Origin of the sequence: Ochrovirga pacifica (assembly GCF_000220525.1) — a bacterium.
In the GTDB taxonomy this organism is placed as follows: domain Bacteria; phylum Bacteroidota; class Bacteroidia; order Flavobacteriales; family Flavobacteriaceae; genus Ochrovirga; species Ochrovirga pacifica.
Window position 1 is genome coordinate 1 of record NZ_AFPK01000063.1, and the last position, 57,671, is coordinate 57,671.

Genomic DNA, 57,671 nt, shown 5'->3' on the forward strand with positions numbered 1-57,671 from the left:
CTAGACAAACGACTAGACTCCTTTTTTGTTATTGTTGTTTAGTGTATATACTTAAGCTAAGCCTCTTAGTACCCACTCCCCTTTTTCTAATAATGGAATGGCTTGTTTAAATTTAACTTCTTTTTGCTCTCCTGATTGAATATTTTGGATAATAACACGATCGTTTCTTCCAATTTTTGGCTGTTCTCTTACCACAGTCTCTTGCTGTACTGGTGGTTGCTGTTGAGAATTTTCTACAGCTTGACGGTTGGCTGATTGAGACGTATTTAGTACTTCTTCTTTACTAACTTCTACATTTTGACGTTGTTGTTGTCTTGCTTCAGAAATTTCGGTAGCGTTTTCTGATGGCAACTCTCCTTTAAACAAGAAAGATAGTACTTCTTTGTTTACTTTTTCTAACATTTTTTTAAACAATTCATAAGCTTCAAACTTATAAATCAGTAATGGATCTTTTTGTTCGTAAGAAGCATTTTGCACCGACTGTTTCAAGTCGTCCATTTTTCTTAAATGATCCTTCCACTCATCGTCTATAATAGCTAAAGTGATATTTTTTTCAAAATCTGAAATTAAATCAGCTCCTAGAGAATCGTATGCTTTTTTAAGATCGGTTACTACACGTAGTGTTTTTACACCATCAGTAAATGGCACAACAATGCGTTCGTATTTGTCTCCTTCGTTTTCATAAACATTTTTGATTACAGGAAATGCGGTTGCAGCATTGCGTTCCATTTTCTCTTGATAATGTTTCATTACAATGTCGTACAACTTGTCTGACAAATCTTGAGGTACAGTATTTAAGAATTCTTCTTCTGTAAACGGAGAACTCATAGAAGTGTTGACAATCAACTCAAACTCAAAGTTTTTATAATCATTGGTCAATTTGTTATTGTCTACAATTGTAGCGCATGCATCATAGATCATGTTGGCAATATCTACTTGCAAACGTTTACCATCCAATGCGTGTCTTCTACGTTTGTAGACCACCTCTCTTTGTGCATTCATAATATCGTCGTATTCTAACAAACGCTTACGAATACCAAAGTTATTTTCTTCTACTTTTTTTTGTGCTCTTTCGATAGACTTGGTAATCATAGAGTGTTGAATTACTTCTCCTTCTTCCAGTCCCATTCTATCCATCATTTTGGCAATTCTGTCCGATCCAAACAAACGCATTAAGTTGTCTTCTAGAGAAACATAAAACTGTGAAGATCCAACATCTCCTTGACGTCCTGCACGTCCTCGCAACTGTCTGTCTACACGTCTAGAATCGTGTCTTTCTGTACCTATAATAGCCAAACCACCAGCAGCTTTTACTTCGTCAGATAATTTAATATCGGTACCACGACCTGCCATGTTGGTAGCAATAGTAACAATACCTGCCTTACCAGCTTCTGCAACAACTTCTGCCTCTTTTTTATGCAACTTTGCGTTTAATACGTTGTGTTTTATTTTACGAATAGACAACATTCTTCCTAACAATTCCGAAATCTCTACCGATGTTGTACCTACTAAAACAGGTCTTCCTGCTTCTACCAATTTTACGATATCTTCTATCACCGCATTGTATTTTTCACGCTGTGTTTTATAGACCATATCTTCTTTGTCTTGTCTAGCAATCGGTTTGTTGGTTGGAATTTCAACAACATCCAATTTATAAATTTGCCAAAATTCTCCCGCTTCTGTAATCGCAGTACCTGTCATCCCAGAAAGCTTGCGATACATTCTAAAGTAGTTTTGTAGCGTAATGGTGGCATAGGTTTGTGAAGCTGCTTCGATTTTAACATTTTCTTTGGCTTCTATGGCTTGGTGCAATCCATCAGAATAACGACGACCGTCCATAATACGACCTGTTTGTTCGTCTACAATTTTTACCTTGTTGTCCATTACAACATATTCCACGTCTTTTTCAAACAATGTATATGCTTTTAACAACTGGTTTAAAGTGTGTATACGTTCGCTTTTTACGCTAAAATCTCTGTATAAATCTTCTTTTTGGTTGATTTTTTCATCATCTGAAAGATCAGAGGCTTCTATATCTCCAATTTTTACCCCAATATCAGGTAGTACAAAAAAGTCTTCTCCTTCGTCGCCAGAAATGGCAGCAATTCCTTTTTCTGTTAGTTCAATAGAATTGTTTTTTTCTTCAATTACAAAATACAACTCCTTGTCTACTTTAGGCATTTCTTTGTTGTTGTCTGCCATGTAATGGTTTTCTGTTTTTTGCAACAACTGTCTAATTCCTTCCTGAGATAAAAATTTAATTAAAGCTTTGTTTTTTGGCAAACCTCTGTGTACTCGTAACAATTGAAAAGCACCTTCTTTGGTATCTCCTTCTTTAATTAATTTCTTTGCGTTGGCTAGTACGCTTACCAGATATTGACTTTGCATTTTTACAATGTCTGCAACTTTTGGCTTTAATTCGTTAAATTCATGTCTGTCTCCATCTTGAACTTGTCCAGAAATAATCAATGGTGTACGAGCATCGTCAATCAACACAGAATCTACTTCATCAACAATGGCGTAGTTAGGTCTACGCTGTACCAAATCTTCTTGAGTGCTGGCCATGTTATCACGCAAATAATCAAAACCAAACTCATTGTTGGTACCGTAAGTAATATCGGCATTGTATGCTTTTCTTCGAGCAGCTGAGTTAGATGGATGTTTGTCAATACAATCAATTGTTAGACCATGAAATTGGAATATAGGAGCCATCCAAGCACTATCACGTTTTGCCAAATAGTCGTTTACAGTAACTACATGTACCCCTTTTCCTGTTAGGGCATTTAAATATATAGGTAAAGTAGCAACCAGAGTTTTTCCTTCTCCTGTCATCATTTCTGCAATTTTACCTTGATGCAATACAGAACCTCCTATTAGCTGTACGTCGTAGTGAATCATGTTCCAGGTTACTTCTGTTCCTGCTGCGTTCCAAGAGTTGTACCAAACAGCTTTGTCTTCACCTTTTAAGTCTACATAATCTGCATCTGCAGAAAGCTCTCTGTCTAAAGTTGTTGCTGTAACTTCTATTTCTGTGTGTTCTGTAAACCTTCTTGCGGTTTCTTTAATAACCGCAAAGGCCTCTGCCTGAATACCGTTTAATACTTTTTCCGAAGCTTCGTAAGCTTGATCTTTTAAGTTATCTATTTGATTGTAAATAGCTTCTTTTTCGTCTATAGATGCAGTTTTTGCTTTTTCTTCTAACGATTCTATTTCTGTTTCAAAAGAAGATGTTGCTTCTTGAATAGCTTTCTGAAAACTAATTGTCTTAGCTCTTAATTCATCAATGTTTAATTTTTGCAAAGCCTCTTCATAAGACCTTACTTCGGCCACAATTGGCTGTAAGCTTTTTAAATCTTTTTGCTGTTTGTCTCCAACAAAGATTTTAATTACTGAGTCTAATACCCCCATTATTTTAAATATTTATGTCTTAAAATTAAACAAAAAAAAGCCTCTCTCGAGACTTTGTTTTATTTCTAATTATTCTATAATTCTAATATTCTTCCTCATTCCAAAGATAATCTTCCTCGGTAGGATAGTCTGGCCAAATTTCAACAATATCATCATAAATTTCCCCCTCATCTTCTAAACTTTGTAGGTTTTCTACCACTTCTAATGGAGCTCCAGTTCTGATGGCAAAATCAATCAATTCATCCTTTGTTGCTGGCCAAGGTGCATCTGCTAAATAGTTAGCTAATTCTAAAGTCCAATACATTTCTATACTAATTTATAATTACTGCAAAAATAATTTTTTAATTAAAAAAGTCAAGTTTTTTTTTGCTTTTAAAGAACTTAATTTTCAGACTCTGGAATCCATTTAATTTCCTGAACCTGTAACTCTTTAGACAACATCCGTGCCAACACAAATAAATAGTCCGACAAACGATTTAAGAAAGCAATTATGTCAATATTACCCTCTTCATTTTCTTGTAATAGTACACAAATACGCTCGGCTCTACGGCTAATAGTTCTAGCCACGTGACAATGTGACACGGTTGGGTGTCCTCCTGGCAAAATAAAATGTGTCATAGGGGTTAATTGTGGATCTAGAAAATCTATTTCTTTTTCTAACACCTGAACATCGGCCTTAGTTATTGCTGCTATTTTTAGTCTATTTGTTCCGTTTTTTTTAACTCTGCTTTCTTCTGGTGTTGCTAAAAAAGCCCCTAGCACAAAAAGTTTGTGCTGTATAGCTAATAAAAATTCCCGATGGTGTTGGGATACAATACTATCTCTTAGCAATCCTATGTAAGAGTTTAGTTCATCAACGGTTCCGTAAGCATCAATCCGACAGTTTGCCTTGGATACTCGTTGTCCTCCAAATAAAGAAGTAGTTCCAGAATCTCCTGTTTTGGTGTATATTTTCATGTTTTAAAAACGTATTATAAAGTTTTGTTTTTTTTGCTCTGTTCTAAAAAAAATCAGACCTAGCTTGTGTAAATCTACCGTTACGGTAAGGTCTTTATTTTGTTTTAGTGTTTCCCAAATTTTTCTTTTATCAGGCTGATGGATGTGCTCTATTAAAACAATAGTCTTGGGATGTGCGTATTGTTTTAGTACGGTAAGAACATCCGTTGATGGAATATTGGCACTTACGTAAAGTAAAAAGTATTTCTCAGGATGTGGTGAAGTGTCCAATACTATTTCTTTTGATATGTATATAGGGTTTCCAATAATTTTTCCGTTGCTAATTGAAAAATACGCAAACAATCTTTGTATTAGTAAATGGTATTTTTGTTTTTTAAACATGGTTTTTAAAGGCAAAACCATTGTTTTTCGTAGATAAATACATTCAGTTAATAAGCCATATATAAAGGGTGAATGAACTCCGTGAGCGTTGGTAGATTTGAATAGATATGCTAAATAACTTCCCATGTATTTCTGTTAGTACTTGTGCAAAAGTAACAGAATTTAAAGTTACACACTCCAATTTATAATTTTATCTTTGCCTTGCAATTCGCAAAGATTATGAGTTTAAAATTTATCAAAAACAAAAAAACTTGGGGACGTTTGGTAATCGCATTTTTTGTGATTTGGATGTTGTTTTTTGATGCCAACTCGTACATCTATCAACAAGAATACAATAGTGAGATTAATAAACTGGAACAAACTATTGAGTTTTACGAAACAGAAATTCAGAAAAACAAACAAACGCTTCATGATTTTTCTATTCAAAAAAACTTAAACAATTATGCCAGAGAAAAATATCATTACAAAAAAGAAGACGAACAGTTGTATTTGATTGAGTACGACACGTTAGACTAACCCCTATAATTTTATCTCACATCGTTGTTTACCTCTATCCAGTAACCATCGGGATCTTGAAAGTAGAATTGTAAAATTCCGTCCTTTCTAATATAGTTTTTGCTAGGTGTGTTTTTCCAGTCCGAATATGGAATCTTTAATTGTTCTAAATGGTTTACAAAAGAAGGCACATTGGCTGTAGACAAGGCCAAATGTACTGCTTTGTTAACCTTTATTTCTTCTTCGGGTCTTGGAATTAAGTGCAACTGTCTTCCATCATCAAACACTAACCATCTTGTTTTAGAGGTAGATGCTGTGTTTTTTATTTCTTTTAAAGAAAAAACGCTTTGATAAAAATTAATAGAAATGTCTACGTCTTTTACAGATATTGCCACATGGTTTATGGAAAAATTAGGCATGGTGTTTTTTTTAAAGATGATTGAAATTTTATTGTTTTTTCGCTTTTTTACTTCCTTCGTAAATCTCGTACTTTACAAACTTACAATCCAAATCTCCGTTTTTAATGGCAATTCTTCGGCTAGTTCTTAATCCTACATGTTTTAGTGCTTCAATATCCGAAGTAATAAACCAGGCTTCTGTGTTTGGATATTGATGCTTTAAGGTGTCTCCAATATTTTTATAAAAACCTTGAATATCGTCTAGTTTTAAACGCTCTCCATAAGGAGGGTTAAACAGCACTGTAGTTGGTCCGTGCACCTCTTTAGTTGAGTTGAAAAAGTTAACGTGGTGTACTTTTACAAAGTCGTCTAAATTAGCATTAGCAATGTTGTCATTAGCTTTCCTAACAGCCGATGGAGCTTTGTCGAATCCCATCAACTTAAACTTAGGTTCTCTTATTTTTTTTATCAGAGAATCGTGAATAGTATAAAACAAATCTTGATTATAATCTTTCCATTTTTCAAAAGCAAATTCTTTTCTATTGATATTGGCAGGTACATTGCAAGCAATCATGGCAGCCTCAATTAAAATAGTAGCAGAACCGCACATAGGATCTATAAAATTCTGATCGCCATTGTATCCCGAAAGCTTTACCAAACCAGCAGCCAACACTTCGTTAATTGGAGCTAAGTTGGTATCTAAACGATATCCCCTTTTGTGCAAAGAGTCTCCAGAACTATCTAAAGAAATAGAACACACCCCATTTCTGTCGGTATGCATATTTACTTTTAAATCTGGATGTTTTAGGTCTACACTAGGTCTTTTTCCAAACTTCTTATTAAAATAATCAGCAATACCATCTTTAGTTTTTAGGGCTAAATAATGGGTGTTACTTGTCAATCCACTAAACTGACTAGTGCCTTTGGTGGCAAAAGTTCCGTTTGCATCTAAATACTTTTCCCATCTTATTTTTAAAAGATTTTTATACAAATCCTCTTCGTTTCTAATTTTAAACTTTACAATAGGTTTTAAAATTCTAATAGCTGTTCTTAAATACAAATTGGCTTTGTACATAAAACCTTCATCTCCTACAAAAGCAACCATACGTACTCCAGGTTTTACATCTTGTGCACCTAATTGTTTTAGTTCTTCTGCCAATACTTCTTCTAGACCTTGTAATGTAACGGCTACCATTTTAAAATTATCCTGCATCGTGTTCAAAATTTTAGAATTACAAAAATACCTTTTTTGTAATGTCTTTTGATTAAAACTACTAAAGAATAAATTAATAAATTTGCCTTTCAAAATTTTTTACATGGAAGAATTCAAAACTTGGTTTAGCGAATGGTTTAATACCCATTATTATCATATTTTATATAAAAACAGAAATCAACAAGAAGCCAGGGATTTTATAGAAAACTTAGTTGCTTTTTTAAAAATCCCCAAATCTAAAACTTTGTTAGATTTGGCTTGTGGAAAAGGAAGACATTCTATTTTTTTAAATTCACTGGGTTACAAAGTAATTGGAGCAGATTTATCTAAAAACAGTATTGAATATGCAAACCAATTTGCAAACAAAGATTTGAGTTTTGTTGTGCAAGACATGAGAGAACCTTTTCTGTTTTCTGTAGATGCTGTGTTTAATATGTTTACAAGTTTTGGTTATTTTGATGATGATGCAGAAGATATAAAAGTACTACAAAATATTGCCAATTCCCTACCCGATGATGGAATTGCTGTAATAGATTATATGAATGTTAATAAAGTGATAGAAAACTTAGTTTCTAATGAAGTGGTAACCAGAGACGAATTACAGTTTCACATCCGAAGAAAAGTAAAACAAGGCTTTATTATAAAAGAAATTGATTTAACGGATCAAGGAGAAGAGTACCATTTTATGGAGCGTGTAAAAGCAATAAATCTAGAAAAGTTTACAAAGTATTGCCAGCAAGCCAACCTAACCATACAACACACTTTTGGAAATTATCAGTTAGATCCATTTAATTTACAAACCTCGGACCGTTTGATTCTTATTTTAAGCAAATGATTTACTTGTTTTTAGTTACCTCTGTATTGGCGGGTGTTCTTTTGGTTTTAATTGTAAAACCTAAAAAAAGATACATTCAGTTAATGTTGTCATTTAGCGGAGCCTATTTGCTTTCTATGACTATAAGTCATCTTTTACCGGAGGCATTTGGCATGTTGCATGCTGCACATACACACAGCCACCAAGAAGTAGACACCAAATTGATTGGTATTTTTATTCTTTTGGGAATTTTGATACAGTTGGTTTTGGAGTCTTTTTCTAAGGGGGCCGAGCATGGTCATGTGCACATTCACGATAAAAAAAAACAATTTCCATGGATGTTGTTTTGTAGTTTGTCTTTGCATGCTTTTTCCGAAGGGATTCCGCTAGGATACGACCATAATGCTTTTTTTTTATGGGCCATTGTAATTCATAAAATTCCCGTTGGAATTGTATTGACTTCCTTTTTTCTAAAACATAAATACGAAATAAAAAAAGTAATCTTTTTTATGACTGCTTTTGCCATGATGAGTCCTTTAGGGAGCTTTTTGGCTTCTAAAATTCATTTTTTTCAAGATTATCAAAACTATATTACGGCCATTATTATCGGAATCTTTCTACACATATCTACTGTTATTTTGTTTGAAAGTTCGGAAAACCATAAATTTAGTTTCTCAAAATTCTTTGCCATTCTAATTGGGATGGCCGTAGCACTACTGTAAAAAACTACTTTAAAATTATGCAAAAAAACAAACTGTTTTATGTATCAATAGCATTATTTTTTTACGCTATAAATCACACACATGCACAAAAATTAAGTTCTTTCTTGCAAGAGAACTCCAATTTTAAAATGGATTTGGAATACAGGCCAAGAACAGAGTATAGACGTGGTTATAGAACACTTCCTAACAATTCTGACGACGGTGCATTCTTTACATCACATAGAGCAAGAATTAATGTAGATTTTAATTTAAATAATCGTTTTCTATTTCATACAACTTTACAAGATATTAGAGTTTGGGGAGATACAGACACTAGAGAATCAGAAGGAAAAGCTCAGTTTTTTGAATTTTATGTGCAACCCAAAATAACAAATCATTTATCGGTACGTGTGGGTAGGCAGCGTATTATTTTTGACAACCAACGCCTATTTGCCGAAAACAATTGGAGACAAGCAGGAGGACAACATGATGCCGTACGTTTTTTGTATAACAACAATAAACTTGTGTCGGATGTTGTTTTAGCATACAACCAAGACAACGCTTCTGAATTTGGAACCACTTATGATGTAGACTGGGATTTTTACAGAGGAATGATTGCTCATCATCTAAAATACCAACTTTCTGAAGACACAGAATTGTTAACGTTAAATTTTGCTGATGAATATACAGATCCATCAACCAATAATAAAAAAGGGTACTGGAAAATGACCAATGGTGGTCGGCTAACATACAACGTAGGGGCTATTGGTTTAACATTTTCAGGATATTACCAATGGGGTAAAATTGAAAACGGAAAAGATCATAGCGCTTATTATTTAGAACCCGAAGTACAATGGTACGCAAATCCAAAGTATAAGGTAAGAATTGGAACACAGGTTTTTAGTGGTGATGGCAATGCAAATGATGAAAAGTCTACTGCTTTTTTATCACAATATGGAGCGTTTCATAGGCATAATGGAGGATTGGATTATACACAAAAAACAGTTAGAACTTATGAGCACGAGGGAATTTTAAACCCTTACTTGTTTCAATATTTTTCTTTTAATGATAAGTTTAGTTTACAATGGCAAAGTCATTTGTTAGGGAGTACTTCTTCTCTTGCAGTAGACCAAAAAAAGTACAATCGAATTTATGCATGGGAAAACGATTTTCGTTTTTTTTATCAACCAAACGATTATACAAAAATAGAACTATCGTATCTGTTTTTAGTGCCAGATAAAGGAATGGCAGCTATTCCAACAGGGGTGAATGGCAATACAGATCAATTGGCTCAATTTGCCTATGCCAGCATTCGTTGGACTCCAGAAATTTTAAACTTTAGTCATTGAAAATAGGTTTCTTACATAACAGTCATTGGGTTTTCGTATTCATATTAATAAGTACAGCTTGCACTCCTAAAAAAGACAAAACATTGTTGGTGGCAACAGCAGCTAATATGCAATTCGTGATGCAAGAACTTTGTAATTCTTTTTCAGAAAACACAGGAATTACTTGTGAACTGATTCATAGCTCTTCAGGAAAATTAACCGCTCAAATTTTAGCAGGAGCTCCTTATGATATTTTTGCCTCAGCAGATCTTAAGTATCCAACTGAATTATATCAAAAAGGAAAAACAGACCAAGCACCGTTAATTTATGCCAAAGGGAAATTAGTTTTATGGACCGTAGTAGAGAGTATAAAACCCAATCTACATACATTGTCCAAGTCAGAAACAAAACGCATTGCCATGGCAAATCCTAAAACAGCACCATATGGAAGAGCAGCCAAAGAAGTGTTAGAAAAAAAGAAAATTCCATTAGAAGAAAAATTAGTTTATGGAGAAAGTATTTCTCAGGTAAATCAATTTGTACTATCAAAAGCTGTAGAAGTAGGTTTTACTGCAAAATCTGTGGTACTATTTAAGCAGCAAGGAGAATGGACAGAGGTGCCTTTAACACTTTATAATCCAATTAAACAAGGAGTTGTAAGTATTAAAAACGGTAAAAATTCTACACAGAACGCAAGGTTGTTTCTAGCTTTTTTGTTCTCTGAAGAAGGAAAAAAAATACTACAAAAATACGATTGTTTGTAAGCTTCAACTTTTATCAGCACATATACCTCTTAGTTTCTGTATCTTTGTAAAAGATTATAACTAAAAATGACGTTTAAAGAACTACACCTAAGCCCTAAAATTTTAAAGGCTGTTGCAGAACAAAACTACAACACTCCCACTCCTATTCAACAAAAAATTATACCATATGTGTTGGATGGTATAGATGTAATAGGTTGTGCCCAAACAGGAACGGGAAAAACTGCAGCCTTTGCACTACCTATTTTAGAACGTTTGTTGCCGCAACAAGATGCCGAAAAAAAAGGAAAAAAATAAAAGCTTTGGTGATTAGTCCTACTAGAGAGCTGACTCAGCAAATTGAAGAGAACTTTAAGAGTTACAGTATTTACACCAATCTTAGGTCACTTGCTATTTATGGAGGTACTTCTATGGCACCACAAATTGAACAGCTAAACAAAGGAATTGATGTTTTAATTGCAACCCCAGGTAGACTGCTAGATTTACACAAAAGAGATGTGGTAAACTTAGATTATGTTCAGGTATTGGTATTAGACGAAGCCGATATGATGCTAGATATGGGGTTTATTGATGATGTAAAAAAAATAGAAAGACTGTGTCCCGATCAAAAACAAACCTTACTCTTTTCTGCTACCATGCCTCCTAAAATTGAAGCTTTGGCAGATGAGTTGTTAACCGAACCCGCAAAAGTATCTGTTGCAGCAATATCATCAGCAGCAAAAACAGTAAGTCAAGAACTGTATCGTGTACCAAAACCTAAAAAAATAGAGTTGTGTTTGCATTTGCTTAGGAATAATTTGCATGGAAATATGATTATTTTTAGAAGAACCAAGTTTGGTGTTGAAAAATTGGAACAAACACTTCTTAAAAATAATTATAAAGTTGATAGTATTCATGGAGATAAAACACAATCAGCTAGAACAAAAGCTCTTAACAAATTTAAAAACAACGAAATCAACATATTGATAGCTACAGATGTTGCTGCTAGAGGGATTGATATTCCAGATCTAGACATTGTTATTAATTTTGACATTCCTAATATTCCTGAAAGTTATGTACACCGAATTGGAAGAACGGGAAGAGCTGGAAAAGAGGGACGTGCTTTGTCTTTCTGTTCTGCCGATGAAAAAGCGTATATCTTGACAATTCAAAAATTAATAGGAAAAACCATCGCTGTAGAAGAAAATCACCCTTATCCTTTAGACCCAAAAGCAAAACCCGAAGTTCATAAAAAACAAGGGAGTAAGTACAGAAAAGGAAGAAAGTCAGAAGCTTCTAAAAAAAAGAAAAAACGTTGGTACTAAATAATTAAACTATGCAATTGTTTCTTTTGTGTGCAACACTATTGTTTTTAATTTTCACAGGATTACCACTTGTAAAAAGCACACATTGGTTTTTTAGAATTGCTGATTTTGCTAGTGTGCATTTGTATATTTTATTTTGGAGTTTGGTTCCGTTTGAGCTGTATCAAATCAACAAATCCTTTAATACCGTAAACATATTTACAAGTGTTGGTTTGCTTTTGGGTTTATGCTATTTGTCTGTAAAATTGTGGCCTTATTTTCCTTTTCAAAAAAAGAAGGTATTAAATGTGCATCAAAAAAAAATAAAATTGATTTCCGCTAATGTATATCAATACAATACAGAATATCAATTATTGATTGATTTATTACAAAAAGAACAACCAGATATTTTTATAACTATAGAAACTAACAAAGACTGGGAAAAAGCACTTACTGTTTTTGATGAATCTTATCCCTATCACCGCAAAGTTTCACAAGAAAATACGTATGGAATGCATTTCTATTCCAAAATTCCTTTTGATGACTTACAAGTTCATTATTTCGTAGCTGATGACATACCGTCTATGGAAGCACATTTTACACTAGAAGAAAAAAATCTTATACTGTACGCTGTTCACCCTCCTCCTGCTTCACCTACAGAAGAATCTAACTCTAAGGAGCAAGAAGGAGAATTAATGTCTATTGCTAAAAAAAGTGTTCATCAAAAAGAAAGCAAACTAGTTGTAGGAGATTTTAACAGTGTTTCTTGGGCTAGAAGCACACGTTTATTTGCTAAACTTTCACAGTTAAAAGATGCTCGCAAAGGATTAGGTTTTATTTCTACTTTTCCGGCAAAATATTCGATTTTAAAAATTCCTATCGATTTGGCCTTTCATACACCAGACATTCAAATTTGTCAGCTTAAGACATTATCAAAAATAGGTTCTGATCATTTGCCTTTGTTTTTAGAGTTTTGTTTTACTAATAAAGACCAATCACTTAAAAAAACACACAACAAAAAAGACCTTAAAGAACAAGAAGAAATGATCCAAAAAGGAAAAGAAACGACCTCCGAAAATAGATCTTAATTTTGGTGTATTTCTAAACACTGTCTAGGTTTTACTGACGTTCTAGTATGTTTGTTGTATAAAATTCAACATTTATTACTAATATTTGCACAAATGAAAGGTAATTTTGTTTTTTATACAATAAAACTAAAAAATTACGAAATTTATGCTTAAACATTACTTCTACAAAATTCTACATTTTAGTATTGGTATTTTTACAATGTTGTGTATTTATACAACGAGTGCACAGCAAAAAACTGTTGTAAAAGGTACCGTTTATGACCAAAACAATGAAACAGTTCCTTTTGTAACAGTAGGAATTGTAAACAAGACCATTGGTACGGCTAGTACAATGGATGGAGAATTTTCTTTAATGATTACCGATAAAGAAATGCAAGATACTTTGTATGTATCAGGCTTAGGATTTGATACCTACAAAATAAAAGTACAAGAATATCTTGCAAAAAAAGATAGAAAAATTGTCTTAAAAGAAAATATTGTAAACTTAGAAACAGTACAGTTGCTACATCCTATTGATTATGTGAAAAATGCATTAGACAAGTTAAAAGAAAATACTCTTAGCAAAACACATGTTAAAGAAATTTTATACCGTAGAGCCGCTACTGAAAACGACAAAGCCAAGTTTTTTGTAGAAAACTACATAAAATTTAGAGATCGTGGACCTGCATATTGGATGGGAACTATACAGGTTACAGAATCTAGAAAATCGGCAGACTACAGGTTCTGGAAACGTACACAATGGAGACACTCTATTCATAATATGTGTGATGTAAACCCATTAAGACCTGGAGATTCATTCCACAAAAGAGATTTAGAAAAGTTTGAGTGGAAAAAAATAGGAAGTTCTTCTTACGAAGGTGAAGATGTTGTAATTCTTGAAGGAAGAAACCCTGACAAAAAATGGGAAAAAATGACTTTGTATGTAGGGATAGATAACTATCAAGTGTTTAAAATTGAAAGAGGAAGTTCTATTTTTATTTACAAAAAACACAAAAGTGGAAAAGTACATTTGAGTTATTTTCAAAATGAATGGAATTTTCCAAAAGATCAAATTCCTGCAAATATGTTAGGAACAGCAGCTGAAACACTACATTATAGAATCGAAGCTTTTGTTTTAAACGTAGAAACTGAAAGAAAGAAAACCAGAATTCGTGAGTACGGAATAGATATAGATATGGGGTCTTTAGAACTACCTTACAACCCAGAGTTCTGGAAAGGTTTAAGTTTGCCTCCAGACACCAAGTTCTACAAGCGTATTAAGTCTGAATTAGAAGGTTTGTATGGGGTTCCTTTAGAAAAACAGTTTGAATTGGTGAACCAATAATTATAGATTATAAAACATTACAACCTTACCTAACAAAAAATTAAAGATGATAAAAAGCAAAATATTATGGATTGTAATTCTTTTAATGAACTTTGTAATCCAAGCTCAAACAAAAAAAACCGTTGTTCAGGGAACAATCTATGACGAAACCAACGAAACTATTCCTTTTGTAACGATAGGAATTGTAAACAAAACCATTGGTACAGCAAGTACTATGGATGGAGAGTTTGCCTTGATGATTACTGATAATGAAATGCAAGATACTTTGTATGTTTCAGGTCTAGGATTTGATACTTATAAAATCAAAATACAAGATTACTTGGCAAAGAAAGATCGAAAAATTGTTTTAAAAGAAAATGTAGTTAATTTAGAAACAGTTGAACTTTTACACCCTATTGATTATGTAGAAAAAGCATTAGACAATCTTAAGAAGAATACATTAAGTAAAACCCATGTTAAGGAGATTCTATACAGAAGAGCAGCAACTGAAGAAGGAAAATCAAAGTTTTTTGTTGAGAATTACATCAAACTAAAAGGAAGAGGACCTGCTTATTGGGTGGGACAGGTTCAAGTAACTGAATCTAGAAAATCTGCAGATTATCGCTTTTGGAAAAGAACACAATGGAGACATGCAGTTTTGGGATTGAACGACACCAATCCATTAACTCCAAACGATTCTGAACATGCAAGAAACTTAAGAAAATTTGCATGGAAAAAAACAGGAAGTTCTTCTTACGAAGGTGAAGATGTTGTTATTTTAGAAGGAAAAAACCCAGACATAGATTGGGAAAAAATTATTCTTTATGTTGGGATTGATAAGTATCAGATTTTTAGAATTGAACGAGGACGAAGCCTTTTTATTTATAAAAAACACAACAACGGAAAAGTGTATTTAAGCTACTACAAAAATCAATGGAGGTTTCCTAAAAGTCACATTCCAAGAAACCTTTGGGGAACAGCTGCAGAAACACTCGAATACAAATCGGAAGCATTTGTCTTAAATGTGATTACTGATAAAAAGAAAATGAAAATTAAACCTTATGGTGTAGATATAGATATGGGATCGTTGGATTTACCTTATCATCCAGAGTTTTGGGCAAATCTAAGTTTGCCACCAGATACTAAATTTTACAAAAGAATCAAATCTGAATTAGAAGGTTTGTATGGTGTGCCTTTAGAAAAACAGTTTGAATTGGTAAATAAATAAACCTATTTCTTATAAAACAAAATGAGATTTCAAATTGAAATCTCATTTTGTTTTACCTTTTATTTTTATTCCTCCAGTAGTTTCTAATAGCTTTGTTTTGCTCTTCAGACAGCAATTCTTTTACTTTTTGATTTCTTTCATTTAATTCAGGTTTTAAAGCTTTCCATAGCTCTTTTTTGTCTTTTATTGTTTTTGATTTTTCTGTTTTTTGCAGTACAAAATTCTTATAAATTTCTGAAACTTTTTCCTTTTGCTCTGTTGTTAGCACCAAAGCCTGGTCGGTAGCAGCTAATTGCTTGTTGGTTTTGGCTATTTCAGTAGCAACTTGATTGTTTACCCACTTTTGAGAAAATGCACTGGTAGATGTTATGAATAAAAAGACGATTGCTAATTTTTTTAATTTCATTTGATTTCTGTTTTTAGGTTACTATGTTTCCAAAAATAGTTTAGAACTTATAGAGGTTTGTGGTGCTACATAAAAGATTCGTGTTTCTGGGTACATTTTTACGATTGAATAAATCAGCGTTTTTTTTTGATGAAAAACAAAGTTGTTAAAGGATAACTAAATTTTAGAATGAGTACATTTGATAACATCATCTAAAATATTTCTAATGAAAAAAATATTATTGAGTAATAAGTCTTGGGGAATACATTTTCCCATTTTGTTACTGCGTGTAACGTTTGGAGCAGCAATGCTTTTTGGACACGGTTTGGGAAAGTGGAAAACCTTAGTTGCAGGAGGTGAAATTAAATTTATGAACTTTTTAGGAATAGGAACTACCGCTTCTTTAGCTTTAGCAGTTTTTGCAGAAGTAATTTGTGCTGCATTATTGGTTTTAGGTTTGCTAACTCGTATGGCATTAATTCCGCTAATCACAACCATGGCTGTAGCTTTGTTTATGATACACCCTAATGATGCTTTTGCAACACAAGAAAAATCGTTGTTGTATTTAGTAGCTTATGTTGTATTATTTATTTACGGGGCAGGAAAATATTCTGTAGACGGTCTATTAAAAAAATAGAAAAATAAAGCAGGAAATTATTCAATAATTTCCTGCTTTATTTTTAAAAAGAGTTTATTTCTTCTGTAAACTTTCATTAAAAGCCTTTTTTTGTGGCTGTGTTAAGAGAGTTCTAATAACTTGGTTTGCCTCTTTAGTTTGTGGAAATGTAGCTTTCCAAAAATCCTTTTTAGTAAACGTTCCCTCCTTCTCCATTTTTAATTTTACTTCCGATTTTTTTACCATCAAATTTTTGTAAATATCTGTAATTTTTTCAGACTGTTCGGCCGATAGTTTAAGGTTTGAATTTGTAGCTACTAGGGTTGTGTTTAATTTTTCAGTCAATTTTTCTGCTTGCTTAACTGCCCATTTTTGAGAAAAAGCAGTCGTTGAAACAATCAAACATACTACAAATACGATTTTTTTTAAGTTCATGACGTGTGTTTTTTAATAAGTTTTCAATCAAATATATATTCTTTTGATATTATCATAATCAACAAGGTCAAAATACGACCATAGCATGTCAATATATCTTCTAAAACTTAGTGAAAATTCAAGTTTTGTAGTGTAAACATTCTTTTTTTAACGAAAGTTTATTTACTAAATCCAGTTGTTTTAAGACGAGTCAGAAACTTTTAATCACATTAAAATAAATAGAAAATAAAAAAGTAATGGCTCTAATTAATATATTCTACCTTGTTTTTTTGCTAACAAACACACTAATAAGGTGTGTTATTTATAAAAATCAAACTATAGTATGATGGTGTTGTAGGTATATATGCGTATTTTTGAAATATCAATAATTTATTTTATTTATCCCACTTTTACGTTTACAGTATCAAAACTGATTAAATTTTAGATCATACAACCCAATTGCTTAATAATTATAAATTCCTACCCAGCTAATTTATTTTGACTAGAAGTCTATAGCATTGTATGAAAAATGATAAAGGTTGCTAAATTAGCAACCTTTATTTTTATCTTCTTTTACCAGAATACGTCATGGCTTCACCTTTTCCAAAACCATAGCTAAAACCAAGCGTAAAAAATCTTCCTCTTTGTCCAAAACTATACTGATACCTACTGCTGTTGTTAACGGTACTTTCTTGAATTCTAGAGGCAAATACATCTCTTACTGCTATGTTTATTACTGCTTTTCCTTTTAAAAGCTTTTTGCGTAAACCCATATCCATAAATGCAAAACCAGAAGTTTGTCCTTGTATCGTTTTGTATTTTGATCTGTAATTTCCTGTCAATTCAATATCTATATCTGATGGAAATCCAATTTTAGAAGTAACACGAGAACTCCAACTATCCCCCGAGAAATCAAAATTTTGAGTATCGTACACTCCTTCTCTACTAAAATAATTCCAATTGAAATCTCCATTAAAAGTCAACCATTTTAACGGACTATACTTTCCATTCACTTCTACCCCAGTAGTATTTTTAGTACCAATGTTAAAAGGACTTGTAGTGGTAACATTACTGTTTTCGTCAAAAAGAAAAATACGCTCCATAACATCTGTGGTATAACGGTTGTAAATACTCGTGTTCATGCTAGCTTTACCTAAATCGTATACTGCTGTTAATTCATACGAATCTGTATATTCGGGCAATAAATTAGGGTTTCCTACACGAATATTAAAGTTGTCACGAATGCTAAAAAACGGATTTAAATCCCACAATCGTGGACGATAGATTCTGCGAGAATAACCTGCTTGCAAAGAAAAGTTAGTACTGATTTTATAAGAAGTATGTACTGTCGGAAAAAAATCGGTATAATTTTGTTGATTGTCCTCATTTGTATTGGTTAGCAATGTTTGTAGGTTAGTATGTTCTAAACGCAACCCCAATTTTACTCCCCACTGATTGGCTTCGTAAGCTCCTGTTCCATAAAAAGCCAATACTTTTTGGTTGTATTCAAAATTGTTTGTTAGATTAGGATCTATTTCAAAACTATTGTTTGTATTGTTATAATCTCTTACCTCATAATTGTTACCTACATCATTAATTACGTATTGACTTCCTGCTTCTAGTGTATATGCATCTGTAATAGGGTTGGTATAATCTAGTTTAAAAGTATAGTCTGCTTGTTGAAAATCGGTATTTGTTTCTTGATCTGTTTGTGTGGTGTTTCCACTGTTTTCAAATTCTGAATCTGTTTCTTTACCAAAAAATCGACCTAAAGCACTTACCAACAACACGTGATCTTTGTTGTTTTTAAACTCTTTTTTGTAATTAAACTCGTACTGCCATTTAGGATTTTCTGCACTGGTTTCTTCTTCTCGCTCCCACTTACTTTCTAAAATATCATTTTGATACAATTGATAATACGTTTTAGATGGTTGATCCTCCCATTCATAAGCAAAATTTCCTGATAAGGTTAGTGTATTGTAATCATCAATATGATAATCGGTTCCTAAAATAAAATTAAAAAACGTTTCGTTTCTGTAGTTGGTTCCGTAGCTTTCTACCTTTTGATTGTTAACTTTATTTAAGTTGCTGTTTTTATTGTCTCTAGGCATTGATCTGTGTCCCCCTCCTAGTTGTGTAAAAAGGTTAAATTTTTCTGTTCTCCTATTCAAACTGACCCCAACACTATGATTGTCTGGTGTTCCTGTATTCAGAGAAACAGATCCGTTAATACCTCTTTTTTCCTCTTTTTTAAGTACAATATTTAGCAATCCTGCTGTTCCTTCTGCATCGTATTTGGCAGAGGGATTGGTAATTACCTCAATACTTTCAATCATATCGGCTGTAATAGTCCCTAAGGCATTGCTACTGTCGTCGGACAAAATAGAAGGTTTTCCATCTACTAAAATTTGTACCCCATTGCTTCCTCTTAAACTCACTTCTCCTTCTATATTTACATTTACTGAAGGTACATTGTTTAACACTTCCAGAGCACTCATTCCTGTACTTGCTATATCTTTTCCTACATTGAATACTTTTTTATCTAATTTGAATTGTGTTTTAGATTTTTCTGCTCTAACCTGAACAGCTTCTAATTGCTGACTGTCTTCTTCTAACCAAATCGTTCCTAGATTGATACGACTTTGAGAACTATTAAAATCTGTAATTGTTTTGGTTTTAAAACCTAAAAAACTGATTTCAACGTAAAAACTAGAAGCTGTAGTTGTAATACTAAAAGCACCTTTATCGTTAGAGGTTGTTCCGTTATGCACCTTTTGCGTTTGGGTATCTTTAATTAAAATGCTTGCATAAGGAATGTCTGATTGCGTAGTTTTATCTTTAATTTGCCCTAACAGAACATGTGCGTTTTTTGTTTGTGCTTGAACAAAAAAAGTAAAAATGAAATATAAAATTGGGATCAAAGTTTTCTGAATCATGTTTTGGGTAAATTTTAATTCTTTGCAAGAATAGAACATATAATAATTTTTCAAAAAAGGAATCTGTAAACAACCGTTTTTTTATTATCAACGTCATTTTTACTTTTTAGACAATGCAAAAAACTACACTCATCCAAATAAAACAGGTGTTTACAGATTATATCAGAAATATATTAAAGCTTTTGTATAGCTTTGAGTTTATGAAATTTACAAATACATCGGCTTCTTTTAGTAAAGAACTTCTTTTTCAATGCTGTTTAACGGGCTTTGTGTTTGTTCTTTATTCCTTCGGAAGGCATGATAGAATCATTACGCTACAAGAACTTTTTTTCTTTAGCAACCATGCTATTGGAGCTTATTTTATAGGCTATGTGTTGCTACCAAAATTTTACTATACGCGAAAATACCTACGTTTTTCGTTGTATAGTTTTTTGACCTTAACTTGGGTTGTTTTTGTTGAAGAAGGAATTATGGAGCGTATTTACTACCCAACAACAAGAGGAAGAAATTTAGCAGCACAAATTTATGATGTGTTGGATGTTTTACCCACACTATCAATTTTATTAGGAGCTAAATTTGCTTGGGATGCCATTATAGAACGAAAAAAAACAGAACAACTAGAATTGTTAGCTAAAAAAAGTGAATTGCAATTTTTAAAAACACAAATCAATCCACACTTTTTGTTTAATAACTTAAACAATCTCTATGCATTGTCTATCGAAAACTCAAACAAAACTCCTGATTTTATTTTAGAGTTATCCGATATGCTAAGATATATGTTGTACGATTGTAAGGCACAATTTGTTTCGCTTGATAAAGAAATAGAACATTTGCAAAATTTTATCAAACTGAATGAAATGCAAATTGAAGGAAGAGGATTTGTTAATTTCAATCTTAACGTGGCTCAAAATAATTATCAGATAGCACCACTTATTTTTATGGTTTTTATAGAAAATGCATTTAAGCATAGTGCAAGTAGCCAAACCACAAACATACATATTGATGTTAATTTGAGCTTAAACCCTGACGGAAGATTAATTTTTACTTGTGTTAATAGTTACCTACCAAAAAGTAATACTCAAAATTTAGCTAAAGGAATTGGATTGAAAAATGTTAAAAAACGATTAGAACTATTATATCCTAGCAATTATCAGTTAGAAATTGCAAAAAAAACAGACAACTATTGGGTAAATTTGCAGATTCAACTTGCTCCATAAAATATGAATTGTATTATTATAGAAGACCAACTACCAGCACAACGTATTTTAAAAAAATACCTAAACGATTATGGACAAATTTCTTTAGTAGCTACATTTACAGATGCTATTACAGCTATAGATTTTTTAAAAAACAATGCTGTAGATCTTATTTTTTTAGACATTCACTTGCCTAAAATTTCTGGTTTGGATTTTTTAAAAAGTCTAAGACATCCACCAAGGGTAATTCTCACCACCGCTTTTCCTGATTATGCTTTGGATGGTTACGAACTTAATGTGTTAGATTATTTGTTAAAACCTTTTTCTTTTCAACGATTTGTAAAAGCAGTTCAAAAATTACCAAAAGAAGATATAAAACTGGAAAATGATAAGGGTTCTGATGAAATGTTTTTAAAATCTGGTTATGAGTACATCCGAATACAAATCAGTAATATTTTATACATTAAGTCCGACACAGATTATACACTTTTTGTTTTTAAAAATCAAAACATTTTATCCTCAGAACCTTTGCGTTTTTGGGAAAATGAATTTGTACATCACAATTTTGTTAGAGTACACAAGTCGTATCTCATCAACTTAAAACAAATTGTAAAAGCGAATAAAAATTATTTATACCTACAGCACCAACATCAAATTCCTATAGGAAGGTCTTATAAAGATGCTTTTTTTAAATTGCTAAATTGAGACTATTGCTAAAAAACTATTTCTTTTTTATGCAATTTTCGCAAGTTCCTTCTGCTAAGATTTGTAGTTTGTCTATGTTTTTGCTTTGCAGTGACTTTAGATAATTTTCGGGCAATTGGGGAAGCTGAATAACAGTATGGCATGTCTTACATTTAAACAACGGAAACGTAGCCTTATCTGTATTTTCTATTTGCTGATTGAATATATAACTAGTATTATTGTTGGAGTCTATTATTTTAGCAAGAAAATTATTTTCATAAAAACAATGCAGCATTCTGTAAAGGCTAACGCGATCAATTTTACTTTTTATTTTTTGTTCTAGTTGTGCATGTGTTAGTGCTTGATTGCTTTTTATAAAATAATTCAATACTTCACAACGGTGAGATGTAGCTCTAAATCCATGTTGTTTTAAAAGTTGTTTTGCATCCATCTAAACTAAAATAATCCGTTACTAATTATTTATTTTTAGGTCTAAAAGCAGTAGTATTGTTGGTGTTTACCTCTAAATATGGTCCGTCTATTAAATCTACACAGTACGGAATGGCAGGGAATACTGATTGCATACAATCTTTAATTGCCGAGGGTTTACCAGGTAAATTTACAATTAATGTTTCTTTGTAAATGCCTGCTGTTTGCCTAGACAGTATAGCTGTTGGAACAAATTCTAGACTAACTTTTCGCATCAACTCTCCAAATCCAGGGAGTAACTTTTCGCAGACATTTTCGGTGGCTTCTACCGTTACGTCTCTTTTAGCTGGTCCTGTGCCTCCAGTAGTAAAAATTAGACAACAGTTGTCTTGGTCTGCTAATTTTTTTAAGGTCGTTTCAATCATGTCTTGCTCATCTGGGATGATTACATATCTTTTTTGCCAAGTAGATTGAATATAGGTGCTTAACACCGTTGCTATTGCTTTGCCCGATAAATCTTCGTAAATACCTTGAGAAGCTCTGTCGGAAATAGTTAAAATTCCTATGTTGATGGAGTCTTTATTCATATTGCTATTTTTATTTATCTAACTATTGGCCATTGATCTTCTTGAGGAAAACAACCATTTTTCCAGTCTGTAATTTCATCATCCGTTAACAAACAGCTGTTTAATTGTGTAATGGTGGTCTCTTTATCTATATTTTGCCCTATAAAGACCAATTCTATTTTTCGATCGCCAAAATCTGGATGCCAATCGGATTCTATCAAAGCTGTGTTTTCAGTAAAAGCTGCATAATTGATTCGCTCACTATAGGGCATAGATGCCCACCAAACACCTGCACTATCTGCTTTTAAGGAACCTCCTGCTGTGCTCCATAACAAAGCTTGATGAGACCTTGATGCCATCCAAAACAATCCTTTGCTACGAATAATATTAGCTGGAAAATCTGTATTCAGATACGTTAAGAAACGTGCTGGGTGAAACGGTTTTTTACTTTTAAACACAAAAGATCCTATTCCGTATTCTTCCGTTTCTGGGGTGTGTTCGTTTTCCAACTCTTTAATCCACCCTGCAGAAGCTTCTGCCTTTTCATAATCAAACAAACCTGTATGGATGACTTTATCTAAAGCAACTTCGGAATGACTGGTAGTAATGATGTTAGCCTCTGGATTTAACCTTTTAATTACGGCACATAATTCTTCCAAATCATTTTTGCTGATCAAATCTTTTTTATTGATTAGAATCACATTGGCAAATTCTATTTGATCTGTTAATAAGTTTACCAGTGTTCTCTGATCTCCTTCTATATTGGTTAAATCTCTGGTAGCTAAATAGTCTGAACTAGAAAAATCGTTAAAAAAATTAAACGCATCTACTACGGTAACCATGGTGTCTATATAGCTAAAACGGCTCAAATCGATGGAACCATCCTCACTCTCAAAACTAAATGTTTGTGCTACAGGAATGGGCTCACTTATGCCAGTACTTTCAATAATCAAATAATCAAATTTGTTTTGAGCTGCTAATTTTTCTACCTCTACCATTAAATCTTCTCTAAGTGTACAACAAATACATCCGTTAGACATTTCAACCAATTTTTCTTCGGTTCTAGACAAGGTGTTTTCACTTTCTATAAACTTAGAGTCTATATTCACTTCGCTCATATCATTCACAATAACAGCTACTTTTAGTCCTTGTTTGTTGTGTAATATATGATTTAACAAAGTAGTTTTTCCGGCTCCCAAAAAACCACTTAATACGGTTACGGGTAATTTTTTCATTATAACTATTCAAAGAGTATAGAAAGTTTTATTCTATTATTTTAATATCTATAGAAGTCTGTGTTTGCCATCCTGTTTGATCAGTAATAGAATAAGCACAATGATAATCACCTACATCTATATTGTTAGGAATTTCTACCGTAATGCTTAGTTCGTAAGCTGTTGGCTGCTGTTCTAACGTAAAGTTTTTCTTAAAAAGGAATGGGTTTACAGGAGTTTTTATGGGGCCTAAATCACACTCTACTCCTTGATCGTCGTGTGTATGGTGATCAAAATTATGATGTACATCTATACTATAAGCCACCAATCCTACATTGTCTGTCGCTTTTGCTTTAAATGTATAGGTTTGTCCTCTTTGCAATTGCTCACAAGCTTTAGGAAATGCTTCATCAAACTGAATGGTTAAGGTTGGTTTTTCTAGGTCTTTATCTATATCGCTATCAGAACTACAAGCGTTGAATAAGAACAAGGTGATGGCTAAAAAACTTATTTTTTGTGTTAATTTCATAATTCTTGGTTTAAAATCCGCACAAACAAAAGCCTGTGCGGATTGTTTTAAAAGAAGGTTTTGTTATTCTTTGGTAACATCTATGTGAGTTTCGTACTCATAAGTGTTTCCTTTCTCATCTTCTATTGTAAAAGTTGCATGGTATTCTCCGGCAGGTGCTGTATTGGGTACAACGATGTGTTTGTGGAACTCTGCTTCGGTTTTTTCGTGCAAACCTTCTTCGTATTGCATCTCAAAATCCCACTCTTCTTCCCCATCACCTATAGGTAAGTCGTGTGCGTGGATATCTACTTCTACATTGTGGATTCCATTTACGACTTTGATCATAAATTCAGCGTGAATATCATTTCCTCTAACCACTGTAGCATCTACATCCACATCGCTAATAGAAATAGGATTCAATACGTCTAAATGTCCATCCACTTCAGTACTATTACCCAATTCATCAGTTACCACAATTTCTACGTGATACTCTCCTACAGGAGCAGTTGCAGGAATGTCGATGTGTTCATGAAATGTTGGGTTTTTAATCAAGTAATTTGCATCGGTATACACCTGTTCAAAATCCCATTCTTCTTCTTTATCACCTACAGGTAAGTCGTGTGCGTGTACAGAAACAGAAATACTTTTTACATTGGCTTCTGCTAAAATTTCTGCTTCTAAGTGCAGGTCATTACCTCTGTAAGCTGTGTGTCCTTCTTCTCCGTGAATTCCATATTCAAAACCAGAAATTACGGGTCCTTCTGCCATGGTTTCGTCATCGTCACTACACGATTGTAAAGAGAAAGCTAAGAAAGCTCCCATTGCTAAAAATTTAAAACTTGATTTGATCATGTTTGTTCTCATTTTGATTTGATTTTAAAATTGATATAATTAATAATTAGTGATTTAAGGGAATGGTCATTGATAGAGAGATGTTTCTTCCTGCTTCGGGTACATCAATCAATCGATAAAAACTAGTATGATTAAAGTATTTGGTATCCAACACATTGTTTAATTTTAGCCTTATGGTAACAGGGGCTAAGTTTTTAAACAATTGCACATCGCTCTGAATAGACAAATGAAATACTTGATAGCCGTTGGTAATTTCTTCTGGAGGTACAATTTCCTTTTGTGCGGCAACTATTTTTGCCGTAGCCGTTAGTTGTGGTTTTATAAAAAAACGAGTGTTTTTAAATTCGTAATTGGCACTAATCAATCCTGATAGTGGTGGTGCAAATGGCAAGGTAAACCCTTTTTTAGGACCACTTGTTTGTCTAGAATACACATACTCTAAGGTTCCGTCTAGTGTTAATTTATCAAACAAAGTAGTGCTTGCTTGTAGCTCTCCTCCTGCTCTAAACACTTTGGCTTGGGTGTATTCGTAAGTTTGTAAATTTTCGGTATTGTTATAATTTGCTGTTGGATTTAAATAGATAAAATTGTCAAAAAAATTGACAAAAGGACTCATACACACACGGAACAAATTATTGGTGTGATCAAAGTCAACATCAATTTGATAAGAGGATTCTGGATCTAAGTCTAAATTTCCTTTTTCATATCGATACATGTGATAGTTTTTTCCGTCCGATGCCAATTCGTTAGCCAGTGGCATTCTAAAACTTCTTCCTATATTTAACTTGTACTTGGTGTTGTTTGCGATGTAACTTGCTCCTATAGAAGCACTGTAGTTTCCGTATTTATTGGTTTTGTTTTTAGCTCTTTGTACATAGGCATTTGTTGTGGTTCCATCTCCATGATGTACGGGTGTTTCATACCAATCTACATATTCTTTGGTTTCGATGGTACCATAATCGTAACGCAAGCCAAGCATTAGGTGAAAATCGTGCGTTAACTCGTAGTGGTCGTAAGCAAAGGCTCCCGTTGTAAAACGATTGTAAGCCGGAATTAAAAATCCCCATCCTGCTATATTATTGTCTTGATACTCTGTATTAATTCCATATATCAACTTGTTGCGGTCATTGGGTTTAAACTCATCTCTTAGGTTTAACGCATAGGTACTTTTCTTAAAAATTCGCTCTTTAGAATTATCAGGTTTGGGCATGTACCCATGTGCTACAGGTTCTGAATGCTCTTCTCTGTGATTGTGTTGATAGCCTAGTTCTATTGATATTTTATGCATTCCTTGCTGAATGGAAGTATTGTTCAATACCTTAAAGTGATTGACCGTATGAAAAGGCAAGTCGATATCTCTGTTAGAGCGATCGTAATCTATATCTGATGTTCTAACTTCTAAACCGTGTGCGTTGGCAAAAAATCCATTTTTAGCATTTACATTACTAAAAAACGTTTCAGATTTTATATGTCTTGCTATATACCCTAGGCTAAAACTTGCATTGGCTTCTCTACCCGCTGTGTTTCTTAAATGATTCTTACTAAGTTGAAAAACATAGTTGTTGTAGTTAATAACATCTGCAGGTACTTTATAATCTCCATAATCCCTGTAGGTCAATCGAGCTCTGTAAAACCAATGTTCTTTTCTAGACTGAACACCAGTAGAAATTCCCAGCAAATCATTGTTTGTTTCTGCTAACAAATTAACATTGCCCGTAAAGGAATGTATATGCGGAATTTTAGGAGGTTGAATATCTACCACTCCTGCAATAGCATCTGATCCATATAATAAAGAGGCAGGCCCTTTTATAACACTTACATTTTCTATTCCGTACTGATCAATTTCTAAACCGTGATCACTTCCCCATTGCTGTGCTTCATGTTTAATTCCATTCTGAACAACAACAACCCTATTAAACCCTAAACCTCTAATCACAGGTTTTGATTGACCTGAACCTATATTAATGGTACTAACTCCAGGAATATTTTGTAGGGTTTGCATCAGGCTGTTTTCTCTGTTTTTTTGTAAAAAATCTTCATCTACATTGTAGGTTACTAACGGACTTTCTTCATATAGTCTATTTTTTGATTTCCCGTGCAACTCTACCTTTTTCAGAGAATTGGTAGTTTCTTTTAAATATATTTTAAGGTTTTCTATACTTGACGAGAAATTTATTGTTATATCTTGTGTTTTGTATCCTATGTGCGAAATACGAATACTTGTATTTTTTTTGTAAAAAGGACCTAGCACAAAACTTCCTTCAGAAGAACTAATTGTCATGTTCTGCTCTCCAAAAATAGTAACCCCCATTATAGGCTCTAACGATTTGGCATTGTACACGTTACCTTTTAAGGTAAACGAATTTTGGGTATAAGCTGTGGCATACATACTAAATACAGCACATAGGCACAGAAATTTCTGTAACATATAAAGTGGTTTTTACTAATAAAACAGCAAATAATTCACATTGATTGTCAAACAATTATATCATTTAGATAATTGTTTGGCACATGTAAAAACAGAGGCTTCTATTGCTAAGCTCACTGTACGTAGGGTTTTAAAGAAATAAAGAAAATTTAGGCGGAGGCCTAGAGTTAAGTTGATCCGAAGTAATAGCACTAACTTCTATAAAACAATAACTATTGATGCTTTTTTTTAGATAAAAAAAGAGCGGAGTTTCTGGTGTAAATTCAGGTGGAGTTTCTAATTGTAAGGGAATAATATTCTGTTGTATACTAATCTCACAAACTGAACAAGGCTTTTCTTGGTCATGATGGTCATCATTATGAAAAAAAGCATGACTGCCTACCATTTTCAATGCCATGAAAATGAAAAGCAATACAAACGCTATACTTTTTTTTATAAAAAACGGATACCTTATCATGTTTAAAACAATCCAAACGCATCTTTGTTGCATTTGAGCCGCGAATGTATCTATATTTTATGAAAACACAAAGAATTATGCTGATTTATATAAACTGTTTTTAAGCAATTATTTAGATCAATGCTTGTTAAAAATAGCGACTAATAATTGTTAAGACTGGCTTGAATTCTGGTTTTAATTTTATCAACAAAACTTTGGGGTTCTAAAACAATGATTCCTTCGCCATAAGAGAGAATTTGCTGTTCTAGTTCGTAATTAGGAATAACATCTAAAGTAAACGTCAAGCCCTCAGCGTTCATCGTGCCATTTTTTTGACTTCCGTGCATGGGTTGTGTTAAAATATAGGGAGCTAATTCTTTAGAAGCTTTTAGTTTAATTCTTACCAATTCATCATTCAAACCACCTCTTGTAACCCCAATTACATCTTCATATCTTTCAATAAAATCGATGTCCGAAACCAAGTAAGGCTCTTTTAGTTCTTTTATATCGATAATTCTATCTATAGACAAAGTAGTTACAGGATTGTATTTGGAATGTGTCCCCAAAACAAACCAACGATTGTTGTATTGTTTTAAATACTGTGGGTGCATTGTAAACAATTCTTCTCCTTCTTTTCTAAATGTTTGGTAGCGAATTTGTAATACTTTTTGATACAAAATTGCATTAAACAATGGAGTTAAATGCTCTAGTCCTTTTAAAAAAGGATTGGTTTCAAAACCCAAAATTTCTCTTGGGGTTTCATGAATTCCAAAATCTTTTTCTAGTTTTAAGGTTAGCTCCTCTACCCATCCAAATTGAGGCAATCCTTTAATTCTATTAAGGGTTAACAAAGCTTCTTTTAGTTGTAAAGCTTCGGTTTCATTTATAGGTTGGTTATTGATAGAAAAACTGGGATTAGCATAACGGTAATAAGCAGATCTCCCTTCTTTGGTAATTTCCAAATCTACACCATAACCTTGCTCACTTTTCATAAAGTTGATGTCTTCGTATACCTGCCTTCTTTTTACACCATCACCAGAGCCATTATAATTAAATAAAGCTTGATTACAGGCTTCTATCAAATCGTTAATTCCATATCTTTTTCCTGTATTTCTAAAGCATTTATCCAATGCTTGGTAGCGTATCATCGCATTTTTATTAGTAGCCATTGTAAGTGTTTTTTAGGTATATGACAAATTTATCATATTCGTGCAGATTCACAACACACATGTATTGAATATTTGTATCACCATTACAAAACATAACAAATATGCAAGGTTTTCATAGTTTACTAAATCAAAGAAAAAAAATGAATCAATTGTTTGATGCTATCATTAGCAACCCTCGTTTATCGGAACAAGAGTTTGACAAAGCAATGCAAGAGTGGGTATGTGCAAATCAAAAACTAGAACTTAAAGAAGAGCAATGTGCCAACAGCTGGTATGTAGCCCAAACATCTAGAGAGTTTAATGCGACCAAAATTCTAACAGAATCTATCTAAAGTTTTCTACAAAAGAGGTTATCAACTGATCGAACTGCTCTTTTGAATCTAAAAATTCTATCTCGATAGGTAGGTAGTACAAATTGGTTATTTCATCACATAGTCTTACGTAATCTTTTTCGGTGGTTAAAACTAAGTGAGTTATAGATTTTTCATGAATATCACCTAGTTCTTTAACACTAAAGTTATGATGATCTGAGAATTTTAAATGTTCAAAAGAAATACCTAAAGAGCGTAAATACGTAGTTAACGGTGTTGGGTTGGCAATTCCAGTAACTAGTACAATGGGACGATCTATTTTTTCTAAAGCCATCGTGTTTTGTTTGCTGATTAGCTGCTTAGAATAACGTATTTTGGTAAAAAACAAAGATTGATGAGAGTTGGGTTTAAGCTTATGTCTAATGTGTTTTTGTTCTTTTTTTGACAAATCAACAGGGCACTTGGTTACTACAATAATTTGGGCTCTTTTTTTACCTGCTTTAAATTCTCTTAGCCTTCCTGTAGGCATCATAAAATCATCACTATACAAATTGTGGTACGAGGTTAATAGAATCTGAAGTCCAGCCTTTATTTTTCTATGCTGATAAGCATCATCTAACAAAACAAGTTCGGTGCTAGGCAACTGTTCTAAAATCTGATATACCCCCTCTACTCTGTTGTTATTGACAGCTACATCAATTTCATTAAATTTTTGAAAATATTGATAGGGCTCATCTCCTAAATCCCTTACGGTTGTTTGTGAATTTGCGAGTACAAATCCTTTACTTTTTCTTTTATAACCTCTGCTTAAAACTGCAGTTTTATAAGAAGTAGCTAGTAGTCTAATAAGATATTCTATTTGCGGAGTTTTACCTGTTCCTCCTACACTTAAATTTCCTACACAAATAATGGGAATCTTAAATTTGGTAGATTTTAAGACTTGGTTGTTGTACAAACCATTTCTAATTGCTGTGATGGTTCCGTACAACAAAGAAAATGGTAACAAAAGATAGCGAACAACCTTACTAAAAAACATCAATGTAAAATTATTGTTAAGTAAAAAATCAAAACTAAAACAAATAAAGCCTAGAAGCAATAGTAAAAAAATAAAATCTTTATTTTTGGGTATGAAAATTAAAGAAATTACAGATTGTATTGAAACACTAGCTCCCTTGTCTTATGCAGAAGATTTTGACAATGTGGGGTTGCTTGTAGGAGATGCACAGACAAAAGTTACAGGCGTTTTAGTAACCTTAGATACTTTAGAGGCTACTGTTGATGAAGCTATAGAAAACAAATGTAACCTAATTGTTAGCTTTCACCCTATTATTTTTTCTGGGTTGAAAAAACTAAACGGAGCAACCTATGTAGAAAGAGTTGTATTAAAAGCTATAAAAAACGACATTGCAATATATGCTACACACACAGCTTTGGATAATAGTTTTGATGGAGTAAATGCTAAGATTTGTGAAGTTCTAGGATTGACCCAAAGGGAAATTTTAATTCCACAAAAAAACACTATAAAAAAACTTACTACCTACGTTCCCACCAACGCTTTAGAACAGGTAAGAAATCATCTTTTTGAACAAGGAGCTGGTAGTATTGGAAATTACGATCATTGTAGTTTTACAAATCTGGGTACAGGAACCTATAAAGGCAACGAAAATTCTAACCCTACTATTGGAGAAAAAGGAAAACTCCATACCGAAGAAGAAGTGCAACTACATGTAACTTTCCCAAAACATTTAGAAGGAAAAATTATCAAAGCATTATTAGCTTCCCATCCTTACGAAGAAGTAGCATACGAAGTAAGCTTACTAGAAAACAAAAACCAGCACATAGGTATGGGAATGGTTGCAGAATTAGAAACTCCCATGGCCACGGAAGAGTTTTTAGCTTTAGTAAAAAGCAAAATGAATGTTTCTTGCATCAAACACTCAGCTATTATAAATTCACAAATCAAGAGAGTGGCTGTGTTGGGTGGTTCTGGTAGTTTTGCAACCTCCTATGCAATTGCAAAAAAGGCAGATGTATACCTGTCTGCGGATTTTAAATACCATGATTTTTACAAAGCTGAAGGGAAAATTTTACTGGCAGATATTGGACATTATGAAAGTGAGCAGTTTACAAAAAATCTATTAGTTGACTTTCTTACCGAAAAATTTTGTAATTTTGCAATCATTTTATCGAATATCCATACAAACCCAATATATTATTCATAGTATTATGGCAATGAAACAAGAAGTAACCGTAGAAGATAAGTTAAGAGCTCTTTATAACTTACAATTAATTGATTCTAGAATTGATGAAATCAATAACGTACAAGGAGAATTGCCTTTAGAGATTGAAGATTTAGAGAGTGAAATTGCTGGTTTGTCTAAACGTATTGAGAAATTAAATCAAGATGTTGCTAATTTTGAGACCGAAATCTCTAATCGTAAAATCAGTATTGAAGACGCTAAAACTGCGGCTAAAAAATATGCTGAACAACAAAAATCTGTTCGTAATAACAGAGAGTTTGATTCTTTAAGTAAAGAGATTGAATTCCAAGAATTGGAAATTGAATTGGCAGAAAAAAGAATAAAAGAAGCTTATGCTAAAATTGAGCACAAAAAAGAAGCTATTGCAAAAACTAACGAAAAATTAGAAGCGCAACAAGCACATTTAGATCACAAAAAAAACGAGTTAAACTCAATTTTAAAAGAGACAGAGAACGAACAAAACGAATTGAAATCTTTGTCTGATCAGATGGCAGAAAAAATTGACAACCATTTGTTAACTGCTTATCAAAGAATTAGAAGCAATGTAAAGAATGGATTGGCTGTAGTAGCTATTGAAAGAGGTGCTGCAGGAGGTTCTTACTTTACCATTCCACCACAAGTACAAATTGAAATTGCTAGTCGTAAAAAAATCACTATCGATGAATACTCAGGACGTATTTTGGTAGATGCTGCTTTGGCTCAAGAAGAAAAAGAAAAGTTGGATGCGATTTTAAACTAGACAATCACATACTATATTCAAAAAAGCATTTCTAATTGATTAGAAATGCTTTTTTTATTTTTAGACCTCCCAATGTTCTTTTCTATATTGTAATGGTGTTTTTTGTGTTAGTTTTTTAAATACTCTAGAAAAATAAGACACATTAGAAAACCCCACCTGATCCGCAATTTCCTGTAAATCATTTTGTGTTGCAACCAGTAATAGTTGTGCTCTTTCTACACGTTTTTTCTGGATATATTCATTAGGACGTATTCCAAACGTTTTATAAAACAGCCTAGAAAAATAATCTACGTTTAAATTTAAAGAAGAAGCCAACTCCATAACCGTCATTTCTGTATGCAAATTAATATTAATGTAATCTTGAATTTTATTCATTTTTGCATTTTTCTTTTTAGAAGAAACATCATTTTGATAACGCACAATAAATTTAGACAAGATACACTTTAACAATCCAGATGTTTCAAAATAAGCACTTTGAGACAAACGTTGATTTTCTGTTTTAAAAGAAACCAACCCTGTTTCATTATCATACACTTTAGGGTCATCATTGGTATATGATCTATTAGGATTTAGTTCTAAAATTCGTTTAAAATAAATCAAACTAATTGCATCAGCTTTGGTTTCGTAAATAAAATTTAGCTTCGAAAAAATAGACAACCCAGAAGCCGAGATTTCTGTTGCACTAATGTAGTATTGAGTCATCTGCTTATCACATCTGTAATGACTGTAGGTAAAACTAGGAATTAAATACATAAATCCAGGTTTTAACACATATTCCTGTTGATGATGAAACACCTTGGCCTCACCATCAGTTACATAATATAATCTAAAAAATGGACTCATCACATTTTGATAGTTCCAATCATTTGATAAATTCACATATCCTACATTTAATAGAGATAAAGTTGTGTTTTCTATAGATTTATTCACTTTTTTATATAATTACTTCACAATAACAACTAGACAAGTCGGATTTGTGTTGAAAAATATCTGACAAATATAATAAAAGAACCTTTGTTGAAAGTTAATTTTGTAAAAAAACAACTTTTACATGAAACAGATAGTTTACACAATTGCTGCCTTTTGTCTTTTTTCTTGTGGTGTTAGCATGCCAGAGGGAGTTGAAGTAGCGTATAAAGACCTTCCTAAAAAGTTGGACTTTAACCAAGATGTAAAACCTATTTTATCGGATAAGTGTTATTTATGTCATGGACCTGATGAGAAAAAAATATTAGGTGGTGTGCAATTGCATACCGCAGAGAAAGCCTATGCGGAGTTGCCTGAATCTCCGGGTAAAGTAGCCATTGATCCAGGAAATCTAAAAAACTCTGAAATGGTTCACAGAATTCTTTCTGACGATCCTAAATATGTAATGCCTACTCCAGAATCTCATCTTAATCTAACTAATTATGAAAAAGCAGTTTTATTAAAATGGATAGAAGATGGAGCAGAATATAAAAAACATTGGGCTTTTGAACCTGTAGAAAACCCAGAAATACCCAAAGTAAAGTTAACAGATAAGGTGCAAAACCCTATCGATAACTTTGTATTGAGTAAATTAGAACAAAAGAAGTTAACTCCTTCTGAAAAAGCAGACAAAGAAACTTTGTTAAGACGTGCTTCTTTAGATTTGATAGGTTTACCTCCTACCGAAGAAGAAATCAATGCTTTTTTAAATGATACATCTGACAATGCTTTTGAAAAGCAAATAGATCGTTTGTTAGCCTCTCCTCACTATGGAGAGCAAAGAACTTTAGACTGGATGGATGTTGCTCGTTATGCTGATACGCATGGTTATAGTAACGATTATTACAGAGACGTATCTCCTTGGAGAGATTGGGTCATTAAATCGTTTAATAAAAACATGCCTTATGATCAGTTTATTACTTGGCAGTTAGCGGGAGACTTATTACCCAATGCAACTCGCGAACAACGTTTAGCAACAGCATACAATAGGCTGCATCCTCAAAATATAGAGGGAGGAATTATTGATGAAGAGTTTCGAGTTGCTTATGTTTCAGATAGAACTGCAACTGTAAGTCAAGGATTGTTAGGATTATCCTATGCATGTGCACAATGTCACGATCACAAATACGACCCTATTTCTCAAAAAAATTATTATGAACTGTTTGCATTCTTTAATAATGTAGACGAAACAGGATTGATTCCATGGGATAGAGCAACTCCTGTACCTGCCATGTTGCTACCAACAGAAAAACAAGAAAAAGTATTGGCTTATTTAAAAGGGATTGTTGATGAAACCAAAGAGGAAACTCAAAAAGTAGCTAAAACAGAAGCAAGCAAGGCCGAAAAATGGATCGCTAAGAATGCTTTTAAAACTATACCAAACAACCCAAACCCTAAAGGTTTGATTGCTCATTTTGATTTTAACGATGGAAAATTAACCAACAAAGTTAGAACTAAAGAAAAGCAAAAATACCAGATGAGACAAGAGTTTGTAAAAAACGAACCTGTAATTACAAAAAAAGGAAAATCAGGAAAAGGATTGGCCATGAACGGTGATACTTGGATGGACTTAGACAAGCTTGGTGTTTTTCAACGAAACGAACCTTTTACAATTGGTCTGGAAGTTTTTATTCCTAAGGACTTAAAAGAGGGAGTTATTTTTCACAAAATGAACAGCCCAGAATTACACAGTTTCAGAGGTTATCATTTAAAAATTAAAGACAATAAATTAGAAGCTTTGTTAGCACACGTTTATCCAGATAACGCTATTGTAGTACAAACTTTTGACGATATTCCTAGAGAAGAATGGGTGCATTTAACCATGACCTACAATGGATCTAGTAAGGCCGATGGAGTAGGAATTTTTGTGAACGGAGAAAAACAAAAAACAGAAACTATTTTTGACAACTTGTACAAAGACATTATTTTCCATGGTTTGCAATTGTACGGAGCTAAAAGCCCACGTATAGAACCAGGATTAAGAATTGGAGCTGTGTGGAGAGGAAAAGGAATTAAAGATGCCGTGGTAGATGACTTAATGGTATACGAAAGAGAATTAAGTGAAATTGAAGTTTTACAACTCGCAAAATCAGATGCCTTAAAAGAGCTTAAAAAAGCAACTTATGCAAGTTTATCAGAAGAACAAAAGCAGCAATTAACAGACTACTACTTGGCCGTAAATTCTGATAGTTACAACAAAATGCTTTACAAATTAGAAAAAGACCGTTTGGCTTATGTTGATAGTATTAATAAGGTAAAACAAATTATGGTACTTAAAGAAAGTAAGCGAAATCGTCAAGCATATATACTAGATAGAGGCTTGTACGATTCTCCTACAGACTCAGTATTTCCTAACGTACCAGAAGATATTTTTCCTATGCCAAAAGAATATCCAAAAAACAGGCTAGGATTGGCTAAGTGGATTACAGACAAACGAAACCCTTTAACAGCCAGAGTAACTGTTAATAGATATTGGCAAAATTTATTTGGAAGAGGAATTGTAAATACTTCTGAAGATTTTGGAAATCAAGGAGAGTTACCTACACATCCAAAACTGTTAGACTGGTTAACCACCAATTTTGTAGAATCTGGATGGGATGTGAAAAAATTACATAAAACCATCATGATGTCTTACACTTATCAACAAAACTCTGCCGTGTCTGAAAAATTACAAAGCATTGATGGAGATAATAAATGGTTGGCTAGAGGGCCTGCTGTAAGACTGTCTGGAGAAATGCTTAGAGACAATGCACTATTGGCTGCAGGATTATTGAATAAAGAGATTGGAGGACAAAGTGTAAGCCCTTATCAACCTAAAGGATTGTGGAAAGTAAATGGAGCTGAATACAAACAAGATGAAGGAGATAAATTATATAGAAGAAGTATGTATACTATATGGAAACGTACTGTTCCTCATCCTACTTTGGCTACGTTTGATGCACCTTCAAGAGACTTGTGTACCACTAGGAGACAAAAAACAAACACTCCATTACAAGCTTTGGTTATTTTAAATGACCCTACTTATGTAGAAGCCTCAAGAGTTTTAGGAAAACAAATTGCAGATGCACCAACAATTACAGATGGTATTAAATCAGCCTTTAGAAAATTGACTGGTAGAACACCTACTGAAAATGAGTTAAAGTTACTATCTGAATTGCAAAAATCAGAATACGAAAAGTTTAAAAATAATCCAGAAAAAACAAAAGGATGGTTGAATACTGGAGAGTTTAAGATTGCGGCTAATGATACCGATAGCAAAGCATTAATTACTGCCAACGCAGTAGTTGCGAGTACCATTATGAACGCTGATGCTAGTATTACCAAAAGATAATTGTGAACCTCCAAATAAAAAAACTATGTGTAACGATTTAGAAAACAGTAAGTTTAGATCTAATAATAGAGATTTACAACAAATAGAAAAACAAATAGACAGAAGACACTTCTTAAAAAAGACTTCTTTAGGTTTAGGAGCTTTGGCTCTAGGAAACTTGTTAGGAGCTGAAAAGATGTGGGCTGCCGGGAATCAAGAAAAGATGACCGAAAAAATATTAGAAACCTACAACAAAAACAGATTGGGGTTACCGCATCATTTGCCAAAAGCAAAACGTGTTATTTACCTGTTCCAAAGTGGTGGACCTTCACAAATGGACATGTTTGATTACAAACCTAAGTTGAGCGATATGTTTGGAAAAGAATTGCCAGATTCTGTAATTGGAGGTACAAGATTAACAGGAATGAGTGGTAGCCAAAGTACTTTACCTATTGCTCCATCAACTTTTAAATTTAAACAATACGGAGAATCTAGAGCTTGGGTAAGTGAAGTAATGCCTTATACTGCAGAAATCGTAGACGACTTGTGTTTTATAAAAGGAATGCAAACCGATCAAATTAACCATACTCCAGCAATTACTTTTATGCAAACAGGACATCAATTGCCTGGTAGGCCTTCTATTGGTTCTTGGTTAAGTTATGGTTTAGGTTCTGATAACCAGAACCTACCAACATTTATTACTTTGGTTTCTAAAAACGGAAAAGGGCAACCCTTGAATGCTAACTTGTGGGGGAACGGTTTCTTGCCAACAGAACATCAAGGAGTACAATTTAGATCAGGAAAAGATCCTGTTTTGTATTTAACAGATCCTGAAAATTATGATGGTAAAGACCGTAGAAAAATGTTAGATTATTTAAGTCATTTAAATGATTTACAAACAGACTCTTACGGAGATCCAGAAATTCAGGCTAGAATGGCTCAGTACGAGATGGCTTTTAAAATGCAAACTTCCGTACCCGAGGTAACAGATATCAGTGATGAGCCCGAACATATTTTTGAAATGTATGGTAAAGACAGTAGAAATGCTGGTACCTATGCTGCCAATTGCTTAATGGCCAGAAAATTATTAGAAAAAGGAGTTAAGTTTGTACAATTGTATCACCAAGGGTGGGACCAACACAATTACTGTCCAGGAGGAGTTAAAAACAATTGTAGAAAAACAGACCAACCAACAGCTGCTTTAATTAAGGATTTAAAACAACGTGGAATGTTAGAAGACACACTAGTTGTTTGGGGAGGTGAGTTTGGTAGAACAGTATACTCTCAAGGTCAATTAACCAAAACAAATTACGGTAGAGACCATCACCCTGCTGCTTTTACGATGTGGATGGCTGGTGCTGGAGTAAAACCGGGATTTTCTTTTGGAGAAACAGATGACTTTAGTTATAATGTAGTAAAAGACCCTGTACATGTACACGATTTTCATGCTACCTTATTGCATTTATTTGGTGTAGATCACGAACGTTTGACCTTTAAACACCAAGGAAGACGTTACCGTTTAACCGATGTTCATGGTCACGTAGTAAAAGATTTATTAACCTAATATTTTGTCAACTCATTAACTTAAATTGCTCAGCGGCTTCCTATAAGCTTCTTGCATTTTCAGTTTTTTATACCCAATATACATGTCAACATCACGAAGAGATTTTTTAAAACAAGCAACTACCGCTTCTATGGTAGCAGCCGCTCCCTCAGCTTTTGGAGCTTCTATTATTAGTAAAAAAGGAGAATCAGAAGCAGATTGGCTATTGAACGAAAGCGATACCGTTATTGGTCATGGAGATTATAAATACAAAGTAGAAAAAAACTGGGCAAAAATTAGCCCTACGCATACTCCCCTACTCAACTGCCACGAAATGGTACAAGATAGTAAGGGTCGTTTGATTATGATTGGAGATCATCCACAAAATAATGTGTTGATTTTTGATAAATCAGGGAAATTGCTAGATTTCTGGGGAACATCTTTTCCTGGTGGTCATGGATTGACATTGCATGATGAAGGTGGAGAAGATTTACTTTACATAGCTGACTCTGGTTGGCAAATGGGAAAATATGGTCAAATGGAAAACTATAATGGTAGAGTTTCTAAAACTACTATTGATGGAAAAATTCTTTTTGACATAGGACATCCAATGCAAATAGGAGTCTACAAACCAGATGAACCTTTTAGACCTACAGAAACAGCCATTGGCCCTAATGGAGATATTTATGTTGCCGATGGATACGGGATGAGTAGAATTATTCAGTACGATGCTAACGGACGTTACATTCGTCATTGGGGAGGAAAGGACAATCCAGATCCTAATTACAAGTTGGTTAGTGCTCACGGAGTTGCTATAGATTATAGAGACAAAGAAAATCCAATGGTGGTGTGTACCTCTAGAGTACAAAATTGTTTTAAATATTTTACACTCAACGGTAAGTACATCAAAACCATACAGATGCCTAACATGTCTGTTTGTAGAGCAGTTTTTGATGAAGACAATTTGTATTCTGGTGTTTGCTGGTCGCAACCCAAAGAAGGAAAAACAAACTGGAAAGACCATACAGGTTTTATAACTATCATGGAGGGAGACAAAGTAGTTTCTAACCCTGGAGGAACACAACCTGTCTACAAAAATGGAGAGTTGCAAAAAACCTTTCAGCTGCCAAACAAACCCATTTTACATGGCCATGATGTATGTGTAGATAACGATAAAAACTTGTATGTATGTCAATGGAATGCCAACCATTCTGCTCCTTACAAACTAACTAGAGTCTAATTTTTTTAAAAATTTAAAAAAGTTACTATTTAGCTTTGGTACTTATCACTAAAACAACAAAACTATAAACTCTAAACAGAGGATTTAATACAATTATAAAAATGAACGAAGTTGCTGATATTTTTATCTTTCTAGGAAGATTTCATCCCTTAATAGTCCACTTACCTATTGGATTTATCATGTTTGCTTTTCTACTAGAGTTGCTAAGCAAATGGAAGAATTTAAAAGAACTAAGAGCAGCAATTCCCTTTGCCTTGATTTTTTCTTTTTTATCAGCCGTAGTTGCCTGTACACTAGGATACATGCTTTCTATGACAGGAGAATATGATGGTCCTATGCTAGACGGACACTTTTGGTTTGGAATTGCTACAACGATAATTACTTTAGTTGCTTGGTTAATTTCTATTGAAAAAATTAAAATTAACGCACTACAAGGTTTTAAAGCCAATATATCTACTTTAACCCTATTGGTAGTTTTAATAAGTATTACAGGTCATTATGGAGGAAATTTAACCCACGGTTCTGAGTACTTAACGGAATATGCACCTTTTGGAGAAAAACCGAAAGAGAAAGTAAAACCTAAAAGTATTGAGGAGGTAGCCATGTTTGAACATATTGTTTTGCCAATTTTAGAAGAAAAGTGTACTAGTTGTCACAATCCATCAAAGAAAAAAGGAGGATTGGCTTTGCATGACATGGAAAGCATTTTAAAAGGTGGTAAAGAAGGTCTTGCTGTAGCTCCTGGTGATGTTGAAAATTCTGAATTGATACACCGTGTAACAATGAATCCGCATGACAAAGGTTTTATGCCTCCTGAAGGTAAAACACCTTTAACCGAAGAAGAAATAAAACTGATAAGCTTTTGGATTGCTAGTAACAAAACAGATTTTAATTTTAAATTGGCAGAATCTCCTAATAAAGACGAAGTTTTAAAAATCGCTTTGGCATATTTACACTTAGAAGGTGGTGCAGCTGATAAAATGCCAACCGTACAACCAGTAGACAGTTTGTATATTGGAGAACTTATAGGAAAAGGGTTTACTATTAGAGAACTGGTATACAATGCCAATTTGTTTGATGTGGTATTGCCAGAAAATACTGCTAAAACATCCGAAGAAGCTCAAAAACTTTTAGAAGACTTAAGTAAAATTAAAAATAATATCCTTTGGTTATCTTTAGAAAAAAATAATCTTACAGATCAGCATTTAACTACTTTAGCTAGTTTTAACAACTTAAGACAATTAAAATTAAACAAAAATAACATCTCCAACAATGGGGTAAAAAGCTTACAGTCGCTACCCAACCTAAAAGCATTGGGATTGTACGGAACTGCAGTGGATGACGAATGCTTGACTACGTTATCTGCTTTTAAAAAGTTAGAAAAAGTATATTTATGGCAAACCAAAGTAAGTCCAGAAAAAATAAAAACGTTTCGTTCTAAAAATCCAAAACCTGCTCTAGTAGCTGGTATCAATAACTAAAATGAAAATAAAACACATCGTTATTATTTGTTTAACTCTGTTTGGTTGTAAACAAAAAAAGACAGCTATTTTGGCAGACGATAACGATGTGTATATTCCACTTCCTAAAGTCATTCATCCAAAAGATAATCCCAGCTCTCCAGAAAAAATAAGGTTGGGAAAGTTGCTTTTTTACGACCCTATTCTTTCGGGAAACAAAGATGTTTCGTGTGCTACGTGCCATCACCCTAAATTTGCCTATGCTGAAAATATAGATTTGTCTATGGGTAGCAATGCTGTTGGACTAGGAATGCATAGGACATTTTTAAAAAACAACACCATTCCTTTTGTAAAAAGAAACGCACATACCGTTATAAATGCAGCATATAATGGTATCAACACCAAAGGGAAATTCAATCCTAATAACGCTCCTATGTTTTGGGATAATAGGGTAAAAAGCTTAGAAGAGCAAGCTCTAAAACCAATACAGGCTTTGGAAGAAATGCGAGGTAACATCCTTGAAGAATCTGTAATTTTAGATACTGTTGTTAATAGATTGCAACAAAACAGAGAGTATCAAAAACTATTTGCCTCCGCATTTCCAAAACAACCTAATATCAATAAAACCAACTTAGCAAAAGCCATTGCTTGTTTTGAACGTACTTTGGTAACTCCCAACTCTCGTTTTGACCGTTATTTACAGGGAGATGAAAATGCTATATCACAATCAGAGAAGGATGGATTTGCTTTGTTCAAAAAGGCTAAATGTCACCTATGCCATTCAGGACCTATGTTTAGCGATTATAAAATTCATACCTTGGGAATGAGGGACAATAAAAAGCTAAAAATAAGTGATGATGGCTTTAAAAAAACTTACGGTTTTAGAACCCCAACATTAAGAAATTTAAGACATACTGGTCCTTATATGCACAACGGAGAACTAAAAACTTTGTTAGAAGTGTTGGAGTTTTACGAAGATATTTCTACTGGAATTTCTCAAAATCCATTGGTTGCTAATGAACAAATGGACTCTTTAGCGGTTCAAATAAACTTAAAAGTTAAAGATATGTCCTCTATTATTTCTTTCTTTAACACTTTAAACTCCGACAATTTTGATAAAGAAATTCCATCTAAAGTTCCAAGTGGATTGCCTGTTGGAGGAAACATTCAATAAAAAATAAACAAGCGTATCATTTTTTGATTATATTTAATAAACACTCCTGAAGTCTTATTTCAGATAGTGTTTGTATGAATGTATATTATATGAAAAAATCAATTTTACTACTGTTTCTTGTTTCTCTTTGGATGATTCAAATCCAAGCCCAAAACAAAACAGAATTAGATAGTGTTAATATTAAAAAAGATAGTGTTAACAAAGACAGTATCAACCATTTGTTACTAGAAGATTTTCATCAAAAACTAGCAGCAATTACTCAGCAAAGAGTACAAGACTCACTCAGAAAAATTGAGTTAGAAAACAAACTTCAATCTTTAAAAACAACCGATAATTTAAAAAAAGAAGAGTTATTAGCACAATTAAAACAAATTGAAGAAAGTGAGCTGAAACGTGTCTCTGAAAAAAAAGCTCGTATAGATGCACTTAGAGCTACCGCTAAAGGATATCCTGTAACCGGAGTTATGCAAGACACCTTGTTTTCTATTTATACAAAAATAGGTTCGTCTACCGCCAAAGATAGAGCTCTTAATATTTCAAGAAAAATTGCACAACTATACAACGATGATTTTTTATTACTAGAACAAATTAAAGTACAGCCTTTTGAAAATACGTTTGATATTGTTTACAAAGAAATGATTTTAATGAGTGTTTCTGAAGCTGATGCTATTTGGTACAATCAACCTATAGAAAAAGTGGCAGAGTCGTTTAAAGATGCTATAAAAACTGCCATTAGTTTTGCTAAAGAGGAAAACAGTGTTAAGAAAATAGCTATTAGAACAGGATTGGTGCTTTTAGTTATTTTTATGATTTGGTTGGTTATCAAACTCATTACCCAACTTTTTATAAAAGTAGATCTTATCATCAAAAGAAATCAGAAATCCTTGTTAAAAGATTTAAAATACAACGATTATGTAATTGTTAGTACAGAACAAGCGATGGTGTTGGTGTCTTATATAACCAAAGCAATAAAAATAATCGTATATGCTTTAATTCTATATATTACACTACCGATACTGTTTAGTATTTTCCCTTTTACTAGAGACTGGGCAAGCATTTTGTTCAATCTAATTTGGAATCCTTTTAAAGGAGTTATAAACAACATTGTATCGTTTTTGCCCAATCTATTTAGCATTGCGGTAATTTATTTTGTAATGCGCTATTTTATACGATTTGTAAAGTATATTTTTTCAGAAATTAAATATGGTAAATTAAAAATTACAGGGTTTCATGAAGATTGGGCCATGCCCACTTACGGAATTGTACGAGTACTCTTGTATGCTTTTATGGTGGTGTTAATTTTCCCCTATCTACCAGGTTCAGATTCTGTAGTATTTAAAGGAGTTTCTGTATTTGTTGGTATATTATTTTCACTAGGTTCTTCTACAGCTATATCTAATATGGTAGCTGGATTGGTTATTACTTACATGAGATCTTTTAAAATAGGAGATCGTATCATGTTTGGTGATATTAAAGGAGATGTTATTGAAAAAACATTATTGATTACACGACTAAAAACAGTAAAAAACGAAATTATTACAGTACCCAATTCTACTATTTTAGCAAGTAATATCATCAACTACACCAGCAATGCTGATGAGAATGGATTGATATTACACACCACTGTTACCTTAGGTTATGATGTGCCTTGGAAATTAGTTCATGAAACCCTTATAACAGCTGCATTACGAACAGAAGCATTGTCTAAAACACCAAAACCTTTTGTGTTACAAACAAGTTTGGACGATTATTACGTTTCTTACGAACTAAACGCATACACCAAAGTAGTAGCCAAGCAGGCTTTGATTTATTCAGAATTACATCAAAACATACAAGATGTGTGCAATGAAAATGGGATTGAAATTTTATCACCTCACTACAGAGCTACAAGAGACGGGAACATGACCACAATACCTTCTGAATACCTTAACAAAGACTATAAAGCACCAAGCTTTCAGGTTTCTATTAAAAAGGAAAAGTAATTTTTACAAACTAAAAAAGGAAACTCCATTTTTTTCTCTTTATTCCTAAACTGTGTACTTTTTTACAGTTTTGCAACAAATAACGCCATAAACCAGATCCTTTTTCGGCCAATTTATTCATTTTGTCAACATGATTTTTCGGAGTGTTTTCGTAATTGTAAACATGAACGTTTCTTGAGTGGGATAATTTAATTTTGATAAAATCTTCTCCAGATTCGTAAGACTCTATTTCTGATTTACCATTAATGTTGTGATACTTTTTCATAGTAGTGTTTTAAGGATATACTAAAGTACAAATTAATGACAGCATAAAAGTCATACTTTAGTTGTATCCTTAAAACTATATAAACTAACCAGTTAAATTGATTAATTTCCTAATATGATTGGCAATCCATCCTTACCAGAACCCACAACTACCACTTTGGAGTTAGGTGATTTTGCAAGTTCTAATGTAGCTTGTATTCCTTTTTCTTTTAAAATTTTATCAGATAAAGATTCGTTCAAAATTCTATTTGCGGTTGCTTTACCTTCGGCATCAATCTTTTGTCTTTCCGCTTCCTTCTCTGCTTTTTCTAAACGGAATTCGTATTCTAAAGATTCTTGTTCTTGTTTCAATTTGTTTTCAATAGCTGTCTTTATCGTTGGTGGTAAAGTTACATCTCTTACCAACACTCTATTTAGCTGAATGTATTGCCCCTCTAATAGCTTTTGAGTTTCTTCAAAAATCTCACTCTGAATAATATCTCTTTTGCTAGAGTATATTTGTTCAGGAGTGTATCTTCCTACAACAGACCTTGCAGCAGATCTTAACGAAGGTTGCAATACTGTTTCTAAGTAATTTTGTCCTTTTTGTTGATGTAATAAACCTAATTGCTCCGTTTTTGGCAAATACCACACACTTACCTCCAATAATATATCTAAACCATTAGAAGATAATACTTTCATTTTTTCAAACAACTCTTGCTGTCTAACTTCGTATTGATACACCTTGTTCCAAGGTGCTATTAAGTGAAAGCCTTCTCCTAATGCAGGAGACTCTGTTTCTACTCCACCACCAAAAGTTTTAAAAAGCACACCTGCCTTACCGGCTTCTATCGTTAATGCAGATTTAGAAATAAAAACAATAGCAATCACAGCAATAATAATAACAATGGGTAATCCTTTTGGGAATTTAATGTTCTGTTGACTCATAGGATTCAAATTTTAATTGATTTTTTTTAATAATTACTTTTTTAGGCAATCTCATCATCTCTTCTCTGCCTGGAATAAAACAGCATCCAGCTCTTTCTAAAGGATATAAGATATGTAGTTTAACTATTTCCTTATCTTCTTTTATAATATGATCAAACACCACAATATCTATCTGATCTAACATAGGCCAACCTCCATCACTTACAAATTCACTAATTTTTATTTGATGAATCTGCTCTTTAATTCTTTTTTTTATTTCAGCAGTAGAAAGCATACTAGTTTGTAAAGTGATATAAAAAAATAATATCTGCATCTAAAGCTGATTTTCTCTCTCCTTCAATTTCTATTTTGATAGACAAAATTGCTTTTGAGATTCCCCTTAAGTTTTCAATAGATTTTAATACAGCTTTTAATCGAACTTTACTATTTACAGTAACGGGTTTATTAAATTTTAATTTTTCTATTCCATAATTCACCAACATCTTACTATTATTTACCTCAATAATTTGCTCCCATAAATAAGGCATTAAAGATAAAGTTAAATAACCATGTGCTATGGGTGTACCAAAAGGACCTTCTTTGGCTTTTTCCTCATCGCAATGAATCCATTGATGATCTAAGGTAGCATCAGCAAATTGATTGATTCTTTTTTGTGGAATTTCTAAGTACTCTGAAACTCCTATTTCTTTTCCTTCATACGCTTTAAAGTCTTCAAAGCTGTTAATTATTACTTTTGACATATTTTTGTTTTTATTTTCAGTTTTAATTATCTAGCAAACCTTGGATCCATGCATGTTGTAACAAAATTAAAGTTTTACCATCTTTAATTTCATTGTTTAGAATGCTTTTTTTTACGGTATCAAAACTCATTTCAAACAGAATAATATCTTCTTGCTCATCTTGTACACCACCTCCTTTAGATACTTTCATACTATCGTTGTATTCAGCAACAAACATGTGGGTTACTTCTGTTACTGCTCCTGGAGTCATAACAACATCACACACAAAGGTTACTTTAGGTACTCTATATCCTGTTTCTTCTTCAACCTCTCTTATAATGGCTTTTTCAGGTTCTTGACCGTCTAACATTCCAGCAGGTACTTCAGTCACAATTCCATCACCTTTTCCTACACTATTTACATAAGCGGGCATTCTAAATTGTTGTGTTAACAACACTTTTTTTTCTGATGTATTATACATAAAAACTGCAGCCCCATCTCCTTTGTCGTATACTTCCCTTTTTTGAATCATTACACGGCCATCAGAAGCTGTATATTGGTATGTATATTCTTTTAAAGGTTTCCACGCATTAGATAGTATTTTTTCTTGAATGTTAGCTATTTTCATAAAGTGATATTTTTTATAAAAATAAAAAACTGCTCTTAAAGAAAATCTATAAGAGCAGTTTAATACTTATTTTATGATGCTTTTAAGCGGTAATCATACCTCCATCTACATTTAATGTTTGTCCTGTAATGTATGCAGACATGTCTGATGCTAAAAACACACAGGCATTGGCAATATCTTCAGGTTGACCTCCACGTTTTAATGGAATTCCTTGTCTCCAACCATCTACTACTGCTTCATCTAATTTAGCTGTCATTTCCGTTTCTATAAATCCTGGTGCAATTGCATTGCAACGAATATTTCTAGATCCTAATTCTAAAGCTACAGATTTGGTAAACCCTAGCATCCCAGCTTTAGAAGCTGCGTAATTGGTTTGACCAGCATTACCTTGCACCCCAACAACAGAACTCATATTAATAATGGATCCACCTCTTTGCTTCATCATTGGACGAATTACAGCCTTGGTTAAGTTAAAAACTGATTTTAAATTGACTTCGATTACTTTGTCAAAATCTTCTTCGGAAATTCTCATTAATAAATTGTCTTTGGTAATTCCTGCATTGTTAATCAATACATCAATGGTACCAAATTCTTTTAATACATCAGCAGCAAGTTCTTGAGCAGCATCAAACTCTGCTGCATTAGATTGGTAACCTTTTGCTTTAACACCCATTTCAGACAATTCATTTTCTAAAGCCTGTGCAGCTTCAACAGAAGAGCTAAAAGTAAAGGCAACATTTGCGCCTTGTTTGGCAAATTCTAAGGCAATTCCCTTACCAATTCCTCTGGTTGCTCCTGTAATGATTGCTGTTTTTCCTTCTAATAATCCCATATAATTTGTATTAATTACTTCGCAACTGATGCCAATACTTCTGCAACAGCTTCTCCAATTTTTGCAGGAGATTCTACAACTTTAATTCCATTAGCTGCTAAGATTTCCATTTTTGCTTGTGCAGACTCTCCTTCACCACTTACAATAGCTCCAGCATGTCCCATAGTACGGCCTGCAGGTGCTGTTTGTCCAGCAATAAATCCAACAACTGGTTTTTTATTTCCGTTTTCTTTTACCCATTTAGCTGCTTCTGCCTCTAATTGACCACCAATTTCACCAATCATTACGATGGCTTCAGTTTCATCGTCGTTCATCAACAACTCAACAGCTTCTTTGGTAGTGGTTCCAATAATTGGGTCTCCTCCAATTCCAATTGCAGTTGTAATTCCAAATCCTTGTTTTACAACCTGGTCTGCAGCTTCGTAAGTTAATGTTCCAGATTTAGAAACGATACCTACATTTCCTTTTTTGAAAATAAATCCTGGCATGATTCCTACTTTAGCTTCTTCTGGAGTAATAATTCCTGGACAGTTAGGTCCAATTAAACGAGTGTTCTTATTTTGAATATAAGCTTTAACTTTTACCATATCTCCTACAGGAATTCCCTCAGTAATACAGATGATTACTTTAATACCTGCATCGGCTGCCTCCATAATAGCATCGGCTGCAAAAGCTGGTGGTACAAAAATAATTGAAGTGTCTGCATCTGCTTTGTCTACAGCATCTTGTACTGTATTAAAAACAGGCTTTCCTAAGTGTTCCTGACCTCCTTTTCCTGGAGTAACACCACCCACAATGTTGGTTCCGTATTCAATCATTTGAGAAGCGTGAAAAGTTCCTTCACTTCCTGTAAATCCTTGTACTATGATTTTAGAATCTTTATTAACTAAAACACTCATTGAAATATATTTTTATAGTGAAAATTCGTTGCGAACAAATATAAATATTTGTGTGTAATATCTGCCTTTTTAGTTTGTTTATCACAGAATTTTAAAACTCCTATAATTTTATAACAAAAAACACATCGTATAGAGATGTGTTTTTAAATCAATTTGTAGAACTTCTATTGCAATTCCATTAAATAGATATTTCTGAATTCTACAGGGTGGCTTTCGCTTTGCAATGAAAAATATCCTTTTTCTAATAAGGTTCCAATACGTTGTTCCCAATATGTTTTGTTTTCTAACATAGTTCCTCCTATTTCAGGTTTAGTGTAACGCATCACTTCTTCTCCATTTATTTTATGAATTATTAAATCACTCCCATGTACTTCAATTTCTGCTTGTACCCATTGGTTTCCATAATATGTTTTAGAGTTTGATTTGATACAGTGTGTTGTTTCATAAGTATCATTTAGCATTATATTAGTACCTGGAGTACATACATTTGCTGTTGGTCTTTTTTCTTTTTTGTTAATTCCTCCTAAAAGTTGCACTTCTACAGACATGGGAAACAACTGGTCTTTTAACATGTTGTATGGGCTTTCACAGTGAATCATAACTCCACTATTACGCTCAGCCCAGCCTTCACCCCCTTTTACCTGTTTGCCTACAAACCTATATTCTAACTTTAATTTGTAATGAGACAATACTTTATTGTAAAAAATATGCCCAAAAGTTTTATTAAAATTATAATCTTCTTGGTACTGAACTCGTAAAACTCCGTCTTTTATCTGAAAGGTATTTTTGTAATTTTCTGCTACAGGATAATTGGTGATTTTAACCACCCAGTGATTGACTTCTTCTCCCTCTAAAAGATTTACCCATTTTTTCTCTTTTATCTTAGATACGCTAGAACAAGCCACAAACAACGTTGCAATTACAATAATAGAAAGGTGTTTTTTTATCTTCATGTTTATAAATTTATCGTAAAGACCATGCGTTTCCTACTTCTTGTACAGAAATATCCGGATCATATTTTCCTGGTATAGGGTCGTAACTTAACACAAATTCTCCTATGTATTCTGATGTAGCAAAACCAAACATGGTTAATGAACGTAAGGTAACTAAAAATTTATACAAAGAGTATTCATCTGCTTGTTCTCTAGGTACATTAAATATATTTTGTTTTTGCAGTGTGTGCAGTCTCTTCACTTCTTTTGGGTCGATATCAAAAAAAATAGACAACAAATTTTCTATTTCTTTTTTAGATCCCTTTAAAATAGGTTTGTTGTATTTTTCTTTAAAATGCAAAGCAAACAAAGTTGCTCCTCTTTTAAACTGATTTCTATCGGTATCACTTTCAATATCTTTTAGCATCAGGTCAACAAATTGAGGAACGTTTACTGCAACTGCTCCTTTAGTCTCTGTTTCGGGTATTATAATATCAACCAAATGTGTTACAATATATTTTTCTTTGGTTGATAGAACTTTAGCATGCCAATCTGCATACTCCGTTTCTTTGGTTACACAGGAGTTTAAGATACCTAATAAGGTAGGGGTAGCGATTGTATACCCCATTCCTAAAGCTAAGTTTTTTAGAGCTTTTCTTCTCTCCATAATAAAGCTTGTTTTTTATTTTTCTTAAAATTCTCGATAGCATGATGTGCCGCTCTTGCTGTTAAAGCCATATAGGTTAGTGATGGATTTTGACAAGCAGAAGAAGTCATACAGGCTCCATCTGTTACATACACATTGGGTACTGCATGTATTTGATTGTATTGATTTAATACCGACGTTTTAGGGTCACGTCCCATTCTTGCAGTTCCCATTTCATGTATTGCTACACCAGGATTGGATTTAGCATTGACGGGTCTTACCTCTTCAAAACCAGCAGCTGTTAACATTTCTACAGCTTGTTTTACCATGTCTTTACGCATGTTATTTTCATTTTCTCCAAATTTCACATCAAATTCAACAGTAGGAAGTCCCCACTCGTCCAGTTTTTCATAATTTAATGTAACCTTATTATCATGATACGGTAAACACTCACCAAAGCCATACATTCCAATTTTCCAATCACCAGGTTGTAACAAATGTTCCTTTAGATCTTTTCCATAGCTAAATTCAGGAATATTTTGTGTCCAATTATCAGCTCTACCTACTCCACCCTGAAATCCATATCCTCTAATAAAATCTTTTTGCTGAGTTTTAGGGTCTAAATTTCGAAACCTAGGAACATAAAAACTAGTAGGTTTTCTTCCTTTATAATATCTATCTTCAAAACCCTTTACCGTGGCTACAGCTCCTGCTTTCATATGATGATCCATCAAGTTTCGTCCTAATTCACCACTATCATTCCCTAATCCATTAGGGAAACGTTTAGATTTGGATTGCAACAAAATGCTTGCAGTCCCTACAGTAGATGCGTTGCAGAAAATAATATCAGCCTTAAAAAAAAGTTTTTCGTGAGTTTCGGCATCTATCACTCTTACCCCTGATGCTTTTCCTGTACGTTCATCATAAACAATTTCATGAACAATAGAATTCGGACGTAAAGTCATATTTCCTGTTCTCTCTGCTGCTGGTAAAGTTGATGAATTACTACTAAAATATCCACCAAACGGACAACCTCTTACACATCTATTTCTAAACTGACATTTAGAGCGACCTTCGTGTACTTTATCACCAGTAATATGTGCTACTCTAGCAGGCATCACTACACGATCATTGTATTGACTTTCTATTTGCTTTTGAAATTCTTTTTCAACTGCATTAAATGGCATGGCAGGACTTAATTTTCCGTCGGGTAATTGTGGTAGTCCTCTGTTTTCCCCGCTCACTCCAATATATTCCTCTACCTTGTCATACCATTTTTCTATATCTTTGTAACGTATTGGCCAATCTACAGCAATCCTATCTTTTTTATTCGCATTAAAGTCTATATCACTCATACGATAGCTTTGTCTTCCCCACATAATAGATCTTCCTCCAACATGATATCCACGGATCCAATCAAAAGGCTTTTTTTCTTGATAAGGATGTTGTATATCATCAACAAACCAATGAGCAGCTTCCTCTTTTTTAACCTGACCATTGGCTTTTTGCTTGTGTTGCCTTGCCAAATCTTCGGGAGTTCGTTTTCCTCGGTGCTTAAAATCCCATGGATCCATGTGCATTGTAGGATAATCTTTGATATGTGTTACCATTCTCCCTCTTTCTAAAACCAATGTTTTTAAACCACCCTCACACAGTTCTTTGGCAGCCCATCCTCCTGAGATCCCTGTACCAATTACAATGGCATCGAATTTATTTTTCATAAAAACTATTAGATTATTTTATTAATCAAGATTATAATTCTTTTATCCAAATATTCTTAAATTGTACCAAACTAGCTGTTCCTCCTAATTTTCCAGTTTTCTCATTTTTGTAACCATGATGTTGTAAACCAATGGGTCCTTTTACATCAATCCCAGGAAACAGCGCGTTATTGATTACTACAATTCCGTTACTAATCACCGTAATTCTATCTCCTTTTACATGAATATCCATAGCATTCCACTGCCCAATAGGATTGTCTTGATTTGAACTTGGAACCGCTGCTGATCTTACATTTTCTGGTAACTTTTTATTATTTCTAACAGACCATAATTCGCCAGAACCTACATCCCAACACCATAAATTAACCTGTTGTCCGTTCTTTTTTATAAAAATACCAGAATCTGCATTAGGCTTTAACTTTGTCACTTTTTCTCCCTTTTTATCTAATAGATAATCTCCATTGGGTAAGATGGTTGGCATTTTGTACAACATATCACCACAGCCCTTAAACCTCCATTCTATATGCAAAGAGAAATCTTTATACTCGTTTTTAGTATACAAATGTCTTTTCCCTTTTGGTGCTTTGGATCTTAAGGCACAATCTATAGTTCCATTGAAAGCAGACCAGCTTTTATTATTGTCTTTTGGGACTACCCACCCCTCCAAGTCTTTACCATTAAACAAAGATGTATATCCTTGAGTTTTATAATAGTTTTCTTTCTGAGCTGAACTTATTTGAATAACAAAGCAGCTTAATATTGCAAGTAAATATTTCATTTCTATTTATTCTTTAAATTATTTCCAAAGGTTCTCTCCAAAATTCCATCCTTCTCTTACCTCTTCTTTTATGTAAGCATTTAATGCAGGTTGATTGGTTATTTTCATACTCTCAGCATCATATTCAATCTTAGTATTAAAACGCTGTGCCAATGCTCCTAACAACGCTACTTCTGTTAAATCTGCTCCATAACTAAAGCTGGAACCTGGTTTAGGACCTTTTCCTCTAATTGCGTCTATAAACTCCCCGTGTGGACTCTCTTCTGGGATACGTTTAATGGTTTTGTCCCATCCTTTTTTATTGAATTCTGCCCAATCGTTAGCAGACATTAACATTTTAGGTTTATAGGGTTTTCCGTCAGTAATTACAGCCTGTTTACTTCCTTGCATAATCATTCCATTTCCTGGTATTTTCTTTAATCCCCACTCTGGATTGTTTTCTGGTTTCTTTCCTCCTTCATACCAAGTCATGGTTACTTCCGATTTGTTACCTCTCTTAGGGAATTGGTAACATAATATAGATTGATCGGGTCCAAACTGAGTTGGACTCTGACTTAATACAGAATGTATAGGCTCTATACTTGTAGGCATTCCTAAATCTAATGTCCAGAAAGGAGCATCTAAAGTATGACATCCCCAGTCTCCTAACATCCCTGTTCCTAAATCGTAATAAGATCTCCACCATCTGGGCAAATAACTTGCATTGTAAGGCCTATCTGCTGCTGGTCCTAACCATAGATTCCAATCCAAATCATTTCTTACAGATTCTGGCAAAGGTGGGTAGTGAGTTGGTTTATTAAACCATGCTTTGGGTCCAAATTTAGGTCCATTAAACCATGCGTGAATTTCTTTTACATCTCCTATCAACTCCTGTTCGTACCACTCTTTTACATTTCTAATTCCATCAGAAGCATGTCCTTGGTTTCCCATCTGAGTAATAACCCCGTAATGTGCTTCTGCCTTTTTTAAAGTTCTTAGTTGCCAAATATTATGTGCCAAAGGTTTTTCCACATAAACGTGTTTTCCTAGTTCCATCGCTGCCATAGTAGCTGCAAAATGAGTATGATCGGGTGTAGAAACAATCACTGCATCAATATCCTTGTGCATTTCATCTAGCATCTTTCTAAAATCTTTGTATCGCTTAGCATCTGGAACCATGTTATAAGCAGTAGCTGCTGCTTTATCATCTACATCACAAAAAGCGACAATCTTGACATAAGGATGGGCTTTTCTTGGGCCTTTTTTCTCTAAACCATCTTTTATTCTTCTGTTATCACCCCTTATCCCTAACATTTGAGTCCAGTTATTCATACCTCTACCACCTGCTCCTATTACAGCAATATTAACTGTGCTATTGGGTGACATTCCTCTCATTAAATTGGGTAATAAAAAAAGACCTGCAGATGCAATTCCTGTTTTTTGAATGAAATTTCTTCGTGAAACACTCTCCATATTTTAATTTTTAATAGTTTTACAGTCTAACAAAAAAAAACACACAAAAGATGTTGTTTTTTTAAATTATTCCTAATCAAATATACTTTACCTTAACTTTTACTCACAAAAAACAACTTATACAAACATTATACAAGTAGTATCACATTGATAACGAAACAAGAATCCAAAAACCATAATTGTTCTTAAGAAAGAAAAAAAAAGACTTAAACAATTGAAAACCAAACAAAACACAAGCCTTCTATTTCTATTAACCTTTTTAACCATATGTTTCCTAACTGTAAAAAGCTATGCTCAAGAAACTTTTATAGATTCAATTCATTTTTATCAAAAAGAAGTTAAAACAGCTTTTAAAAATCTTAGAATTGAACCTAAAAAGTCAATTAAGACATTGTATAGAAGTAAAGCTTTTTATGAAAATCAAAAAGATACTATCAATATTATTAACTGTTTGACTAGAATTTCTAAAGCGTATGAAATAAATGGGGACATAGAAAAATCCTTTAAATCTTTATGGGAAGCTGTATTTCTTTCAAAGAAAATCAACAACAAAAATTTAAGCTCTGATATACATAGGAAGCTAGCTCTTTTGTATGACACATTTAATATGAAAGACAAAAATCTTTTTCATTTAAAAAATGCATTAAAAAATGCTAAGGAAATTGGAGGTAAAAACAAAAGTATTAGAATGAATGCTAGCTATTTAAGTTTAGCAGACAGAGAGTGTGCAAGAGGAAATTATAGGTTAGCTTTAACCTATCTAGACTCCTGTAAGCTCTCTACACTACAAAAAGATAAAAATTACTTAAATGTACTTGTAGAAGCTGAAAGAGGTCATTTAATGTTAAAAACCAAAAATTATAACAAAGCATACTATCATTTGCTAAAAGCAAAAAACGATCAGGAAGAGTTAAAGGTAACTAATAAAGCGGGTATTTTAAATTATTTAGGAATTCTAAAAGCTGAAACCCAACAACTAGATAGTGCTGTTTATTACTACAAAGAAAGCCTAAAAGACATTGTTTCTAAAAAACTTCCAAAAGCACTTAAAGCAAGAGTTATGTACAATCTCTCTAACGCTTATTTTACTCAAAACAAACCACGAAAAGCCTATCAATTGCTTTTAAGTTCTAAAAAAATAACAGATAGTCTTATGTTTATTAAAAATGGTAGTAATAATGAACTTTTGAATATCAAGAATACTTATTTAGAAGAAATAAAAGAAAAAGATCTTGTTCTTAAAGAACAAAAAGCTGCTTTAAAAGCCAATAAAAAAACACAATTTAGGTTAAAAATAATATTAATTTTAGTAGTAATTGTATTTTTAATTTCTTCTGTTTTCTTTAGAACCAAAATAAAGCTCCAAAAAGTTGTAGAAGAAAAAAAAGAAACAGAATACAAAGCACAACTTAAAGAAAAACAAAATCAAAAAGAGTTAGAAATCAAAAACAAGGAGCTAACCTCATATGCTTTACAGTTAATTGATAAAGATAGTTCTATAGATGATTTATTAGAAATCATAAAAACAGACTCACCTTCTTCTTACAAGTCATTACACTATAAGTATCAAAAAAGTTCTAAAAATTTATGGGAAACTTTTAATCTTCGTTTTACAGAACTCAATTCAGAGTTTTATTACAAACTAGAACAAAAATATCCGAAACTAAGTGTTACCGAAAAAAAGCATTGTGCATTGATAAAATTGAATTTTTCTACAAAAGAGATTGCTAAAATTCTGAATATTGAACTGCACAGTGTACACATCTCAAGATCAAGAATTAGAAAAAAAATAGGAATGGATAGATCAGAAAGCTTAGAAAAACACATCTCAAACTTATACTAAAATTTCATATGCAATAGAAATCTTTGCATTTTTTACATAAAAAACAAAGAATAAGCTACTAATTCTTATTTTTTGTTTAATTTTCTTCAATGAAAACTTATGAACAAAAAGTCATTTCATTTCAAGGAAATGGTATAGAATATCAAGCAGACACCTGCTTACCACTTGTAGATGCCTTTGAGCGTAAAAAAGTTAAATTTAAAGCTTTAGCTAGACATACTTATCCAGGAGATCGATTGGATCAGAACACCTTAGGCTTAAACAGTATCGGGTATTGGGATGCCAATACTCCACAAGATTGGGGCTTAGATTGGCATAGAAACGAAGGGATTGAGTTTCATTACCTAGAATCTGGAACCATGCCTTATGGCCAAGAAAATACGCAAACAGAATTAAAACCAGGTGATTTAACTATTACTCGCCCTTGGGAAATACACAAAGTAGGAAACCCAAACGTAGGAATAGGTAAGTTTTACTGGGTTATTATCGATTTGGGAGTTCGAAGGCCCCATCAAGAATGGGAATGGCCTGAATGGATTACGCTAACCCCCACCGACTTGCATAGATTAACCACAGCATTGCGAAAAAATGAAAAACAAATTTGGAAAACCAATGCCAATTTTAAAGATTGTTTTTCTAGAATTAACAAAGCGATTCAAACGGATCAAAATGGCAGCAATGCATCTTCAATTAGACTGTTGGTCAACTATTTACTTATTTTAATTTTAGAGTTGATAGATAATGAAGAAATTCAACTAAACGAAACACTTACTGATAGTTCAAGAAGTGTACGATTGTTTTTAGAAGAACTAGAAAACAATTTACAAAAGGATTGGAGCGTTGAAGAGATGGCTAAATCAGCTGGTGTAGGTTTAACAAGATTCACTTATCACTGCAAACAAATTACCAATCTAACTCCAATGAAATATCTAAATATCAGACGACTAGAAATGGCCAAACGACTATTGACCAATGAACCCAATACAAATATCACAGAAATTGCTTATAGTTGTGGATTTACATCCAGTCAATACTTTGCTACTCTTTTTAAAAAATTTGAAAAATGCACTCCCAATGAATACAAATCTAAGATACAGGCTTAGTTGTTTAAAATTTTTCAATGCAAAATCGTAAACATAATTCTCAAATACTTACTTATTTTTACCAAAACATCATTTTTTAAGCCTTATTAAAAAGAATTAAATAATGATATACATATAATAGTAAAAATATATTAATTAGGATTAACTAAAATACATTTAGGGATGAACAGTATTAAAAAAAACAGACTTTTTATAGCAAGCTGTCTTGCTTTGATTACTACCGCTATGACCTTTGCTATTAGAGCAAGGTTAGAAACCGTTTTTGGACCTGAAGGAGTAGGTTTAACATTAGAGCAAATTGGTTATGCTTTTACACCAGCCTTTTGGGGGTTTACTTTGGCCATGATTATAGGTGGCCCTTTAGTTGATACTTTAGGTATTAAAAAAATTACTTGGATTGCTTTTGTTACTCATATAATAGGAATTGTTTTAACATTAACAGCTAATTCTATGACTTCATTATTTGTAGCCACGTTATTTGTTGGAATTGGAAACGGAATGGTTGAAGCAGCTTTAAACCCTATGATTGCCTCTATTTACAAAGAAGAAAAAACGAAGATGCTTAACAGATTCCATGTTTGGTTTCCAGGAGGAATTGTCATTGGTTCTTTAGTAGGATGGTTGGTTATGGATGTAATGGGGATGAGTTGGCAAGTAATGGTGGCTAGTTTATTTGTTCCAACGCTTGCTTATGGTATACTATTTATAGGCCAGCAATTCCCTACCACGGAAAGAGTACAGTTAGGT

The 57,671-nt window shown here is 33.2% G+C and carries 56 protein-coding genes (1 of these 56 running past the window's edge); 25 read left to right on the plus strand and 31 right to left on the minus strand.

Annotated elements, in window-relative coordinates; translation table 11 throughout:
- Nucleotides 1-51: 51 nt before the first annotated feature.
- The 4 genes from secA to FS85_RS0111270 all read right to left on the minus strand — a co-directional run bounded on the left by secA (nucleotide 52) and on the right by FS85_RS0111270 (nucleotide 4,872).
- Nucleotides 52-3,408 carry a preprotein translocase subunit SecA gene (gene secA / locus FS85_RS0111255; protein ID WP_010136400.1) on the minus strand — a complete coding sequence of 1,119 codons (3,357 nt, stop codon included), beginning with the start codon at nucleotides 3,406-3,408 and terminating at the stop codon, nucleotides 52-54.
- A gap of 82 nt (nucleotides 3,409-3,490) precedes the next feature.
- Complete coding sequence (locus FS85_RS0111260) at nucleotides 3,491-3,712, minus strand: DUF2795 domain-containing protein (protein WP_010136401.1); 222 nt, start codon at nucleotides 3,710-3,712, stop codon at nucleotides 3,491-3,493.
- A gap of 77 nt (nucleotides 3,713-3,789) precedes the next feature.
- The gene (locus tag FS85_RS0111265; protein ID WP_010136403.1) at nucleotides 3,790-4,365 is read right to left on the minus strand and encodes a cob(I)yrinic acid a,c-diamide adenosyltransferase; all 576 of its coding nucleotides are present in this window, start codon (nucleotides 4,363-4,365) and stop codon (nucleotides 3,790-3,792) included.
- A gap of 3 nt (nucleotides 4,366-4,368) precedes the next feature.
- Nucleotides 4,369-4,872: a hypothetical protein gene (locus FS85_RS0111270; protein ID WP_029489438.1), complete on the minus strand. Its 504-nt coding sequence runs from the start codon at nucleotides 4,870-4,872 to the stop codon at nucleotides 4,369-4,371.
- Between the two features lie 93 nt (nucleotides 4,873-4,965).
- On the opposite strand from FS85_RS0111270, the gene FS85_RS0111275 reads away from it, so the two are divergent.
- On the plus strand, nucleotides 4,966-5,262 hold the full coding sequence (locus tag FS85_RS0111275; protein WP_010136405.1) for an FtsB family cell division protein: 297 nt from the start codon (nucleotides 4,966-4,968) through the stop codon (nucleotides 5,260-5,262).
- An 11-nt stretch (nucleotides 5,263-5,273) separates the two neighbouring features.
- Here FS85_RS0111275 and FS85_RS0111280 read toward each other — a convergent pair whose 3' ends face one another.
- Together FS85_RS0111280 and FS85_RS0111285 are read right to left on the minus strand one after the other, a co-directional pair.
- Nucleotides 5,274-5,660: a VOC family protein gene (locus FS85_RS0111280; RefSeq protein WP_010136406.1), complete on the minus strand. Its 387-nt coding sequence runs from the start codon at nucleotides 5,658-5,660 to the stop codon at nucleotides 5,274-5,276.
- A gap of 28 nt (nucleotides 5,661-5,688) precedes the next feature.
- Complete coding sequence (locus FS85_RS0111285) at nucleotides 5,689-6,852, minus strand: THUMP domain-containing class I SAM-dependent RNA methyltransferase (protein ID WP_010136407.1); 1,164 nt, start codon at nucleotides 6,850-6,852, stop codon at nucleotides 5,689-5,691.
- Between the two features lie 103 nt (nucleotides 6,853-6,955).
- Between FS85_RS0111285 and FS85_RS0111290 the strand changes: the two genes are divergently transcribed.
- From FS85_RS0111290 to FS85_RS0111325, 9 genes are all read left to right on the plus strand, one after another.
- The gene (locus FS85_RS0111290) at nucleotides 6,956-7,687 is read left to right on the plus strand and encodes a class I SAM-dependent methyltransferase (RefSeq protein WP_010136408.1); all 732 of its coding nucleotides are present in this window, start codon (nucleotides 6,956-6,958) and stop codon (nucleotides 7,685-7,687) included.
- Nucleotides 7,684-8,388, plus strand: coding sequence for a ZIP family metal transporter (locus tag FS85_RS0111295; protein WP_010136409.1), 705 nt, complete (start codon nucleotides 7,684-7,686; stop codon nucleotides 8,386-8,388). The genes FS85_RS0111290 and FS85_RS0111295 overlap by 4 nt, the downstream gene beginning before the upstream one ends.
- Before the next feature lie 17 nt (nucleotides 8,389-8,405).
- The gene (locus FS85_RS0111300) at nucleotides 8,406-9,716 is read left to right on the plus strand and encodes an alginate export family protein (RefSeq protein ID WP_010136410.1); all 1,311 of its coding nucleotides are present in this window, start codon (nucleotides 8,406-8,408) and stop codon (nucleotides 9,714-9,716) included.
- Nucleotides 9,717-9,805: 89 nt separating this feature from the next.
- The gene (modA, locus tag FS85_RS0111305) at nucleotides 9,806-10,459 is read left to right on the plus strand and encodes a molybdate ABC transporter substrate-binding protein (protein ID WP_237706962.1); all 654 of its coding nucleotides are present in this window, start codon (nucleotides 9,806-9,808) and stop codon (nucleotides 10,457-10,459) included.
- Between the two features lie 66 nt (nucleotides 10,460-10,525).
- A complete protein-coding gene (locus FS85_RS17030) occupies nucleotides 10,526-10,753 on the plus strand; it encodes a DEAD/DEAH box helicase (protein WP_010136412.1) in 228 nt (75 codons plus the stop codon).
- Nucleotides 10,754-10,761: 8 nt separating this feature from the next.
- On the plus strand, nucleotides 10,762-11,760 hold the full coding sequence (locus tag FS85_RS15960; protein WP_010136413.1) for a DEAD/DEAH box helicase: 999 nt from the start codon (nucleotides 10,762-10,764) through the stop codon (nucleotides 11,758-11,760).
- Nucleotides 11,761-11,771: 11 nt separating this feature from the next.
- Nucleotides 11,772-12,827 carry an endonuclease/exonuclease/phosphatase family protein gene (locus tag FS85_RS0111315; RefSeq protein ID WP_010136415.1) on the plus strand — a complete coding sequence of 352 codons (1,056 nt, stop codon included), beginning with the start codon at nucleotides 11,772-11,774 and terminating at the stop codon, nucleotides 12,825-12,827.
- Between the two features lie 145 nt (nucleotides 12,828-12,972).
- Nucleotides 12,973-14,151 carry a carboxypeptidase-like regulatory domain-containing protein gene (locus FS85_RS0111320; protein ID WP_010136416.1) on the plus strand — a complete coding sequence of 393 codons (1,179 nt, stop codon included), beginning with the start codon at nucleotides 12,973-12,975 and terminating at the stop codon, nucleotides 14,149-14,151.
- 46 nt (nucleotides 14,152-14,197) lie between these two features.
- A complete protein-coding gene (locus FS85_RS0111325; RefSeq protein WP_010136417.1) occupies nucleotides 14,198-15,358 on the plus strand; it encodes a carboxypeptidase-like regulatory domain-containing protein in 1,161 nt (386 codons plus the stop codon).
- A gap of 52 nt (nucleotides 15,359-15,410) precedes the next feature.
- On the opposite strand, the gene FS85_RS0111330 is transcribed toward FS85_RS0111325, so the two are convergent.
- A complete protein-coding gene (locus FS85_RS0111330; RefSeq protein ID WP_010136418.1) occupies nucleotides 15,411-15,764 on the minus strand; it encodes a hypothetical protein in 354 nt (117 codons plus the stop codon).
- 205 nt (nucleotides 15,765-15,969) lie between these two features.
- Here FS85_RS0111330 and FS85_RS0111335 point away from each other — a divergent pair, with 205 nt between their 5' ends.
- The gene (locus FS85_RS0111335) at nucleotides 15,970-16,380 is read left to right on the plus strand and encodes a DoxX family protein (protein ID WP_010136419.1); all 411 of its coding nucleotides are present in this window, start codon (nucleotides 15,970-15,972) and stop codon (nucleotides 16,378-16,380) included.
- Nucleotides 16,381-16,434: 54 nt separating this feature from the next.
- Here FS85_RS0111335 and FS85_RS0111340 read toward each other — a convergent pair whose 3' ends face one another.
- Entirely contained in the window at nucleotides 16,435-16,794 is a 360-nt protein-coding gene (locus FS85_RS0111340) for a hypothetical protein (protein WP_010136420.1), read from the minus strand.
- A gap of 542 nt (nucleotides 16,795-17,336) precedes the next feature.
- The gene (locus FS85_RS0111345) at nucleotides 17,337-19,709 is read right to left on the minus strand and encodes an outer membrane beta-barrel family protein (RefSeq protein WP_033194716.1); all 2,373 of its coding nucleotides are present in this window, start codon (nucleotides 19,707-19,709) and stop codon (nucleotides 17,337-17,339) included.
- A gap of 200 nt (nucleotides 19,710-19,909) precedes the next feature.
- Here FS85_RS0111345 and FS85_RS0111350 point away from each other — a divergent pair, with 200 nt between their 5' ends.
- Both FS85_RS0111350 and FS85_RS0111355 read left to right on the plus strand, forming a co-directional pair.
- Complete coding sequence (locus FS85_RS0111350; protein WP_033194717.1) at nucleotides 19,910-20,926, plus strand: sensor histidine kinase; 1,017 nt, start codon at nucleotides 19,910-19,912, stop codon at nucleotides 20,924-20,926.
- 3 nt (nucleotides 20,927-20,929) lie between these two features.
- A complete protein-coding gene (locus tag FS85_RS0111355; protein WP_010136424.1) occupies nucleotides 20,930-21,610 on the plus strand; it encodes a LytR/AlgR family response regulator transcription factor in 681 nt (226 codons plus the stop codon).
- A gap of 16 nt (nucleotides 21,611-21,626) precedes the next feature.
- Here FS85_RS0111355 and FS85_RS16170 read toward each other — a convergent pair whose 3' ends face one another.
- The 8 genes from FS85_RS16170 to FS85_RS0111395 all read right to left on the minus strand — a co-directional run bounded on the left by FS85_RS16170 (nucleotide 21,627) and on the right by FS85_RS0111395 (nucleotide 29,194).
- Nucleotides 21,627-22,040, minus strand: coding sequence for a Fur family transcriptional regulator (locus FS85_RS16170; protein ID WP_010136425.1), 414 nt, complete (start codon nucleotides 22,038-22,040; stop codon nucleotides 21,627-21,629).
- 25 nt (nucleotides 22,041-22,065) lie between these two features.
- Nucleotides 22,066-22,605 (minus strand): molybdopterin adenylyltransferase, encoded by a 540-nt coding sequence (gene mog, locus FS85_RS0111365; RefSeq protein WP_010136426.1) that lies wholly within the window; start codon nucleotides 22,603-22,605, stop codon nucleotides 22,066-22,068.
- 14 nt (nucleotides 22,606-22,619) lie between these two features.
- Nucleotides 22,620-23,819, minus strand: a complete 1,200-nt coding sequence (locus FS85_RS0111370) for a GTP-binding protein (protein ID WP_010136427.1) — start codon at nucleotides 23,817-23,819, stop codon at nucleotides 22,620-22,622.
- 28 nt (nucleotides 23,820-23,847) lie between these two features.
- Nucleotides 23,848-24,327 carry a DUF4625 domain-containing protein gene (locus FS85_RS0111375; RefSeq protein ID WP_010136428.1) on the minus strand — a complete coding sequence of 160 codons (480 nt, stop codon included), beginning with the start codon at nucleotides 24,325-24,327 and terminating at the stop codon, nucleotides 23,848-23,850.
- Between the two features lie 63 nt (nucleotides 24,328-24,390).
- The gene (locus tag FS85_RS0111380) at nucleotides 24,391-25,161 is read right to left on the minus strand and encodes a DUF4625 domain-containing protein (RefSeq protein ID WP_010136429.1); all 771 of its coding nucleotides are present in this window, start codon (nucleotides 25,159-25,161) and stop codon (nucleotides 24,391-24,393) included.
- A gap of 46 nt (nucleotides 25,162-25,207) precedes the next feature.
- A complete protein-coding gene (locus FS85_RS0111385; RefSeq protein ID WP_010136430.1) occupies nucleotides 25,208-27,589 on the minus strand; it encodes a TonB-dependent receptor in 2,382 nt (793 codons plus the stop codon).
- A gap of 130 nt (nucleotides 27,590-27,719) precedes the next feature.
- Nucleotides 27,720-27,986: a hypothetical protein gene (locus FS85_RS0111390; RefSeq protein WP_139062203.1), complete on the minus strand. Its 267-nt coding sequence runs from the start codon at nucleotides 27,984-27,986 to the stop codon at nucleotides 27,720-27,722.
- 200 nt (nucleotides 27,987-28,186) lie between these two features.
- Nucleotides 28,187-29,194: a helix-turn-helix transcriptional regulator gene (locus tag FS85_RS0111395; RefSeq protein WP_010136433.1), complete on the minus strand. Its 1,008-nt coding sequence runs from the start codon at nucleotides 29,192-29,194 to the stop codon at nucleotides 28,187-28,189.
- 140 nt (nucleotides 29,195-29,334) lie between these two features.
- Between FS85_RS0111395 and FS85_RS0111400 the strand changes: the two genes are divergently transcribed.
- Nucleotides 29,335-29,526, plus strand: coding sequence for a hypothetical protein (locus tag FS85_RS0111400; RefSeq protein WP_139062204.1), 192 nt, complete (start codon nucleotides 29,335-29,337; stop codon nucleotides 29,524-29,526).
- Here the strand turns inward: FS85_RS0111400 and lpxK are convergent.
- Nucleotides 29,519-30,541: a tetraacyldisaccharide 4'-kinase gene (gene lpxK, locus FS85_RS0111405; protein WP_033194714.1), complete on the minus strand. Its 1,023-nt coding sequence runs from the start codon at nucleotides 30,539-30,541 to the stop codon at nucleotides 29,519-29,521. The genes FS85_RS0111400 and lpxK overlap by 8 nt on opposite strands.
- A 91-nt stretch (nucleotides 30,542-30,632) precedes the next feature.
- Here lpxK and FS85_RS0111410 point away from each other — a divergent pair, with 91 nt between their 5' ends.
- Complete coding sequence (locus tag FS85_RS0111410) at nucleotides 30,633-31,727, plus strand: Nif3-like dinuclear metal center hexameric protein (protein WP_010136436.1); 1,095 nt, start codon at nucleotides 30,633-30,635, stop codon at nucleotides 31,725-31,727.
- Between the two features lie 4 nt (nucleotides 31,728-31,731).
- The gene (locus FS85_RS0111415; protein ID WP_010136437.1) at nucleotides 31,732-32,505 is read left to right on the plus strand and encodes a zinc ribbon domain-containing protein; all 774 of its coding nucleotides are present in this window, start codon (nucleotides 31,732-31,734) and stop codon (nucleotides 32,503-32,505) included.
- Between the two features lie 60 nt (nucleotides 32,506-32,565).
- On the opposite strand, the gene FS85_RS0111420 is transcribed toward FS85_RS0111415, so the two are convergent.
- Nucleotides 32,566-33,435, minus strand: a complete 870-nt coding sequence (locus FS85_RS0111420) for a helix-turn-helix domain-containing protein (protein ID WP_010136439.1) — start codon at nucleotides 33,433-33,435, stop codon at nucleotides 32,566-32,568.
- A 121-nt stretch (nucleotides 33,436-33,556) separates the two neighbouring features.
- Between FS85_RS0111420 and FS85_RS0111425 the strand changes: the two genes are divergently transcribed.
- The 6 genes from FS85_RS0111425 (at nucleotide 33,557) to FS85_RS0111450 (ending at nucleotide 44,180) form a co-directional block, all read left to right on the plus strand.
- Nucleotides 33,557-36,802: a DUF1553 domain-containing protein gene (locus FS85_RS0111425; RefSeq protein WP_010136440.1), complete on the plus strand. Its 3,246-nt coding sequence runs from the start codon at nucleotides 33,557-33,559 to the stop codon at nucleotides 36,800-36,802.
- 25 nt (nucleotides 36,803-36,827) lie between these two features.
- Nucleotides 36,828-38,345 carry a DUF1501 domain-containing protein gene (locus FS85_RS0111430; RefSeq protein ID WP_029489443.1) on the plus strand — a complete coding sequence of 506 codons (1,518 nt, stop codon included), beginning with the start codon at nucleotides 36,828-36,830 and terminating at the stop codon, nucleotides 38,343-38,345.
- An 82-nt stretch (nucleotides 38,346-38,427) separates the two neighbouring features.
- Nucleotides 38,428-39,564 carry a twin-arginine translocation signal domain-containing protein gene (locus FS85_RS0111435; RefSeq protein ID WP_010136442.1) on the plus strand — a complete coding sequence of 379 codons (1,137 nt, stop codon included), beginning with the start codon at nucleotides 38,428-38,430 and terminating at the stop codon, nucleotides 39,562-39,564.
- Between the two features lie 101 nt (nucleotides 39,565-39,665).
- Nucleotides 39,666-41,045, plus strand: a complete 1,380-nt coding sequence (locus tag FS85_RS0111440; RefSeq protein WP_010136443.1) for a c-type cytochrome domain-containing protein — start codon at nucleotides 39,666-39,668, stop codon at nucleotides 41,043-41,045.
- A 70-nt stretch (nucleotides 41,046-41,115) separates the two neighbouring features.
- The gene (locus tag FS85_RS0111445; protein ID WP_237706963.1) at nucleotides 41,116-42,198 is read left to right on the plus strand and encodes a cytochrome-c peroxidase; all 1,083 of its coding nucleotides are present in this window, start codon (nucleotides 41,116-41,118) and stop codon (nucleotides 42,196-42,198) included.
- An 89-nt stretch (nucleotides 42,199-42,287) separates the two neighbouring features.
- Nucleotides 42,288-44,180 (plus strand): mechanosensitive ion channel domain-containing protein, encoded by a 1,893-nt coding sequence (locus FS85_RS0111450; protein WP_202797932.1) that lies wholly within the window; start codon nucleotides 42,288-42,290, stop codon nucleotides 44,178-44,180.
- 10 nt (nucleotides 44,181-44,190) lie between these two features.
- On the opposite strand, the gene FS85_RS15600 is transcribed toward FS85_RS0111450, so the two are convergent.
- The 12 genes from FS85_RS15600 to FS85_RS15610 form a co-directional block, all read right to left on the minus strand.
- Nucleotides 44,191-44,445 (minus strand): hypothetical protein, encoded by a 255-nt coding sequence (locus FS85_RS15600; protein WP_010136446.1) that lies wholly within the window; start codon nucleotides 44,443-44,445, stop codon nucleotides 44,191-44,193.
- A 101-nt stretch (nucleotides 44,446-44,546) separates the two neighbouring features.
- Nucleotides 44,547-45,371: a prohibitin family protein gene (locus FS85_RS0111460; RefSeq protein ID WP_010136448.1), complete on the minus strand. Its 825-nt coding sequence runs from the start codon at nucleotides 45,369-45,371 to the stop codon at nucleotides 44,547-44,549.
- Entirely contained in the window at nucleotides 45,352-45,684 is a 333-nt protein-coding gene (locus FS85_RS0111465) for a hypothetical protein (RefSeq protein ID WP_139062205.1), read from the minus strand. Before FS85_RS0111465 ends, FS85_RS0111460 begins: the two co-directional genes overlap by 20 nt.
- Entirely contained in the window at nucleotides 45,647-46,111 is a 465-nt protein-coding gene (locus tag FS85_RS0111470; protein WP_010136452.1) for a MaoC family dehydratase, read from the minus strand. The genes FS85_RS0111465 and FS85_RS0111470 overlap by 38 nt, the downstream gene beginning before the upstream one ends.
- A 22-nt stretch (nucleotides 46,112-46,133) precedes the next feature.
- Nucleotides 46,134-46,718, minus strand: coding sequence for an NUDIX domain-containing protein (locus FS85_RS0111475; protein WP_010136453.1), 585 nt, complete (start codon nucleotides 46,716-46,718; stop codon nucleotides 46,134-46,136).
- Between the two features lie 82 nt (nucleotides 46,719-46,800).
- Entirely contained in the window at nucleotides 46,801-47,550 is a 750-nt protein-coding gene (gene fabG, locus FS85_RS0111480) for a 3-oxoacyl-[acyl-carrier-protein] reductase (protein WP_010136454.1), read from the minus strand.
- Nucleotides 47,551-47,564: 14 nt separating this feature from the next.
- The gene (gene sucD, locus FS85_RS0111485) at nucleotides 47,565-48,449 is read right to left on the minus strand and encodes a succinate--CoA ligase subunit alpha (RefSeq protein ID WP_010136455.1); all 885 of its coding nucleotides are present in this window, start codon (nucleotides 48,447-48,449) and stop codon (nucleotides 47,565-47,567) included.
- A 164-nt stretch (nucleotides 48,450-48,613) separates the two neighbouring features.
- A complete protein-coding gene (locus tag FS85_RS0111490) occupies nucleotides 48,614-49,402 on the minus strand; it encodes a 3-keto-disaccharide hydrolase (protein ID WP_010136456.1) in 789 nt (262 codons plus the stop codon).
- Nucleotides 49,403-49,412: 10 nt separating this feature from the next.
- Complete coding sequence (locus FS85_RS0111495; RefSeq protein ID WP_010136457.1) at nucleotides 49,413-50,048, minus strand: gluconate 2-dehydrogenase subunit 3 family protein; 636 nt, start codon at nucleotides 50,046-50,048, stop codon at nucleotides 49,413-49,415.
- A complete protein-coding gene (locus FS85_RS0111500; protein WP_010136458.1) occupies nucleotides 50,027-51,748 on the minus strand; it encodes a GMC oxidoreductase in 1,722 nt (573 codons plus the stop codon). Before FS85_RS0111500 ends, FS85_RS0111495 begins: the two co-directional genes overlap by 22 nt.
- A gap of 31 nt (nucleotides 51,749-51,779) precedes the next feature.
- Nucleotides 51,780-52,526 carry a 3-keto-disaccharide hydrolase gene (locus FS85_RS15605; protein ID WP_010136459.1) on the minus strand — a complete coding sequence of 249 codons (747 nt, stop codon included), beginning with the start codon at nucleotides 52,524-52,526 and terminating at the stop codon, nucleotides 51,780-51,782.
- Between the two features lie 18 nt (nucleotides 52,527-52,544).
- Entirely contained in the window at nucleotides 52,545-53,978 is a 1,434-nt protein-coding gene (locus FS85_RS15610) for a Gfo/Idh/MocA family protein (RefSeq protein WP_010136460.1), read from the minus strand.
- A gap of 607 nt (nucleotides 53,979-54,585) precedes the next feature.
- On the opposite strand from FS85_RS15610, the gene FS85_RS0111515 reads away from it, so the two are divergent.
- From FS85_RS0111515 to FS85_RS0111530, 3 genes are all read left to right on the plus strand, one after another.
- Complete coding sequence (locus tag FS85_RS0111515; protein WP_139062206.1) at nucleotides 54,586-55,821, plus strand: helix-turn-helix transcriptional regulator; 1,236 nt, start codon at nucleotides 54,586-54,588, stop codon at nucleotides 55,819-55,821.
- Between the two features lie 89 nt (nucleotides 55,822-55,910).
- Nucleotides 55,911-56,924 carry an AraC family transcriptional regulator gene (locus FS85_RS0111525; protein ID WP_010136463.1) on the plus strand — a complete coding sequence of 338 codons (1,014 nt, stop codon included), beginning with the start codon at nucleotides 55,911-55,913 and terminating at the stop codon, nucleotides 56,922-56,924.
- A 162-nt stretch (nucleotides 56,925-57,086) separates the two neighbouring features.
- Nucleotides 57,087-57,671: the 5' portion of an MFS transporter gene (locus tag FS85_RS0111530; protein WP_010136464.1), read on the plus strand. It continues 576 nt past the right edge of the window; the window shows 585 of its 1,161 coding nt (coding positions 1-585); it begins with the start codon at nucleotides 57,087-57,089; its stop codon lies beyond the right edge, outside the window.

Excerpts from the sequence above, each read along its gene's own strand:
- secA (WP_010136400.1), bottom strand. The coding sequence starts at position 3,408 with ATGGGGGTATTAGACTCAGTAATTAAAATCTTTGTTGGAGACAAACAG.
- FS85_RS0111260 (WP_010136401.1), bottom strand. The coding sequence starts at position 3,712 with ATGTATTGGACTTTAGAATTAGCTAACTATTTAGCAGATGCACCTTGG.
- FS85_RS0111265 (WP_010136403.1), bottom strand. The coding sequence starts at position 4,365 with ATGAAAATATACACCAAAACAGGAGATTCTGGAACTACTTCTTTATTT.
- FS85_RS0111270 (WP_029489438.1), bottom strand. The coding sequence starts at position 4,872 with ATGGGAAGTTATTTAGCATATCTATTCAAATCTACCAACGCTCACGGA.
- FS85_RS0111275 (WP_010136405.1), top strand. The coding sequence starts at position 4,966 with ATGAGTTTAAAATTTATCAAAAACAAAAAAACTTGGGGACGTTTGGTA.
- FS85_RS0111280 (WP_010136406.1), bottom strand. The coding sequence starts at position 5,660 with ATGCCTAATTTTTCCATAAACCATGTGGCAATATCTGTAAAAGACGTA.
- FS85_RS0111285 (WP_010136407.1), bottom strand. The coding sequence starts at position 6,852 with ATGCAGGATAATTTTAAAATGGTAGCCGTTACATTACAAGGTCTAGAA.
- FS85_RS0111290 (WP_010136408.1), top strand. The coding sequence starts at position 6,956 with ATGGAAGAATTCAAAACTTGGTTTAGCGAATGGTTTAATACCCATTAT.
- FS85_RS0111295 (WP_010136409.1), top strand. The coding sequence starts at position 7,684 with ATGATTTACTTGTTTTTAGTTACCTCTGTATTGGCGGGTGTTCTTTTG.
- FS85_RS0111300 (WP_010136410.1), top strand. The coding sequence starts at position 8,406 with ATGCAAAAAAACAAACTGTTTTATGTATCAATAGCATTATTTTTTTAC.
- FS85_RS17030 (WP_010136412.1), top strand. The coding sequence starts at position 10,526 with ATGACGTTTAAAGAACTACACCTAAGCCCTAAAATTTTAAAGGCTGTT.
- FS85_RS0111315 (WP_010136415.1), top strand. The coding sequence starts at position 11,772 with ATGCAATTGTTTCTTTTGTGTGCAACACTATTGTTTTTAATTTTCACA.
- FS85_RS0111320 (WP_010136416.1), top strand. The coding sequence starts at position 12,973 with ATGCTTAAACATTACTTCTACAAAATTCTACATTTTAGTATTGGTATT.
- FS85_RS0111325 (WP_010136417.1), top strand. The coding sequence starts at position 14,198 with ATGATAAAAAGCAAAATATTATGGATTGTAATTCTTTTAATGAACTTT.
- FS85_RS0111330 (WP_010136418.1), bottom strand. The coding sequence starts at position 15,764 with ATGAAATTAAAAAAATTAGCAATCGTCTTTTTATTCATAACATCTACC.
- FS85_RS0111335 (WP_010136419.1), top strand. The coding sequence starts at position 15,970 with ATGAAAAAAATATTATTGAGTAATAAGTCTTGGGGAATACATTTTCCC.
- FS85_RS0111340 (WP_010136420.1), bottom strand. The coding sequence starts at position 16,794 with ATGAACTTAAAAAAAATCGTATTTGTAGTATGTTTGATTGTTTCAACG.
- FS85_RS0111345 (WP_033194716.1), bottom strand. The coding sequence starts at position 19,709 with ATGATTCAGAAAACTTTGATCCCAATTTTATATTTCATTTTTACTTTT.
- FS85_RS0111350 (WP_033194717.1), top strand. The coding sequence starts at position 19,910 with ATGAAATTTACAAATACATCGGCTTCTTTTAGTAAAGAACTTCTTTTT.
- FS85_RS0111355 (WP_010136424.1), top strand. The coding sequence starts at position 20,930 with ATGAATTGTATTATTATAGAAGACCAACTACCAGCACAACGTATTTTA.
- FS85_RS16170 (WP_010136425.1), bottom strand. The coding sequence starts at position 22,040 with ATGGATGCAAAACAACTTTTAAAACAACATGGATTTAGAGCTACATCT.
- mog (WP_010136426.1), bottom strand. The coding sequence starts at position 22,605 with ATGAATAAAGACTCCATCAACATAGGAATTTTAACTATTTCCGACAGA.
- FS85_RS0111370 (WP_010136427.1), bottom strand. The coding sequence starts at position 23,819 with ATGAAAAAATTACCCGTAACCGTATTAAGTGGTTTTTTGGGAGCCGGA.
- FS85_RS0111375 (WP_010136428.1), bottom strand. The coding sequence starts at position 24,327 with ATGAAATTAACACAAAAAATAAGTTTTTTAGCCATCACCTTGTTCTTA.
- FS85_RS0111380 (WP_010136429.1), bottom strand. The coding sequence starts at position 25,161 with ATGATCAAATCAAGTTTTAAATTTTTAGCAATGGGAGCTTTCTTAGCT.
- FS85_RS0111385 (WP_010136430.1), bottom strand. The coding sequence starts at position 27,589 with ATGTTACAGAAATTTCTGTGCCTATGTGCTGTATTTAGTATGTATGCC.
- FS85_RS0111390 (WP_139062203.1), bottom strand. The coding sequence starts at position 27,986 with ATGGCATTGAAAATGGTAGGCAGTCATGCTTTTTTTCATAATGATGAC.
- FS85_RS0111395 (WP_010136433.1), bottom strand. The coding sequence starts at position 29,194 with ATGGCTACTAATAAAAATGCGATGATACGCTACCAAGCATTGGATAAA.
- FS85_RS0111400 (WP_139062204.1), top strand. The coding sequence starts at position 29,335 with ATGAATCAATTGTTTGATGCTATCATTAGCAACCCTCGTTTATCGGAA.
- lpxK (WP_033194714.1), bottom strand. The coding sequence starts at position 30,541 with ATGTTTTTTAGTAAGGTTGTTCGCTATCTTTTGTTACCATTTTCTTTG.
- FS85_RS0111410 (WP_010136436.1), top strand. The coding sequence starts at position 30,633 with ATGAAAATTAAAGAAATTACAGATTGTATTGAAACACTAGCTCCCTTG.
- FS85_RS0111415 (WP_010136437.1), top strand. The coding sequence starts at position 31,732 with ATGGCAATGAAACAAGAAGTAACCGTAGAAGATAAGTTAAGAGCTCTT.
- FS85_RS0111425 (WP_010136440.1), top strand. The coding sequence starts at position 33,557 with ATGAAACAGATAGTTTACACAATTGCTGCCTTTTGTCTTTTTTCTTGT.
- FS85_RS0111430 (WP_029489443.1), top strand. The coding sequence starts at position 36,828 with ATGTGTAACGATTTAGAAAACAGTAAGTTTAGATCTAATAATAGAGAT.
- FS85_RS0111435 (WP_010136442.1), top strand. The coding sequence starts at position 38,428 with ATGTCAACATCACGAAGAGATTTTTTAAAACAAGCAACTACCGCTTCT.
- FS85_RS0111440 (WP_010136443.1), top strand. The coding sequence starts at position 39,666 with ATGAACGAAGTTGCTGATATTTTTATCTTTCTAGGAAGATTTCATCCC.
- FS85_RS0111450 (WP_202797932.1), top strand. The coding sequence starts at position 42,288 with ATGAAAAAATCAATTTTACTACTGTTTCTTGTTTCTCTTTGGATGATT.
- FS85_RS15600 (WP_010136446.1), bottom strand. The coding sequence starts at position 44,445 with ATGAAAAAGTATCACAACATTAATGGTAAATCAGAAATAGAGTCTTAC.
- FS85_RS0111460 (WP_010136448.1), bottom strand. The coding sequence starts at position 45,371 with ATGAGTCAACAGAACATTAAATTCCCAAAAGGATTACCCATTGTTATT.
- FS85_RS0111465 (WP_139062205.1), bottom strand. The coding sequence starts at position 45,684 with ATGCAGATATTATTTTTTTATATCACTTTACAAACTAGTATGCTTTCT.
- FS85_RS0111470 (WP_010136452.1), bottom strand. The coding sequence starts at position 46,111 with ATGTCAAAAGTAATAATTAACAGCTTTGAAGACTTTAAAGCGTATGAA.
- FS85_RS0111475 (WP_010136453.1), bottom strand. The coding sequence starts at position 46,718 with ATGAAAATAGCTAACATTCAAGAAAAAATACTATCTAATGCGTGGAAA.
- fabG (WP_010136454.1), bottom strand. The coding sequence starts at position 47,550 with ATGGGATTATTAGAAGGAAAAACAGCAATCATTACAGGAGCAACCAGA.
- sucD (WP_010136455.1), bottom strand. The coding sequence starts at position 48,449 with ATGAGTGTTTTAGTTAATAAAGATTCTAAAATCATAGTACAAGGATTT.
- FS85_RS0111490 (WP_010136456.1), bottom strand. The coding sequence starts at position 49,402 with ATGAAGATAAAAAAACACCTTTCTATTATTGTAATTGCAACGTTGTTT.
- FS85_RS0111495 (WP_010136457.1), bottom strand. The coding sequence starts at position 50,048 with ATGGAGAGAAGAAAAGCTCTAAAAAACTTAGCTTTAGGAATGGGGTAT.
- FS85_RS0111500 (WP_010136458.1), bottom strand. The coding sequence starts at position 51,748 with ATGAAAAATAAATTCGATGCCATTGTAATTGGTACAGGGATCTCAGGA.
- FS85_RS15605 (WP_010136459.1), bottom strand. The coding sequence starts at position 52,526 with ATGAAATATTTACTTGCAATATTAAGCTGCTTTGTTATTCAAATAAGT.
- FS85_RS15610 (WP_010136460.1), bottom strand. The coding sequence starts at position 53,978 with ATGGAGAGTGTTTCACGAAGAAATTTCATTCAAAAAACAGGAATTGCA.
- FS85_RS0111515 (WP_139062206.1), top strand. The coding sequence starts at position 54,586 with ATGAAAGACAAAAATCTTTTTCATTTAAAAAATGCATTAAAAAATGCT.
- FS85_RS0111525 (WP_010136463.1), top strand. The coding sequence starts at position 55,911 with ATGAAAACTTATGAACAAAAAGTCATTTCATTTCAAGGAAATGGTATA.